The sequence below is a fragment of the Streptomyces sp. NPDC001717 genome (assembly GCF_042892775.1).
Lineage (GTDB): Bacteria > Actinomycetota > Actinomycetes > Streptomycetales > Streptomycetaceae > Streptomyces.
Genome location: NZ_JBIAUK010000022.1, coordinates 1 through 57,671, shown reverse-complemented (window position 1 = coordinate 57,671; position 57,671 = coordinate 1). Strand labels below are relative to the sequence as shown.

General features: G+C 72.2%; 43 protein-coding genes, 9 tRNA genes and 2 pseudogenes (1 of these 54 running past the window's edge). 29 read left to right on the top strand and 25 right to left on the bottom strand.

Going from position 1 to position 57,671, the window contains the following annotated elements:
- Positions 1-111, top strand: the end of a protein-coding gene (locus tag ACFYZL_RS28260) for a N,N-dimethylformamidase beta subunit family domain-containing protein (RefSeq protein WP_388682779.1). Its footprint begins 1,395 nt before the window's first position; only the last 111 of its 1,506 coding nucleotides appear in the window; its start codon lies beyond the left edge, outside the window; it ends in the stop codon at positions 109-111.
- A gap of 169 nt (positions 112-280) precedes the next feature.
- Positions 281-1,183, top strand: a complete 903-nt coding sequence (locus ACFYZL_RS28255) for a phosphoribosylaminoimidazolesuccinocarboxamide synthase (protein WP_384750216.1) — start codon at positions 281-283, stop codon at positions 1,181-1,183.
- A 46-nt stretch (positions 1,184-1,229) separates the two neighbouring features.
- Here the strand turns inward: ACFYZL_RS28255 and ACFYZL_RS28250 are convergent.
- From ACFYZL_RS28250 to ACFYZL_RS28215, 8 genes and pseudogenes are all read right to left on the bottom strand, one after another.
- Positions 1,230-1,302 (bottom strand) — tRNA-Gly (locus ACFYZL_RS28250).
- Positions 1,303-1,325: 23 nt separating this feature from the next.
- Positions 1,326-1,937, bottom strand: coding sequence for a response regulator (locus ACFYZL_RS28245; RefSeq protein WP_384585258.1), 612 nt, complete (start codon positions 1,935-1,937; stop codon positions 1,326-1,328).
- Entirely contained in the window at positions 1,934-3,169 is a 1,236-nt protein-coding gene (locus ACFYZL_RS28240) for a sensor histidine kinase (protein ID WP_384750220.1), read from the bottom strand. Before ACFYZL_RS28240 ends, ACFYZL_RS28245 begins: the two co-directional genes overlap by 4 nt.
- Positions 3,170-3,184: 15 nt before the next feature.
- Positions 3,185-3,410, bottom strand: a pseudogene (locus ACFYZL_RS28235) (ABC transporter permease); the annotation flags it as partial.
- An 8-nt stretch (positions 3,411-3,418) separates the two neighbouring features.
- Positions 3,419-3,526, bottom strand: a pseudogene (locus ACFYZL_RS28230) (ABC transporter ATP-binding protein); the annotation flags it as partial.
- Between the two features lie 144 nt (positions 3,527-3,670).
- A tRNA-Gly gene (locus ACFYZL_RS28225) sits at positions 3,671-3,743 on the bottom strand.
- Between the two features lie 72 nt (positions 3,744-3,815).
- Positions 3,816-3,887: transfer RNA gene (locus ACFYZL_RS28220), tRNA-Gly, on the bottom strand.
- An 88-nt stretch (positions 3,888-3,975) separates the two neighbouring features.
- A complete protein-coding gene (locus ACFYZL_RS28215) occupies positions 3,976-4,293 on the bottom strand; it encodes an Lsr2 family protein (RefSeq protein WP_376657975.1) in 318 nt (105 codons plus the stop codon).
- Positions 4,294-4,619: 326 nt separating this feature from the next.
- On the opposite strand from ACFYZL_RS28215, the gene purS reads away from it, so the two are divergent.
- The 6 genes from purS (at position 4,620) to ACFYZL_RS28185 (ending at position 10,612) form a co-directional block, all read left to right on the top strand.
- A complete protein-coding gene (purS, locus tag ACFYZL_RS28210; protein WP_365172338.1) occupies positions 4,620-4,865 on the top strand; it encodes a phosphoribosylformylglycinamidine synthase subunit PurS in 246 nt (81 codons plus the stop codon).
- A 2-nt stretch (positions 4,866-4,867) separates the two neighbouring features.
- Complete coding sequence (gene purQ, locus ACFYZL_RS28205; protein WP_384585275.1) at positions 4,868-5,548, top strand: phosphoribosylformylglycinamidine synthase subunit PurQ; 681 nt, start codon at positions 4,868-4,870, stop codon at positions 5,546-5,548.
- Positions 5,545-7,794: a phosphoribosylformylglycinamidine synthase subunit PurL gene (purL, locus tag ACFYZL_RS28200; protein WP_388682774.1), complete on the top strand. Its 2,250-nt coding sequence runs from the start codon at positions 5,545-5,547 to the stop codon at positions 7,792-7,794. Before purQ ends, purL begins: the two co-directional genes overlap by 4 nt.
- 805 nt (positions 7,795-8,599) lie before the next feature.
- The gene (locus ACFYZL_RS28195; RefSeq protein ID WP_388682771.1) at positions 8,600-8,971 is read left to right on the top strand and encodes a hypothetical protein; all 372 of its coding nucleotides are present in this window, start codon (positions 8,600-8,602) and stop codon (positions 8,969-8,971) included.
- A gap of 9 nt (positions 8,972-8,980) precedes the next feature.
- Positions 8,981-9,772, top strand: coding sequence for a sterol carrier family protein (locus ACFYZL_RS28190; RefSeq protein ID WP_384750231.1), 792 nt, complete (start codon positions 8,981-8,983; stop codon positions 9,770-9,772).
- Between the two features lie 39 nt (positions 9,773-9,811).
- Positions 9,812-10,612: an META domain-containing protein gene (locus ACFYZL_RS28185; RefSeq protein WP_388682769.1), complete on the top strand. Its 801-nt coding sequence runs from the start codon at positions 9,812-9,814 to the stop codon at positions 10,610-10,612.
- 60 nt (positions 10,613-10,672) lie between these two features.
- Here ACFYZL_RS28185 and ACFYZL_RS28180 read toward each other — a convergent pair whose 3' ends face one another.
- Both ACFYZL_RS28180 and ACFYZL_RS28175 read right to left on the bottom strand, forming a co-directional pair.
- Positions 10,673-12,094, bottom strand: coding sequence for a sulfatase-like hydrolase/transferase (locus tag ACFYZL_RS28180; protein ID WP_384750237.1), 1,422 nt, complete (start codon positions 12,092-12,094; stop codon positions 10,673-10,675).
- 115 nt (positions 12,095-12,209) lie between these two features.
- Positions 12,210-12,305: a putative leader peptide gene (locus ACFYZL_RS28175; protein WP_350325720.1), complete on the bottom strand. Its 96-nt coding sequence runs from the start codon at positions 12,303-12,305 to the stop codon at positions 12,210-12,212.
- A 159-nt stretch (positions 12,306-12,464) separates the two neighbouring features.
- Here ACFYZL_RS28175 and purF point away from each other — a divergent pair, with 159 nt between their 5' ends.
- Positions 12,465-13,982 carry an amidophosphoribosyltransferase gene (gene purF / locus ACFYZL_RS28170; RefSeq protein WP_388682766.1) on the top strand — a complete coding sequence of 506 codons (1,518 nt, stop codon included), beginning with the start codon at positions 12,465-12,467 and terminating at the stop codon, positions 13,980-13,982.
- A gap of 117 nt (positions 13,983-14,099) precedes the next feature.
- Positions 14,100-15,170, top strand: coding sequence for a phosphoribosylformylglycinamidine cyclo-ligase (gene purM / locus ACFYZL_RS28165; protein WP_384750241.1), 1,071 nt, complete (start codon positions 14,100-14,102; stop codon positions 15,168-15,170).
- 80 nt (positions 15,171-15,250) lie between these two features.
- On the opposite strand, the gene ACFYZL_RS28160 is transcribed toward purM, so the two are convergent.
- A complete protein-coding gene (locus ACFYZL_RS28160; protein ID WP_365172329.1) occupies positions 15,251-15,514 on the bottom strand; it encodes a DUF3073 domain-containing protein in 264 nt (87 codons plus the stop codon).
- A gap of 290 nt (positions 15,515-15,804) precedes the next feature.
- Positions 15,805-16,899, bottom strand: a complete 1,095-nt coding sequence (locus ACFYZL_RS28155) for a Leu/Phe/Val dehydrogenase (RefSeq protein WP_384750244.1) — start codon at positions 16,897-16,899, stop codon at positions 15,805-15,807.
- Positions 16,900-17,083: 184 nt separating this feature from the next.
- Between ACFYZL_RS28155 and ACFYZL_RS28150 the strand changes: the two genes are divergently transcribed.
- Positions 17,084-17,944: a hypothetical protein gene (locus tag ACFYZL_RS28150; RefSeq protein WP_384750247.1), complete on the top strand. Its 861-nt coding sequence runs from the start codon at positions 17,084-17,086 to the stop codon at positions 17,942-17,944.
- A 578-nt stretch (positions 17,945-18,522) separates the two neighbouring features.
- Positions 18,523-18,729 (top strand): developmental transcriptional regulator BldC, encoded by a 207-nt coding sequence (gene bldC, locus ACFYZL_RS28145; RefSeq protein ID WP_003949541.1) that lies wholly within the window; start codon positions 18,523-18,525, stop codon positions 18,727-18,729.
- 723 nt (positions 18,730-19,452) lie between these two features.
- Here the strand turns inward: bldC and ACFYZL_RS28140 are convergent.
- Together ACFYZL_RS28140 and hrpA are read right to left on the bottom strand one after the other, a co-directional pair.
- A tRNA-Asp gene (locus ACFYZL_RS28140) sits at positions 19,453-19,526 on the bottom strand.
- Positions 19,527-19,597: 71 nt separating this feature from the next.
- Complete coding sequence (hrpA, locus tag ACFYZL_RS28135) at positions 19,598-23,521, bottom strand: ATP-dependent RNA helicase HrpA (RefSeq protein ID WP_384750250.1); 3,924 nt, start codon at positions 23,519-23,521, stop codon at positions 19,598-19,600.
- A gap of 765 nt (positions 23,522-24,286) precedes the next feature.
- Here hrpA and ACFYZL_RS28130 point away from each other — a divergent pair.
- Together ACFYZL_RS28130 and ACFYZL_RS28125 are read left to right on the top strand one after the other, a co-directional pair.
- Entirely contained in the window at positions 24,287-25,003 is a 717-nt protein-coding gene (locus ACFYZL_RS28130) for a DsbA family protein (RefSeq protein WP_388682762.1), read from the top strand.
- Positions 25,000-25,839, top strand: coding sequence for a cytochrome c biogenesis CcdA family protein (locus ACFYZL_RS28125; protein WP_384755458.1), 840 nt, complete (start codon positions 25,000-25,002; stop codon positions 25,837-25,839). Before ACFYZL_RS28130 ends, ACFYZL_RS28125 begins: the two co-directional genes overlap by 4 nt.
- Positions 25,840-25,876: 37 nt before the next feature.
- Here the strand turns inward: ACFYZL_RS28125 and ACFYZL_RS28120 are convergent.
- From ACFYZL_RS28120 to ACFYZL_RS28110, 3 genes are all read right to left on the bottom strand, one after another.
- Positions 25,877-25,950 (bottom strand) — tRNA-Phe (locus ACFYZL_RS28120).
- A gap of 22 nt (positions 25,951-25,972) precedes the next feature.
- Positions 25,973-26,046 (bottom strand) — tRNA-Asp (locus ACFYZL_RS28115).
- 38 nt (positions 26,047-26,084) lie between these two features.
- Positions 26,085-26,157, bottom strand: a tRNA-Glu gene (locus tag ACFYZL_RS28110).
- Between the two features lie 103 nt (positions 26,158-26,260).
- Here ACFYZL_RS28110 and ACFYZL_RS28105 point away from each other — a divergent pair.
- From ACFYZL_RS28105 to ACFYZL_RS28080, 6 genes are all read left to right on the top strand, one after another.
- Positions 26,261-26,611: a metallopeptidase family protein gene (locus tag ACFYZL_RS28105; RefSeq protein WP_376657960.1), complete on the top strand. Its 351-nt coding sequence runs from the start codon at positions 26,261-26,263 to the stop codon at positions 26,609-26,611.
- Positions 26,608-27,096, top strand: a complete 489-nt coding sequence (locus tag ACFYZL_RS28100; protein WP_384755455.1) for a CrcB family protein — start codon at positions 26,608-26,610, stop codon at positions 27,094-27,096. The genes ACFYZL_RS28105 and ACFYZL_RS28100 overlap by 4 nt, the downstream gene beginning before the upstream one ends.
- Positions 27,093-27,467, top strand: coding sequence for a fluoride efflux transporter FluC (locus tag ACFYZL_RS28095; RefSeq protein WP_384755453.1), 375 nt, complete (start codon positions 27,093-27,095; stop codon positions 27,465-27,467). The genes ACFYZL_RS28100 and ACFYZL_RS28095 overlap by 4 nt, the downstream gene beginning before the upstream one ends.
- A gap of 916 nt (positions 27,468-28,383) precedes the next feature.
- Positions 28,384-30,675 (top strand): DEAD/DEAH box helicase, encoded by a 2,292-nt coding sequence (locus ACFYZL_RS28090; RefSeq protein WP_388682759.1) that lies wholly within the window; start codon positions 28,384-28,386, stop codon positions 30,673-30,675.
- A 141-nt stretch (positions 30,676-30,816) separates the two neighbouring features.
- Positions 30,817-30,889 (top strand) — tRNA-Lys (locus ACFYZL_RS28085).
- Between the two features lie 216 nt (positions 30,890-31,105).
- Positions 31,106-32,371, top strand: coding sequence for a hypothetical protein (locus tag ACFYZL_RS28080; RefSeq protein ID WP_384755448.1), 1,266 nt, complete (start codon positions 31,106-31,108; stop codon positions 32,369-32,371).
- 10 nt (positions 32,372-32,381) lie between these two features.
- On the opposite strand, the gene ACFYZL_RS28075 is transcribed toward ACFYZL_RS28080, so the two are convergent.
- On the bottom strand, positions 32,382-33,233 hold the full coding sequence (locus ACFYZL_RS28075) for a YhjD/YihY/BrkB family envelope integrity protein (protein ID WP_384755446.1): 852 nt from the start codon (positions 33,231-33,233) through the stop codon (positions 32,382-32,384).
- Positions 33,234-33,384: 151 nt separating this feature from the next.
- On the opposite strand from ACFYZL_RS28075, the gene ACFYZL_RS28070 reads away from it, so the two are divergent.
- The 3 genes from ACFYZL_RS28070 to ACFYZL_RS28060 all read left to right on the top strand — a co-directional run bounded on the left by ACFYZL_RS28070 (position 33,385) and on the right by ACFYZL_RS28060 (position 36,134).
- Positions 33,385-33,458 (top strand) — tRNA-Met (locus ACFYZL_RS28070).
- Between the two features lie 47 nt (positions 33,459-33,505).
- Positions 33,506-34,768 (top strand): PP2C family protein-serine/threonine phosphatase, encoded by a 1,263-nt coding sequence (locus ACFYZL_RS28065; RefSeq protein ID WP_388682757.1) that lies wholly within the window; start codon positions 33,506-33,508, stop codon positions 34,766-34,768.
- A 313-nt stretch (positions 34,769-35,081) separates the two neighbouring features.
- Complete coding sequence (locus ACFYZL_RS28060) at positions 35,082-36,134, top strand: M23 family metallopeptidase (RefSeq protein WP_388682755.1); 1,053 nt, start codon at positions 35,082-35,084, stop codon at positions 36,132-36,134.
- On the opposite strand, the gene ACFYZL_RS28055 is transcribed toward ACFYZL_RS28060, so the two are convergent.
- From ACFYZL_RS28055 to ACFYZL_RS28040, 4 genes are all read right to left on the bottom strand, one after another.
- A complete protein-coding gene (locus tag ACFYZL_RS28055) occupies positions 36,043-37,422 on the bottom strand; it encodes a PrsW family intramembrane metalloprotease (RefSeq protein ID WP_388682753.1) in 1,380 nt (459 codons plus the stop codon). The genes ACFYZL_RS28060 and ACFYZL_RS28055 overlap by 92 nt on opposite strands.
- Positions 37,423-37,465: 43 nt before the next feature.
- A complete protein-coding gene (gene trmB, locus ACFYZL_RS28050) occupies positions 37,466-38,299 on the bottom strand; it encodes a tRNA (guanosine(46)-N7)-methyltransferase TrmB (RefSeq protein WP_384755435.1) in 834 nt (277 codons plus the stop codon).
- A 339-nt stretch (positions 38,300-38,638) separates the two neighbouring features.
- The gene (lhgO, locus tag ACFYZL_RS28045; protein WP_384753460.1) at positions 38,639-39,877 is read right to left on the bottom strand and encodes an L-2-hydroxyglutarate oxidase; all 1,239 of its coding nucleotides are present in this window, start codon (positions 39,875-39,877) and stop codon (positions 38,639-38,641) included.
- A gap of 41 nt (positions 39,878-39,918) precedes the next feature.
- Positions 39,919-41,565, bottom strand: coding sequence for a sporulation protein (locus ACFYZL_RS28040; protein WP_388682750.1), 1,647 nt, complete (start codon positions 41,563-41,565; stop codon positions 39,919-39,921).
- 649 nt (positions 41,566-42,214) lie between these two features.
- Between ACFYZL_RS28040 and ACFYZL_RS28035 the strand changes: the two genes are divergently transcribed.
- The 3 genes from ACFYZL_RS28035 to ACFYZL_RS28025 all read left to right on the top strand — a co-directional run bounded on the left by ACFYZL_RS28035 (position 42,215) and on the right by ACFYZL_RS28025 (position 48,641).
- A complete protein-coding gene (locus tag ACFYZL_RS28035) occupies positions 42,215-44,500 on the top strand; it encodes an asparagine synthase-related protein (protein ID WP_388682747.1) in 2,286 nt (761 codons plus the stop codon).
- 81 nt (positions 44,501-44,581) lie between these two features.
- The gene (locus tag ACFYZL_RS28030; RefSeq protein WP_384753451.1) at positions 44,582-45,082 is read left to right on the top strand and encodes a MarR family winged helix-turn-helix transcriptional regulator; all 501 of its coding nucleotides are present in this window, start codon (positions 44,582-44,584) and stop codon (positions 45,080-45,082) included.
- 364 nt (positions 45,083-45,446) lie between these two features.
- Positions 45,447-48,641, top strand: a complete 3,195-nt coding sequence (locus tag ACFYZL_RS28025; RefSeq protein WP_384753448.1) for an ATP-binding protein — start codon at positions 45,447-45,449, stop codon at positions 48,639-48,641.
- Here the strand turns inward: ACFYZL_RS28025 and ACFYZL_RS28020 are convergent.
- Entirely contained in the window at positions 48,628-50,616 is a 1,989-nt protein-coding gene (locus ACFYZL_RS28020; RefSeq protein ID WP_388682744.1) for a sigma-70 family RNA polymerase sigma factor, read from the bottom strand. The two genes, ACFYZL_RS28025 and ACFYZL_RS28020, sit on opposite strands and share 14 nt — an antisense overlap.
- 188 nt (positions 50,617-50,804) lie before the next feature.
- On the bottom strand, positions 50,805-51,605 hold the full coding sequence (locus ACFYZL_RS28015) for a TetR/AcrR family transcriptional regulator (protein ID WP_384753442.1): 801 nt from the start codon (positions 51,603-51,605) through the stop codon (positions 50,805-50,807).
- 340 nt (positions 51,606-51,945) lie between these two features.
- Here ACFYZL_RS28015 and ACFYZL_RS28010 point away from each other — a divergent pair, with 340 nt between their 5' ends.
- A complete protein-coding gene (locus tag ACFYZL_RS28010) occupies positions 51,946-53,364 on the top strand; it encodes an NAD(P)/FAD-dependent oxidoreductase (protein ID WP_384753440.1) in 1,419 nt (472 codons plus the stop codon).
- A gap of 140 nt (positions 53,365-53,504) precedes the next feature.
- Positions 53,505-55,289 (top strand): SpoIIE family protein phosphatase, encoded by a 1,785-nt coding sequence (locus tag ACFYZL_RS28005; protein ID WP_384753437.1) that lies wholly within the window; start codon positions 53,505-53,507, stop codon positions 55,287-55,289.
- 62 nt (positions 55,290-55,351) lie between these two features.
- Here ACFYZL_RS28005 and ACFYZL_RS28000 read toward each other — a convergent pair whose 3' ends face one another.
- On the bottom strand, positions 55,352-56,656 hold the full coding sequence (locus ACFYZL_RS28000) for an MFS transporter (RefSeq protein WP_388682872.1): 1,305 nt from the start codon (positions 56,654-56,656) through the stop codon (positions 55,352-55,354).
- Positions 56,657-56,780: 124 nt separating this feature from the next.
- Here ACFYZL_RS28000 and ACFYZL_RS27995 point away from each other — a divergent pair, with 124 nt between their 5' ends.
- On the top strand, positions 56,781-57,317 hold the full coding sequence (locus tag ACFYZL_RS27995; RefSeq protein WP_384753434.1) for a MarR family winged helix-turn-helix transcriptional regulator: 537 nt from the start codon (positions 56,781-56,783) through the stop codon (positions 57,315-57,317).
- Positions 57,318-57,671: the final 354 nt, after the last annotated feature.

Below are 57,671 nucleotides of genomic sequence, written 5' to 3'. Positions count from 1 at the left end.
GCCTCCGGCACCTTCGCCTGGTCCCCCGCCCTGGACCGCCCCGGGCACGTCGACGAGCGCGTGCAGCGGGCCACCGCCAACCTCCTCGACCGCATCTGCAAGAGGGACTGACCAGTTGGGGGGTCTCCTGCGGATCGGGCCGGGCCCGCGACGTCCGGGGCCGCTCCCTGATCCGGCCCGATCCGCAAGACACCTCCCGAGCCGGACACCCCCTGGCCGGCGAGCGGGTCCCGGTACGCGAGAATGGACCCGCGCTCGTACAGAACCACAGGGAGACCCCGTGTCCGGATTCGTCGAAAAACCTGAGCCGGCGCAGGTGCCCGGCCTCGTCCACCTCCACACCGGGAAGGTGCGAGACCTCTACCGCGACGAGGACGGCCGTCTCGTCATGGTCGCCAGCGACCGCATGTCCGCCTTCGACTGGGTCCTGCCGACCGAGATCCCGGACAAGGGGCGCGTGCTCACCCAGCTGTCCCTGTGGTGGTTCGACCAGCTCGCGGACCTCGTCCCGAACCACGTCATCTCCACCGAGCTGCCCGCCGGAGCCCCCGAGGACTGGGCCGGCCGCACCCTGATCTGCAAGAACCTCGACATGGTCCCCGTCGAGTGCGTGGCCCGCGGCTATCTCACCGGCTCCGGCCTCGCCGAGTACGTGCAGACCCGCACGGTCTGCGGTCTCGGCCTCCCCGAGGGCCTCGTGGACGGCTCCGAGCTGCCCGGCCCCATTTTCACCCCGGCCGCCAAGGCCGAGGTCGGCGAGCACGACGAGAACGTCTCGTACGAGGAGGTCGCGCGCACCACCGGTGCCGAGACGGCCGCGCTGCTGCGCCAGACCACCCTGGCCGTATACGGCCGCGCCCGCGACATCGCCCGCGAGCGCGGGATCATCCTGGCCGACACCAAGTTCGAGTTCGGCTTCGACGCGGACGGCACGCTCATCGCCGCCGACGAGGTGCTGACCCCGGACTCCTCCCGCTTCTGGCCCGCGGACCAGTGGGAGCCGGGTCGCTCGCAGCCCTCGTTCGACAAGCAGTACGTCCGCGACTGGCTGGCCTCCCCGGCCTCCGGCTGGGACCCGAAGGGCGAACTCCCGCCGCCGGCCCTCCCGACGCAGGTCGTCGCGCAGACGCGCGCCAAGTACATCGAGGCGTACGAGCGCCTGACCGGCCTGACCTGGTCCTGAACGACGAAGAAGGCCCCGATCACCGATCGGGGCCTTCTTCGTTCTGAGCGGACAACGCGACTCGAACGCGCGACATCCACCTTGGCAAGGTGGTGCTCTACCAACTGAGCTATGTCCGCACTGCGCCGTAGCGCGAGAGCAACTATACCCAACCTCGGCGCCGAGCGAGACGCACTGCCGTGTGTCGGTTCTCCGCGCCCAGTTTCGTCGCCGCCGAGGACAGGTAGTTCCGCACCGTCCCCTGGGACAGCGAGGCCCGCTCCGCGATCTCCGCGATCGGCGCCCCGTCCGCCGCGAGCTCCAGCACCTCCGCCTCGCGGGCGGTCAGCGGGGAGTCCCCCGCGCTGATCGCGTCGGCCGCCAACTCCGGGTCCACGTAACGTCCTCCGGTGTGCACGGTACGGATCAGCTCCGCCAGCCGCTGCGCCGAAACGGTCTTCGGCGTGAAGGCCCGGACCCCCGCCGCCAAGGCCCGCTTCAGGTGCCCCGGACGACCGTGACTGGTCACGATCATGACTTTGCAGTCGGGCAGTTCGGCCCGCAGGGTTGTGGCGACGCTCACACCGTCCGCCCCCGGCATCTGCAGGTCGAGCACCGCCACGTCCGGCCGGTGCGCCCGCGCCATGGCGAGCGCCTCGGGCCCCGAGGCCGCCTCGGCGACGACCAGCAGGTCGTCCTCCAGCGAGAGCAGCGCCGCGAGCGCGCCCCGGATCAGGTGCTCGTCGTCGGCGAGCAGTACGCGTACGGGGCTCATGCCCACGCCTCCAGTCGTTCGGTTCGCGATCCGGGTATCTCGGCGTGAAGCCGGAACCGGCCGCCGTCCACGGGCCCGGCCCGCAGGGTCCCGTCCAGGGCGGCGAGCCGCTCGCGCAGCCCGGCCAGTCCCGATCCGGGCGGTCCGGCGGGGACCTCGGGGGCCCCGTCGTTCTCCACGACCAAGGTCACGGAGCCCTCCTCGGAGGCGGTGAGCCGGATCACGCAGCTCTGCGCGTCCCCGTGCCGCAGTACGTTCGTCGTCGCCTCCCGCACCACCCAGCCGAGCGCGGACTGCACCTCGGCCGGCAGCGGGGGGCCGGCCTCGAAGTCGACCCGGCAGTCCATCCCGGCGGCGGTCAGCACCCCGCGGGCGCCCTCCAGTTCCACAGCGAGGTCAGCCTCCCGGTAGCCGCGCACGACGTCCCGGACCTCGCGCTGCGATTCCCGGGCGATCCGCTGGACCTCGATCATCTGGTCCACGGCCTCGGGCCGTTCACGCCGGGCCAGCTGCACCGCGAGCTCGCTCTTGAGGGCGATCACCGCCAGGTTGCGGCCCATCACGTCGTGCAGGTCCCGCCCGAAGCGCAGCCGCTCCTCGGCCACCGCGAGCTGTGCCTGGACCTCCCGGGCGCGGTCGAGTTCATGGACCGTGCGCAGCAGCCATCCGGAGAACCCGCAGGTGAAGGCGAGGAAGGCGCAGCACACCAGGACCACGACGAAGTACCCGATGACCTCTTCCAGCGGCAGGCCCAGTGCGGCGACGACCACCGTGGTCCCGGAGGCCGCGAGCGGGGGAACGTACTTCATGTGCCGGACCTTCTCCATGCAGAGGACGAGGGATCCGCAGCCGAAGCAGCTCACCCCCACCACCAGTCCCGGCGCGGCGGACTCGTCGAGCGCGCCGAACCGGCGCAGGCACAGGAAGAGCAGGACGGCTGCGGTGGTGAGGGCCGTCACCAGGGCCGCGAGCCCGACCGGCCTCTCGCGCCGGCCGGTGACGAAGTCCAGGGCCCGGGAGGAGAGGAAGCCGACGATGACGGAGTGCGCGCAGACCACCAGGAAGGCCATGAGCCCCAGGGGTCGGGGCGTGTGGTTGTTCTGGCCCGCGAAGGCGGCCAGTCCGAAGGACAGGATCTCCAGGAGCACGAAGAAGTGGAAGGACCAGCGCGTGTAGAGCTCGACCTTCGCCGCACTGCCGCGGTTCTTCCACCACCCGGTCAGCTTCGACACGTTCCCGTCCCCCGATCAGCCTCGGCGCCGCGGTTCCCGGCGGAACCACCGCTGGACAGCAAACACGGTGATCACGGTCCAGGCCAGCGCCCCCAGCCCGGGCCCCCACCGGGTCCGTGCCCTCCGCGCCGCCGCTCCAACCGGCCCTCACCAGGGCCATCACCCCGCTCGGCGGCAGGAGTTCGCACACGGAGGCCGGCAGGTCCGGCAGCGTGTCCACCGGTACGAAGAGCCCCGAGCCGGCGGACGGACCTCGGCCCGCGCCACGGAGAAGGAGACGCCCCGTACGGCCTCGAAGCCCCCGGCGTAGCCGCGGCGGCGCAGGCCCTCCGCCCGGATCACTGTGTCGGTGGTCATGGATCAAGCCTCGCGGCGCCCGCACGGAGCCGGTAGTGCGCGCTGTCACGGCCCGGCATGACATTTGTCAGGACGGCCGCCCCGAGAAGCGGCGGAAATACGAAGAAGGCCCCGATCGCAATGATCGGGGCCTTCTTCATACAGAGCGGACGACGCGACTCGAACGCGCGACATCCACCTTGGCAAGGTGGTGCTCTACCAACTGAGCTACGTCCGCAAGCAGTGCACTGCCGGGGCAGTACGTGCATCACTCTACCCGATCCACCGAGGTGGTCGGAAAGCGATACAGAGCGGGTGACAGGGATCGCACACTGCGCCTTCCCTCTGGAAGAGGGATGTTCTGCTACTGAACTACACCCGCACGACCTTCGGGGTCTTGCCTTTCGGCCTGGCCCCTCGGCGTGATCCAGACTCTAGCCGATCCATGGGGGTGGATGGCAAATCGGCCCTCAGTGCGCGGCGTTGTAGGCCTCGTAGATCTTCTTCGGGATGCGGCCGCGCGGCGGGACCTCGAACTGGTTGGCGCGGGCCCAGGCCCGGACGACCGCGGGGTCGGGGGCGATGGACGTGTGCTTGAACACCTTCCCCGAGCGGGACTGACGGCGGCCGGCGGCCACGAAGGGGGCCAGGCTCTTCCGCAGTTTCTTTGCGTTCGCCACATTGAGGTCGATCTCGTAGGACTTTCCGTCCAGAGCGAACACGACCGTCTCCGCCGCTTCTCCGCCATCGATGTCATCGGAGAGCGTGACCACTACGCGCTGCGCCACGGATATCGGTCCCTTCGGTGCGACGTGCCACGCGCTGACGTGCGGCGATGTCGCCTGTGTGGATGTTTCGGGGCAATGCGTCTTTGAACAGGAATCCTGGCTGATTCCTTTGTACCGCGATTCCCATTGCATTGCGAAGCCCAGTTAATTCTCTCCGCGTGTCCCGCCGCAATGCCGGGCGCGTGTTTTTCCGGCGGATTTTGCGAAGCGTTGGTGAAGCCGAAACGGGTCGGTGATCATGCCCTCTCGATATCTACCCGCGTAGAAATTTTGGCCGGGTACGCTGAGGGAACCGCCTTGCACCAACCACCTCATCGGGAGTGCCAGTGGCACGCGTCGTAGTCGACGTCATGCTCAAGCCGGAGATCCTCGACCCCCAGGGCCAGGCGGTGCAGCGTGCACTGCCGCGCCTGGGCTTCGCGGGGATCGCCGACGTCCGCCAGGGGAAGCGTTTCGAACTGGAGGTGGAGGGACCGGTCGACCAGGCCGCCCTCGACCGCATCCACAAGATGGCCGAAACGTTCCTCGCCAACACCGTCATCGAAGACTTCACCGTGAAGGTCGAGGCCTGACGGTGACCACTCGCATCGGTGTCGTCACGTTCCCCGGAACGCTCGACGACCGTGACTCGCTGCGCGCCGTCCGCCTCGCGGGGGCCGAGCCGGTCTCGCTCTGGCACCGCGACAAAGACCTGCACCAGGTCGACGCGGTCGTCCTCGCGGGCGGCTTCTCCTACGGGGACTACCTGCGCGCCGGGGCCATCTCCCGCTTCTCGCCGGTGATGGAGACCATCATCGAGCAGGCCAAGGGCGGCATGCCCGTCCTCGGCATCTGCAACGGCTTCCAGGTCCTCACCGAGGCCCACCTGCTGCCGGGGGCGATGCTCCGCAACAACCACCTGCACTTCATCTGCCGCGACCAGAAACTGCGGGTGGAGAACGCGGAGACCGCGTGGACCGGCGACTACACCGCCGGCCAGGAGATCTCCGTACCGCTCAAGAACATGGACGGCCGTTACGTCGCCGACGAGCGCACGCTCGACGAACTGGAGGCCGAAGGCCGAGTGGCCTTCCGCTACCTGGACGTGAACCCCAACGGTTCGCTGCGCGACATCGCCGGCATCACCAACGCCGCGGGCAACGTCGTCGGCCTCATGCCCCACCCCGAGCACGCGGTCGAGCCGCTGATCGGGACGGGCCGCACCGACGGCCTCCCGTTCTTCACCTCGGTCCTGAAGAAGCTGGTCAGCGCATGAGCCTCGACACCGTCAAGAACGCCACCGAGACCCCGGACGCCTCCCAGCCCTGGAAGGAGCTCGGCCTCAAGGAGGACGAGTACGCCCGGATCCGCGAGATCCTCGGCCGCCGGCCCACCGGCGCCGAGCTGGCCATGTACTCGGTCATGTGGTCCGAGCACTGCTCGTACAAGAGCAGCAAGGTCCACCTGCGCCAGTTCGGCGAGAAGACCCCCGAGAACGACGCCATGCTCGTCGGCATCGGTGAGAACGCCGGCGTCGTCGACGTCGGCCAGGGGTACGCGGTCACCTTCAAGGTCGAGTCGCACAACCACCCCTCGTACATCGAGCCCTACCAGGGCGCGGCCACCGGCATCGGCGGCATCGTCCGCGACATCCTCGCGATGGGCGCCCGCCCGGTCGCGGTCGTGGACCCGCTGCGCTTCGGCGCCGCCGACCACCCCGACACCAAGCGCGTCCTGCCGGGCGTCGTCGCGGGCATCGGCGGCTACGGCAACTGCCTGGGCCTGCCCAACATCGGTGGCGAGGTCGTCTTCGACGAGTGCTACCAGGGCAACCCGCTGGTCAACGCCGGCTGCATCGGCGTGATGAAGCACGAGGACATCCACCTCGCCAAGGCCTCCGGTCCTGGCAACAAGGTCATCCTCTACGGCGCCCGCACGGGCGGCGACGGCATCGGCGGCGTCTCGGTCCTCGCGTCCGAGACCTTCGACGACACCAAGCCCACCAAGCGCCCCGCCGTCCAGGTCGGCGACCCCTTCCAGGAGAAGCTCCTCATCGAGTGCACCCTGGAGATTTTCAAGGAGAAGCTGGTCGCGGGCATCCAGGACCTCGGCGGCGCCGGGCTCTCCTGCGCGACCTCCGAGCTGGCCTCCGCCGGTTCCGGCGGCATGCGGGTCGAGCTGGACACCGTCCCGCTGCGCGACGCGACGCTCTCGCCCGAGGAAATCCTCATGAGCGAGTCGCAGGAGCGCATGTGCGCGATCGTCGAGCCGCAGCACGTCGAGCGCTTCATGGAGATCTGCGAGAAGTGGGACGTCATCGCCACCGTCATCGGTGAGGTGACCGAGGGCGAGCGCCTGGAGATCTTCTGGCACGGCGAGCAGATCGTGGACGTGCCCCCGGGCACCGTCGCCCACGAGGGCCCGGTCTACAACCGCCCGTACGCCCGTCCCTCCTGGCAGGACGCCCTCCAGGCCGACGACGCGGGCCTGCTGCCCCGCCCGCAGACCTCCGAGGAGCTGCGCGCGCAGGTCCTGGCCCTGGTCTCCTCCCCGAACCAGGCCTCGAAGTCGTGGGTCACCGACCAGTACGACCGCTTCGTGCAGGGCAACACCGTCCTGTCGCAGCCCGAGGACGCGGGCATGGTCCGCATCGACGAGGAGTCCAACCTCGGCGTCGCCATGGCCACCGACGGCAACGGCCGCTACGCCAAGCTCGACCCGTACACGGGCGCGCAGCTGGCGCTGGCCGAGTCGTACCGCAACGTGGCCGCGACCGGCGCCAAGCCGCTGGCCATCTCCGACTGCCTGAACTTCGGTTCCCCCGAGGACCCGGACGTCATGTGGCAGTTCGCGGAGGCCACCCGCGGCCTCGCCGACGGCTGCCTGGAGCTGGGCACCCCGGTGACCGGCGGCAACGTCTCGCTCTACAACCAGACCGGTGACGTCGCGATCCACCCGACCCCGGTCGTGGCGGTCCTCGGCGTGATCGACGACGTCAACCGCCGTACGCCGATGGCGTTCTCGGAGGCCGGCCAGCTGCTGTACCTGCTGGGCGACACGGCCGAGGAGTTCGGCGGCTCGGCCTGGTCGCAGGTCGTCCACGACCACCTGGGCGGCATGCCGCCGAAGGTGGACCTGGGCCGCGAGAAGCTGCTCGGCGAGATCCTGATCTCAGCCTCCCGCGACGGCATGATCGACGCCGCGCACGACCTGTCGGACGGCGGCGTGATCCAGGCGCTCACCGAGTCCTGCCTCAAGGGCGGCAACGGTGCGCGCGTGGTGGTCCCGGAGGGCCTGGACGCGTTCACCTTCCTGTTCTCCGAGTCCGCGGGCCGCGCCATCGTGTCGGTCCCGCGCAGCGAGGAGCTCCGCTTCACCGACATGTGCGGTGCGCGGGGTCTGACGGCCACCCGCATCGGCGTGGTGGACGGCGAGGAGATCGAGGTCCAGGGCGAGTTCACCCTCCCGCTGGCCGAGCTCCGCGAGGCCCACGAGGCGACGATCCCGGCCCTGCTGGCCTGATCCCCGCTCCGCCCGTCGACGGGCCCCCGGCCGGATTCCCTCCGGCCGGGGGCCCGTCGCGTTGTTGGCCTCGGCGCGATCGGTCGGAGCCGTACGAACGGGGGGTCGGGGATGTTCGAACCACTGGGGCCGTCACGCGGGGGCCCGCTCCCGGACCGCGGTCGCCGGCGCAACGCGTTCAACGCCGCGGTGCTGTTCGTCGGCATCGGCGACGTCGCCTTCGGCGGCTGGGCGCTGCTCGACGCGTACGGGACCCACCAGGACCGCGAGGCCTCCCGGGCGCTGATCACCACGGCGTGCGCCGGGCTCGTGGACCCGCATGCGGTCATGGAGTTGGACGGTGGCGCCGACCGGGTGGTGCTCGGCGGCAGGGACGCCGGCACCGTCGACTTCGAGACGATCCCGGACGGCTGCGCGCTGAGCCGGGTGGTGGAACGGGACGGCAAGGACCGCACGTACAGCCAGTTCACGCTCTCCCTGAAGGGACTTCCACAGGCACGCGACCTGCACCTCACCGACGACGCCTGGCGCACCGGCCCGTTCCGGACCCACCGCTCGCGGGACGACGCGGCCGCGCGGACCGAGGAGCCGGACCGGATGCCGCTGGGGGACGGGGCCCTCGGTGACTACGGGCCCGACGACGTCACCGTCGTGGCCCGCTGCGAGCAGCCCGCGAAGTCCGGCACGACCTCGCTGATCGTGACGGCGCGGTCTCCGAGCACCGCGCACGAGGCCGGGGACCGCCCGGTCCTGGCCCGTATCGCCCGCCGGGCCGCGGAGGGGGCCGGAGGGCTGTCTGCCGGCGATGAGCCGGGAGGGCACCGAGCGGGTGCTCCGCCTGCTCACCACGGAGGAACGGGAGGAGGTCATCGGCAGCCTGAGGTACTCCCCCTGGTGGCTGCGGACCCGTGCGTACTTCGGGGACGACGCGGCGGCCGTCGCCGTCCCCGGCCTGCACACCCCCGATCCGGTGATCCCCGGGAAGGCCGGACGCGTGGGGGAGGTGCTCCACGGCTCGATGACCTGCCAGGGGCGCACGGCCACCGTCACCGCCGCCGTCCCCTTCCGCTTCAAGTCCGTGCTCGGGCCCCGTCTCGGCGCGCTGTTCACGGCGTACGCACAGGACGTGGCCGCGCGGCGCGGCTGCACGGACCTCGTGCTTCCCCCCTCCGAGTAGGGTCGGAGGATGCCGCCCGCCAGGAAGAAGCAGCGCACCTACGACCCCGCGAAGATCCGCGCGGCCGTGACCGCCCAGTTCGGGCACGTCGCCGCAGCCGTGGACGAGTTGGGCCCCGAGCAGCTGGCGCTGCCCAGCGGGCTCGGGGAGTGGTCCGTGGCCGAACTCTGCGCCCACGTCGCGTGGATCGCCGACTCGCTGGCCGCCGGCCTCTCCCGGCCGCCGGCGGCCGTTCCCGAGCTGACCGTCTCCGAATGGCCCTTCGCCACCGCCTCCCTCGCCGGGAAGATCTCCGAGGCGGCCCGGGAGACCCTCACCGGTGCCCCGCTCCCCGAGCTCTACGAACGGGCGGGCGCCCGGCTGGCGGAGCAGCTGGCGGCCAACCCGGGCAGCCGGGTGTTGGAGCTGTGGATCGGCGACATGACCCTCGCCGACTTCCTGGTCACCCGGACCGTCGAGCTGGTGGTCCACACCGACGACCTGAACCGGGCCACCGGGCTGGACGTCCCGATCGACCGGCAGGCCCTCGCCGCCTGCACCCGGCTGCTCGCCGACGCCCTCGCGCTCAAGGCGCCGGGCGGCTCGGTCGAGGTACGGGTGCCGCCGTTCGCGGTGGTCCAGTGCATCGAGGGGCCCCGCCACACCCGCGGCACCCCGCCGAACGTGGTCGAGACCGACCCGCTGACCTGGCTCCGGCTCGCGACGGGCCGTACGGGATGGGCCGAGGCCCTGGACGCCGCGCGGGTCCGCGCGAGCGGCGAGCGGGCGGATCTCTCGGCGCTGCTGCCGCTCATGAGCTGACCCGTGGAACCGGCTGCGGGCCCGCCCCGTCCCAGGGGCATGCGTAGATACCGGTACGTCCACGCCACGGCGGCCCTCGCGGCCCTCGCACTCGCCCTGACCGGCTGCGGCCGGGCCGAGGAGGGCCGCGCCGCCCCGCTCCCCGAGGTCGTGGGGTCCTGGTCGGTCGAGTCCCTGACCAGCGGGGGCCGGACCGTGCACGGGCCCGAGTCCGCCCGGGTGGACATCGGGCACGACAAGGCCACGGGCAGCTACGGCTGCAACGGTTTCACGGCTCAGGTCGTGCTCGACGGGACCTCCTCCATGACCGTCACCCCCGGCGCCACGACCCTGATGAGCTGCGCGGACCAGGACTTCGAGACGCAGTTCGCCAAACTCTTCAAGGGCCGCCTGACCATCGACCGCGGCCCCGACCGGCTCACCCTGAAGACCGCGGACGGGAGCACCATCGCCATGACCCCGAAGCCCCCGGCGGTGGACGCCCCGCTCGCGGCCACCCAGTGGACCGTCGACGCCACGGTCAACGGCGCCACGGTGACCTCGCTGCCCCCGGAGGCGGCGGGCAAGGCCGTCTTCACGATCACCGACGGCACCGCGGCCGGCAGCCTCGGCTGCAACCGCTTCAGTGCCAAGGCCACCGTCGAGGGATCCACCCTCACGTTCGGACCGCTCACCTCCACCCGGATGGCCTGCGAGGGCCAGGTGGGTGCGGTGGAGCGGGCGCTGACCGACCTGTTCGGCAGCGGCCCGCTCACCTGGCGGATCCAGGAGCGCACCCTCACCCTCGTCGCCCCCGACGGCAACGGCCTCACGGCGAGGGCGGCCTCCGCCGCGGAGTGACGGCGCCGGGCGCGGGTCCCCCGGTCCCGCGCCCGGTTCCCCCGGTCCCGCGCCCCCAGGTCAGCCCGGGTAGGGCAGCAGGCCCGCGTCCGTCTTCTCCCAGGCGGCCTTCAGCTCCGCCAGCCGGGCCGGCTCCACGGCGGCCTTGTCGGCCTGCTCCCGGATGTCCCCGGCGAGGTTGAACAGCTGGTCGCGGCCGGACTTGCCGCGGTAGTACTTCCAGTCGCCGCGGCGCAGCGCCCGCTCCCCGCGCACCCGCCAGAACAGGTTCCGCTCGGCTACCTCCTCGCCGCGCAGCAGGTATCCGGCCAGGCTGACCCCGTCCAGCGGGTACGCCCGGTTCGGCCGGGTCCCGGCCAGCTCCAGCAGGGTCGCCGTCCAGTCCGGGCTGAAGACCGGGACGTGGCTGACCTGGCCGCCGTCCAGGCGCGCGGGCCAGCGCACGATGTTCGGCACCCGGATCCCGCCCTCCTGCAGCGAGGCCTTGTTGCCGGAGAGCGGCCAGTTGTAGGAGAAGCGCTCGCCGCCGTTGTCGCTGGAGAAGACCACGATGGTGTCGCGGGCCTGCCCCGAGCGGTCGAGGGCGCGCAGCACCTCGCCGATGGAGCGGTCCAGGTCCTCGACCATCTCCTTGTACTTCTCGACCGAGCCGCCGTCCTGGTGCCACAGCGCGCGCCCGTCGCCCGCCTTGATCCGCCGGACGATCTCGGCGCTCTGCTCGGTGTCCCCGTCGGCGATCCACGGCCAGTGCGGGGTGGTGAAGTTGAGGTTCAGCAGCCACGGCTTGCCGCCGTGGTCGCGGGAGACGTACTCGCTCGCCCGCTCGGTGATGATCCGCGTGTAGTAGCGCAGGTCCTTGTACTCGGCGTCGCCCTCGTAGAGGTCGTACTCGCCGCCCAGACCCAGCTTGGAGTAGTACTCCAGCGCCCCGCCGAAGTTGCCGAAGAACTCGTCCCAGCCGGACTTGGTGGGGCTGTAGTCGGGCAGGTAGCCCGCGTGCCACTTGCCGATCAGCGCGGTGGCGTAGCCGGATTCCTTCAGCAGCGAGGCCAGCGTCGGATGCGTCGGCTCCAGGCCCGCCGACTTGTCGGCGATCGGCTCGGCCAGCCCGCCCTTGGTGCGGCCCGGGTAGCGGCCGGTGTACAGGCTGAACCGGGTGGGGGAGCAGGTCGCGGAGCCGGAGTAGGCGTCGGTGAAGCGGACGCCCTGGCGGGCGAGGCGGTCCAGGTTCGGGGTCTTGATGTGCGGTGACCCGTACGAGGACAGGTCGGCCCAGCCGAGGTCGTCCCCGAGGATGAACAGGACGTTGGGGCGCTTCGACTGCCGCCCGCGCGCGGCCCGGAACTCCCGCTCCCGGTCGCCGGCGTCCTGGGCCGCGGCGGAGGCCGGAGCCGCCCCGAGGCCCACGGCGGCGGTGGCCGCGGTCACTCCGACGGCGCCGCCGAAGGCGCGGCGGGACAGGCTGGATTCATACGAAGACACAGGTACTCCAAGGCGCGGCCCGCCGGCCCGCCCCGGGCGGGCGCGGGACGGCGCGCGGCACGGCGGGGCAGGGCTGGGCGGGACGGAAATGTGAAAGGGGGAGAAAGAGTTGTGGCTACGCAGAACAGCGACAGATGGCGCTCGCGACACGGACCAGGTCTACGTGGCGGCGCTCGACGAGGGTGACGGAACGGTCACCGAGAGGCTGCATGGGTCGAGAGCCTGTACGAATGCGCTTGTAGATGTCAACAAGGGCATCCGGATGCCGAGACGCCACCCAAAGCGAAGTGTCCGGTCACCCTCTGTGCTGTGACATTTCCCGGCCGTCGCGAATTCGGACCAGTGGTCGATCTCGCCTACACTCGGTGTCGTGCCTCGTGGTGATGGACGACTCAACCACGACCTGCTCCCCGGCGAAAAGGGCCCCCAGGACGCTTGCGGCGTCTTCGGTGTCTGGGCTCCGGGTGAAGAGGTCGCCAAGCTCACCTACTTCGGACTGTATGCATTGCAGCACCGCGGACAAGAGTCCGCGGGAATCGCTGTGAGCAACGGTTCCCAGATCCTCGTCTTCAAGGACATGGGACTTGTTTCCCAGGTCTTCGACGAAACCTCCCTCGGTTCGCTCCAAGGTCATATCGCGGTCGGTCACGCCCGCTACTCGACCACCGGCGCCTCCGTCTGGGAGAACGCTCAGCCCACTTTCCGGGCGACCGCCCACGGCTCCATTGCCCTGGGTCACAACGGCAACTTGGTGAACACCGCCGAGCTCGCCGAGATGGTCGCCGACCTCCCGCGTCAGGACGGCCGTGCCACCCAGGTGGCCGCCACCAATGACACCGACCTCGTGACCGCCCTCCTCGCCGGCCAGACCGACGAGGAGGGCAAGCCCCTGACCATCGAGGAGTCGGCCGCCAAGGTCCTGCCTCAGGTCAAGGGCGCCTTCTCGCTCGTCTTCATGGACGAGGGGACCCTCTACACCGCCCGTGACCCGCAGGGCATCCGCCCGCTGGTCCTCGGCCGCCTGGAGCGCGGCTGGGTGGTCGCGAGTGAGACCGCCGCCCTCGACATCTGCGGCGCCAGCTTCGTCCGCGAGGTCGAGCCGGGCGAGCTCATCGCGATCGACGAGAACGGTCTGCGCACCTCCCGATTCGCGGAAGCGAAGCCCAAGGGCTGTGTGTTCGAGTACGTCTACCTGGCGCGCCCGGACACCGACATCGCCGGCCGGAACGTGTACCTCTCGCGTGTCGAGATGGGCCGCCGCCTGGCCAAGGAAGCCCCGGTCGAAGCCGACCTGGTCATAGCGACGCCGGAGTCGGGTACGCCCGCCGCCGTCGGGTACGCCGAGGCCAGCGGGATCCCGTACGGCTCCGGCCTGGTCAAGAACGCCTACGTGGGCCGGACCTTCATCCAGCCCTCGCAGACGATCCGCCAGCTCGGCATCCGCCTCAAGCTCAACCCCCTCAAGGAAGTCATCCGGGGCAAGCGCCTGGTGGTCGTCGACGACTCGATCGTCCGCGGCAACACCCAGCGCGCCCTCGTGAAGATGCTCCGCGAGGCCGGCGCGGCCGAGGTCCACATCCGGATCTCCTCGCCGCCGGTGAAGTGGCCGTGCTTCTTCGGCATCGACTTCGCCACCCGGGCCGAGCTGATCGCCAACGGCATGACGGTCGACGAGATCGCCACGTCGCTCGGCGCTGACTCGCTCTCCTACATCTCGCTCGACGCGATGATCGAGGCGACGACCATCCAGAAGCCCAACCTCTGCCGTGCCTGCTTCGACGGCGAGTACCCGATGGAGCTGCCCGACCCGCAGCTCCTGGGCAAGCAGCTGCTGGAGAACGAGCTGGCCGGCGGCACGGACGCCGCCGACGCGCTCCGTCGCCCGTAGGTCCGTGGGCCGGCCCTCACCGGGCCGGCCCGGCTCCACCTGCGCCGGACCCGCCTTTGAGGCTTCTCCCGGGAGCCGGCACCACACGCAGCAACGACACGAAAGCTCTCGCCTGTCATGACAGAGAAGACCACCGGTGCCAGCTACGCAGCCGCCGGCGTCGACATCGAAGCGGGAGACCGCGCCGTCGAGCTGATGAAGGAGTGGGTGAAGAAGACGCAGCGCCCCGAGGTCCTCGGCGGCCTCGGCGGTTTCGCCGGCCTCTTCGACGCCTCCGCCCTCAAGCGCTACGAGCGCCCGCTGCTCGCGTCCGCCACCGACGGCGTCGGCACGAAGGTCGACATCGCCCGCCAGATGGGCGTGTACGACACGATCGGCCACGACCTGGTCGCGATGGTCATGGACGACATCGTGGTCTGCGGCGCCGAGCCGCTCTTCATGACCGACTACATCTGCGTCGGCAAGGTCCACCCCGAGCGTGTCGCGGCCATCGTCAAGGGCATCGCCGAGGGCTGCGTCCTCGCCGGAACCGCTCTGGTCGGCGGCGAGACCGCCGAGCACCCGGGCCTGCTGGGCCCGGACGACTTCGACGTGGCGGGCGCCGGCACCGGTGTCGTCGAGTACGACCGGCTGCTGGGCGCGGATCGTATCCGTACGGGGGACGCCGTCATCGCGATGGCTTCGTCCGGCCTTCACTCGAACGGGTACTCGCTGGTTCGCCACGTGCTCTTCGACCGCGCCGGGATGTCCCTGGAGCAGGAGATCGCGGAGCTCGGTCGGACCCTCGGCGAGGAACTGCTGGAGCCCACCAAGATCTACTCGCTGGACTGCCTGGCCCTCACCCGTACGGCCGAGGTCCACGCCTTCTCGCACATCACCGGCGGCGGCCTCGCGGCGAACCTGGCCCGGGTGATCCCGGACCACCTCCACGCCACGGTCGACCGCACGACCTGGGCCCCGGGCGCGATCTTCGACCTGGTCGGCAAGGCCGGTCAGGTGGAGCAGCTGGAGCTGGAGAAGACCCTGAACATGGGCGTCGGCATGATGGCCGTCGTTCCGCAGGAGTCGGTCGAGGTGGCGCTGACCGCGCTGGCCGACCGGGGTGTCGACGCCTGGGTCGCCGGCGAGATCCTCGACCGCGGCGACCGTACCGAGGGTGCGACCCTCACCGGTTCCTACGCGAGCTGAGCAGCACTGAAACCCGGTCCTGGGCACATGCCCGGGACCGGGTTTCGGTCTTTGCTCTATTGGTGCAGACGCCGAGGGCGTCAAGCGCCGCGACGCTGTGCCGACGGACCGGACTCTTCGTCCTCGTCCTCGTCGTCATCGCTGTTGTACAGATCCGCGTACTTGGCGTACGGGTCGTCGTCGTCCAGATCGTCATCGACTTCGACCGGCTCGCTGATAGGCAGCGGCTCTGTCGGCGATGCGCCCAGCTCATTGGCCAGACGCGAGAGGTCAGTCCCGCCGCTGTTGTACTTCAGCTGGCGGGCGACCTTTGTCTGCTTGGCCTTGGCCCGGCCGCGCCCCATGGCTCGACCCCCTCGGTGACGGGGCTCGACGGCCCCAGAGTCTGACACGCGTTCATGGTTCGGAGCGGGCTCTCCGTGGAGAGACCGTCCGTAGGGGTTTAACGGTACCTGCTTCCGCGGCCATACGGTACGCCGCCCGCATGACGCGCCCCGGTGCAGAACCAACAAGGCGCCCCGTCCTCGCTGGTCAACCGCGATTTTAACGCTTTCCTGGCCCGCGACCCGCCGAAGTGCAGTGAGTTCTGTCTCCCCGCACCCCGGCGGGCGCGCCGAAGGGTCCCCGGAAGGGGTCAGACCGCGCGGGCGGCGCGGGCGTCCGCCATCCGCTGCTCGGCGATCCGGTCGGCCGCGGCGGCCGGCGGAATGCCGTCCGACTTCGCGCGAGCAAAGATCTCCAGGGTGGTGTCGAAGATCTTCGTGGCCTTGGCCTTGCACCGGTCGAAGTCGAAGCCGACCAGCTCGTCGGCGACCTGGATCACGCCGCCCGCGTTGACGACGTAGTCCGGGGCGTAGAGGATCCCGCGGTCCTCGAGGTCCTTCTCGATGCCGGCGTGGGCGAGCTGGTTGTTGGCCGCGCCGCAGACGATCCGGGCGGTGAGGGCCGGCACGGTCTCGTCGTCGAGGGCGCCGCCCAGCGCGCAGGGGGCGTAGATGTCCAGGCCCTCGACGCGGATCAGCGCGTCGGTGTCGGCGACCGCGGTGACCTTGCCGGGGTGCTTGTCGAGGATCCGCTGCACGGATTCCTCGCGCACGTCCGTGATCACGACCTCGGCGCCGTCCGCCAGGAGGTGCTCGACCAGGTAGTGGCCGACCTTGCCGACGCCGGCCACGCCGACCTTGCGGCCGCGCAGCGTCGGGTCGCCCCACACGTGCTGGGCACTGGCGCGCATGCCCTGGAAGACACCGAAGGCGGTGAGCACCGAGGAGTCGCCCGCGCCGCCGTTCTCGGGGGAGCGGCCGGTCGCCCAGCGGGTCTCGCGGGCCACGACGTCCATGTCGGCCACGAAGGTGCCGACGTCGCAGGCCGTCACGTAGCGACCGCCGAGGGACTCCACGAACCGGCCGTAGGCCAGGAGCAGTTCCTCGGACTTCAGGACGTCCGGATCGCCGATGATCACGGCCTTGCCGCCGCCCAGGTCGAGACCGGCGAGGGCGTTCTTGTACGACATGCCGCGCGAGAGGTTGAGCGCGTCCCTGACGGCCTCCTCGTCGGAGGCGTACGCGTGGAAACGCGTTCCGCCGAGGGCCGGGCCCAGGGCGGTGGAGTGGATGGCGATGACGGCCTTGAGGCCGGTGGCGCGGTCCTGGCACAGCACGACTTGCTCGTGTCCGCCCTGCTCCGTGCGGAACAGGGTGTGCAGGACGCCGTCGGTCATTTCGGTCACGGTGGTGACTCCCATGGAAGAGATGCGGCGGATTTCACGCGCTCCCTGCGGGTGGGGGAGAACGCGTGTGAGCAGAGTAAGACCTCCCGGGCGCGCGCAGGTGACCTGTCCGGGGATCGGAACTCTCCCGGAGTACGAGGGGGTGCACGGAGTACCGCGGCGCCGCCGGGGGGAGTACGAGGACGTGAGCGAAACCCCCGATCCCCCGCGGCCGGCCGTGCGCCCGGCGCCGACCGTGCCGTACGCCTCCTACCTGCGCGTCTACGAGCCGCTCGCGGCCTTCCCCGAGCCGGAGCGCGCGCACTGGGCCGATTACGCCCGGCGCGGGACGGCCCCGACGGCACAGGACGAACTGCGCCGGTCCCTCACCGACTTGGTGCGGGTCCCGGTGGTGGGGGTGCCGGCCCACGAGAGCGCGGACGCCTTCACGGCGGAGGTCGACGGGGTGTTGCTGGTCTGCCCGTGGCGGACCCGGCTGCGCGGCTGGCTGGCGCTGCGGGAGCTGGTCGAGTGGTTCCCGCTCCCGGTCCTGGACGCGGCGCTCCCGCCGGCGACCCGCACGAGGGCGGCCGAGGAGTACGAGCGCTGGCGCGAGCGGAACCCGGACGCCCGGCCGTGGATCCGCACGGGGGTGTGGCAGGTCCCGCTGCGCTGGTTCGTGCTGGTGGCCGACGAGGAGCGGGAGTACCTGCCCGGCGAACGGCTGCGCTACCGGACGCCCATGGTGCAGGCCCGCCGCAGGCTCGCGCGGGCGCTGCGGACGCTGCGGGAGGCGGAGGGCCAGGGCTACGAGCCGCTCGCCGAGGGGTTGGTGGAGGTCGGGAGCTGGCTGGAGGAGTTCCATCCGAAGTCGATGGTCGAGCTGGACTACGGCGGACTGCTGCACGCGCTGCCGGCCGAGCGGCTGGCGGAGGACCGGTCCGCGGGACAGTTGGCGGCGGGGGTCGCGGCACTGCGGGCCGGTGACACCACAGGGGCTGCCGAGGCGTACGAGGAGTTGGCGGACCGGTGGAGGGCCGTCCGGGAGAGACTGTTCGCCAATTAGTGGTGTGTGATTCCCCCCGCTCCGCGGGTCCCGCGGAGCGCCGGCGGACGGCATTCCGTACCGGTGCGTATCGGTCGATCGGCCATAAGTCGCTGATCAGGGGCCTGATCATGGCATTCGGGACGTAGTGCCAGGACCTACGTCCCGATACGGGCCATTGGCCCAAGCGTGACGGACCGCACTAACCACACCCTTGCGCCCTTCCCCTACCCTCGTGCCAAAATAGGACAAGGAGTCCGGGGAGGGTTCCTTCCGCCCAACTAAGGGCGGAATGCTCGGCATTGCGCTCTACGGGGGGTCTGACGACTCCTGATTGTTCTGTGACTGATCGTCACAGTGGGGTGACTGTCCGTTATGGGGCGGTCCATCGGGCTTCCGCCGCTGATGAACACCTCGGAGGGCAATTCCGTCGGTTTGGCCCTTGGGGCTGGACGGATGGTGTAGTTGTAGTGCCGAGGACAAGCCGTTCGTCCTATAACCGACTCGGCCCGCGTATGTCCATTTCGGGCAACGCGGGCCAAGGTGCAGAATTTAGAGGAAAGAACCGAGATGGTTCGGTTCTCCCGAGGAGGCCGCTCATGACCGCTCGCACCCCTGATGCCGAGCCGCTGCTGACCCCGGCTGAGGTTGCCACCATGTTCCGCGTGGACCCGAAGACGGTTACCCGCTGGGCCAAGGCCGGCAAGCTCACGTCCATCCGCACCCTGGGTGGACACCGCCGTTACCGCGAGGCCGAGGTCCGCGCACTGCTTGCGGGAATTCCGCAGCAGCGCAGCGAGGCCTGAGGTTCGCAGCACCCCTTTTAGGGGACATCTCCCGGCGACAGCCGGGGGAGGGTCTGAATCGGGTCCCCCAATCCGAGGAAACCCACACAGCTTCATGCGACGCGACCTGCCCCAACAGGTTCATGTCGTCCGATCGCGCTGGACTCCGCCGGGTCCAGCGCGATCTTTTTTATGCGCTGGTCAGGGCGGTGCGGGGGGTCGCGGGGGTCGTGCCCACGAGGGGGTGCCATTGCACATATTAAATCGAGGCTGCGTAGGGGCGCGATAAACATACGAGTCTCAAAAACTCGTGCGGTGACTCCCGTCACAGATGATCACTCTTGTATTTCCGGCATTGCACCCCGTAAGGGGACGTGCGAGGCGGAGCGCATCATGCGAACGGGGGATTCTCGCGGCGGTGGGCACGGTGAGCGCGCGAGCGGAGCCGGAAGGGGTCCGGAAGGGAGCCGGAAGGGGCCCGGAGGGGGTCGGAAGGGGCCCGGAGGGGGTCGGACGGGGGTTCACCGGCCGACCGGTCGGTAACCGGGCTGGTCCATGAGGATCTATGCGTCCCAGTGAGGGCCTATGCGGCCGCCTGAGGCCCTCCGGGGAGCTCCCCGGCCGCGGGGAGCCCGGCGGTGGGCGCGATGCCTCCAGGGCGGCTCCAAGGCCACCCCGAGCGACCGCGCCTGTCAATGCGTCAGGGCCCGTATCCCCTGGGGGATACGGGCCCTGACGTTGTTGCGATCCTGACGGGACTTGAACCCGCGACCTCCACCTTGACAGGGTGGCGAGCTAACCAACTGCTCCACAGGACCTTGATTCGCAGCCGATCGGCGTGGCTGCGAAACAGACTGTACAGCAGCTCAGGGGGTGCGGTCGAACCCGATCACGGGGCGGCCGCGTCCACCGCCTTCACGATGCGCTTGTCGGAGATCGGGTACGCCGTGCCGAGCGCGTGCGCGAAGTAGCTCACCCGCAGTTCCTCGATCATCCAGCGGATGTCCGTGACGGCCTGTGGCACGGGCCGGCCCTTCGGCAACTGCTCCAGCAGCCAGGCGTACTCGTCCTGCATCTCGTGCACCTTCTCCATGCGCGTGGTGTCGCGCTGGACGCCCGTGGGCATCTGCTGGAGCCGTCGGTCGGCCGCCACCAGGTAGCGCATCAGGTCCGGCAGCCTGCGCAGCCCGGTGAGGGTGACGAAGCCGGCCGGCATGAGCGCCGCCAGCTGCGTCTTCACGTCCTGGATGTTGGCGACCAGCGCGAGGCTGCTCGTCGACTTCAGCCGCCGCTCGCAGGCCTGCCAGGCGGCCAGCACCTGCTGGACCTGGCCCACCGTCCGCACCGTGGTGTCCACCAGGTCGGCGCGGACCGCCTCGTAGAGCTTGCGGAAGCCGGCCTCGTCCCAGGCCGGGCCGCCGTGGTCGGCGATCAGCTTGTCGGTCGCGGCGGTGGCGCAGTCGTCGAACAGCGCCTGGATGGAGCCGTGCGGGTTCCTCGACAGGGCCAGCTTCTGCTGGTTCGTCAGATGGTCCGAGGCGAACTTCGCCGGATTCACCGGGATGTTCAGCAGGATGAGCCTGCGGGTGGCCGGCCACATCGCCTGCTGCTGCTCGGCCTCCGTGTCGAAGAGCCGTACGGAAACGGTCGAGCCCTCGTCCACCAGCGCCGGATAGGCCTTCACCGGCTGGCCCGCCCGCCGGGTCTCGAAGACCTTGGCCAGCGTGCCGATCGTCCAGTCGGTCAGCCCGGTGCGCTCCACCGACTCCCCGCCGGCCCGCTCGGCCGTGGCCGCGGCGGCCTTGGACAGCGCCTGGCGGGCCTTCGGCTTCAGCTTCAGCCGCAGGGCCTCCAGGTCCTTGTCCTCGGCGAGCTTCTTGCGACGCTCGTCGACGATCCGGAAGGTGATCTTCAGGTGGTCCGGGATCCGGGTCAGGTCGAAGTCCTCGGCCGAGACCGGCACCCCGACCATCCGCTGGAGTTCGCGCGCCAGGGTCACCGGCAGCGGCTCCTGCAGGGGGACGGCCGTGTCGAGGAAACGGCCCGCGTAGTTCGGCGCGGGCACGTAGTGCCGGCGGATCGGCTTCGGGAGGGACCGGATCAGCTCCGTGACGACCTCCTCGCGCAGACCCGGGATCTGCCAGTCGAAGCCCTGGTCGGTCACCTGGTTCAGCACCTGGAGCGGGATGTGGACGGTCACGCCGTCCGCGTCCGCGCCCGGCTCGAACTGGTAGGTCACCCGGAACTTCAGACGCCCCTGCGACCAGCTGTCGGGATAGTCGGCCTTGGTGACCCCGGCCGCCTTCTCCGTCAGCAGCATCTCGCGCTCGAAGTCGAGGAGTTCGGGCTCCTCGCGCTTCTTGTGCTTCCACCAGGAGTCGAAGTGCGCCCCCGACACCACGTGCTCGGGGATCCGCTGGTCGTAGAAGTCGAACAGCGTCTCGTCGTCCACCACGATGTCGCGGCGCCGCGCCCGGTTCTCCAGCTCCTCGACCTCGGTGAGGAGCTTGCGGTTGTCGGCGTAGAACTTGTGGTGCGTCCGCCAGTCGCCCTCGACCAGCGCGTTGCGGATGAACAGCTCGCGCGAGACCTCGGGGTCGATCCGGCCGTAGTTGATCTTCCGCTGCGCCACGATCGGTACGCCGTACAGCGTGACCTTCTCGTAGGCCATCACCGCCGCCTGGTCCTTCTCCCAGTGCGGCTCGCTGTACGTGCGCTTGATCAGGTGCTGGGCGAGGGGCTCCACCCACTCGGGCTCCACCTTGGCGTTGACCCGGGCCCACAGCCGCGAGGTCTCCACCAGCTCCGCGGACATCAGGAACTTCGGCTGCTTCTTGAAGAGCGCCGACCCGGGGAAGACCGCGAACTTCGCGGACCGGGCCCCCAGGTACTCGTTCTTGTCGGTGTCCTTGAGCCCGATGTGCGAGAGCAGACCGGCCAGCAGCGAGATGTGGACGCTCGTCTCGGGGGCGTCGGCCTCGTTGACGTGGATCCCCATGGTCTTGGCGACCGTGCGCAGCTGCGAGTAGATGTCCTGCCACTCGCGGATCCGCAGGAAGTTCAGGTACTCCTGCTTGCACATCCGGCGGAACGAGGACGAGCCGCGCTCCTTCTGCTGCTCGCGGACGTACCGCCAGAGGTTGAGGTAGGCCAGGAAGTCGGAGGTCTCGTCCTTGAACCGGGCGTGGTTCTGGTCGGCCTGGGTCTGCTTGTCCGAGGGCCGCTCGCGCGGGTCCTGGATGGACAGGGCCGCCGCGATGACCATGACCTCGCGGACGCAGTTGTTCTTGTCGGCCTCGACGACCATGCGGGCCAGACGGGGGTCCACCGGCAGCTGGGAGAGCTTGCGTCCCATCTGGGTGAGCCGCTTCTTCGGGTCCTTCTCCGCCGGGTCCAGCGCTCCGAGCTCCTGGAGGAGCTGCACGCCGTCGCGGATGTTGCGGTGGTCCGGCGGGTCGATGAAGGGGAACTTCTCGATCTCGCCGAGACCGGCGGCGGTCATCTGGAGGATGACGGAGGCCAGGTTCGTGCGCAGGATCTCCGCGTCCGTGAACTCGGGACGGGCGTCGAAGTCGTCCTCCGAGTACAGCCGGATGCAGATGCCGTCGCTGGTACGGCCGCAGCGGCCCTTGCGCTGGTTGGCGCTGGCCTGCGAGATCCGCTCGATGGGCAGCCGCTGGACCTTGGTGCGATGGCTGTAGCGGGAGATCCGGGCGGTGCCCGGGTCGATCACGTACTTGATGCCCGGGACGGTGAGGGAGGTCTCGGCGACGTTGGTCGCGAGGACGATCCGGCGGCCGGTGTGGGGCTGGAAGACCCGGTGCTGCTCGGCGTGCGAGAGCCGGGCGTAGAGCGGGAGCACCTCGGTGAAGCGCAGCTTCTTCTTGATCAGCGCGTCGGCGGTGTCGCGGATCTCGCGCTCTCCGGAGAGGAACACGAGGATGTCCCCGGCGCCCTCCGCCTGCAGTTCGTCGACCGCGTCGCAGATGGCGGTGATCTGGTCCCGGTCGCTCTCCTCGCTGTCCTCTTCCAGCAGCGGCCGGTAGCGGACCTCGACGGGATACGTCCGGCCGCTGACCTCGACGATCGGGGCGTCCCCGAAGTGTCGGGAGAAGCGCTCCGGGTCGATGGTCGCCGAGGTGATGACGACCTTGAGGTCGGGGCGCTTCGGGAGCAGCGTGGCCAGGTAGCCGAGCAGGAAGTCGATGTTGAGGCTGCGTTCGTGGGCCTCGTCGATGATGATCGTGTCGTACGCGCGCAGCTCGCGGTCCGTCTGGATCTCGGCGAGCAGGATGCCGTCGGTCATCAGCTTCACGAAGGTCGCGTCCTGGTCCACCTGGTCGGTGAACCGGACCTTCCAACCGACCGTCTGTCCGATCTCGGACTTCAGCTCCTCCGCGATGCGCTCCGCGACGGTGCGGGCGGCGATCCTGCGGGGCTGGGTGTGCCCGATCATGCCCCGGACGCCGCGGCCCAGCTCCATGCAGATCTTGGGGATCTGCGTGGTCTTGCCGGAGCCGGTCTCGCCCGCGACGATCACGACCTGGTGGTCGCGTATCGCCTCGGCGATCTCGTCTTTCTTCTGGCTGACGGGCAGGTTCTCGGGATACGTGACCTCGGGCATGCGCGAGGCACGGCCGGCCAGTCGCTCGGCGGCCTTCGCGGCCTCCGCGGCGATCTCGTCGAGCACGGCCTGCTTGGCCTCGGGCTTGCGGATACGGCGGGCGCCTTCAAGGCGGCGGCCGAGGCGGTGCGCGTCGCGGAGGGAGATCTCACCGAGAAGCGTCTGCAGGGCGGCGAAGGAAGTAGACATACCTGATCGAGGATCTCACCTGGTCCCTCCGGGTGGCGAACGCATTTGTCGGGTGGACCCGTACCATTTCGGGACGAGTCCCCCGCCGTCGACCGTGAGAGGCCCCACGCATGCCCGTCGCCTCCGGCGCGGACCGCTTCGACCACGGGGTCCCGGGGCTCCGCCGCCGTCCTCCCGTCCCCCCGACGGCGCTCCGCGCCCGCGCCTCAAACGCCGGCGAGGCTGGTTTTTGCCCCTGCCGTCCGCCGGGTGCGGCAATCCCAGCCTGTCCGCGGTTCGAGGCACGGGGCCACCATCCGGCCTCGCCGGCTTTCGAGGCGCGGGGCCACCCTCCAGCCTCGCCGGCGTTTGAGGCGCGGGGTCTGGGGCGGAGCCCCAGGACGGGTCCGGGCGGAGCCCGGGGAACGGTGGAAGGGCGGGTAGGGGACCAGCCCCGCGCAGCGGCACCCCCGCCCGAGCCGGCCACAGGGTGGGCCGTCGGGGCCGGGCGCACGCCGGGGCACCTCCTCGGGCGTCGAACCCCATGCGGCACCGGCAACACGAGCGGGTTTCGTTCGAAGCCCTGCGGGGGCGCCCCGCCACACACCCGACCCCGCCGGCGCGGGGGTGTCACGCGGGCCGGGCCGCCGAGCACCGGCGGTCGACGCCCTGCGGGGGCCCACCGCACACCCGGCCCCGCCGGCGCGGGGGTGCCACCGATCCGGCCCCGGCGGCAGGACGCCGCGCCACACACATCCGATCCGTAGTTCTGGAGCACGCACCCGTATGTCTTCCCGCAAGTCCCCCCGGCCCTTCCTGATCTCCGCCGGGGTCGCCCTCGCCGCAGTCACCCTCGGGATCGTGTCCTGGCAGGCCACCGCCCCGGCGGAGAAGGGGTCCGGCGGGGCGGTGGCCGCCGCCCCGCCCCGCGAGGATCCCGCCGCCGCGCAGCTGAAGGCGCTCGCCCGCCGCGAGGACGGCGACGCGCTCGCCGTGGGCCGCACCGACGCGCCCGTCGTGCTCATCGAGTACTCCGACTTCAAGTGCGGCTACTGCGCGAAGTTCGCCCGCGACACCGAGCCCGAGCTGGTCAAGAAGTACGTGGCCGACGGCACCCTCCGCATCGAGTGGCGCAACTTCCCGATCTTCGGCGCCGAATCCGAGGCCGCCGCCAAGGCCGCCTGGGCGGCGGGCCGGCAGGGCCGGTTCCAGCAGTTCCACACCGCCGCGTACGCCGAGGGCTCGAAGGAGAAGGGCTTCGGCGAGGACCGGCTGCTGGAGCTGGCCCGCGAGGCCGGGGTCCCCGACCAGGAGCGCTTCAAGGCGGACATGGCCGGCGACGAGGCCGCCGCGGCCCTGAAGAAGGACCAGGAGGAGGGGTACCGGATCGGCGTCGGCTCCACCCCGTCCTTCCTGGTGGGCGGCAAGCCGATCGCCGGGGCGCAGCCGCTCCGGGCGTTCGAGACCGCCATCGCCGAGGCCAAGGCGGCGGCGCAGCGGTGACCATCGGATACCTGGCCGCCCTGCTCGGGGGCCTCCTCGCCCTGCTCAGCCCGTGCAGCGCACTGCTGCTGCCCGCCTTCTTCGCGTACTCGATCGATTCGACCTCGCGTCTGCTGGCCCGGACCGGGATCTTCTACGCGGGCCTGGCGAGCACCCTCGTACCGCTGGGCGCGGCCGGTTCGTACGCCGGGCGGTTCTTCCACGGCAACCGGGAGGCCCTCGTCCTCACCGGCGGCTGGCTGATCATCGCGCTCGGGCTCGCGCAGATCCTGGGCCTCGGCTTCGCCCCGAGGCGGATCTCGGAGCTGTCCGGACGGATCCGGCCGACCACCGCCCTGTCGGTGTACGCGCTGGGGGCGGTCTACGGGCTGGCCGGGTTCTGCGCCGGCCCGATCCTCGGCAGCGTCCTGACGGTGGCGGCGGTCAGCGGCAGCCCCGTGTACGGCGGACTGCTGCTGGCGGTCTACGCGCTGGGGATGGCCGTACCGCTGTTCGTGCTGGCCGTGCTCTGGGAGCGGTTCGAGCTCGGCCGGCGGCGCTGGCTGCGCGGCCGGGCCCTGACGGTGGGCCGCTTCGAGCTGCACACCACGTCGCTGCTGTCCGGGCTGTTCTTCGTCACCCTGGGCGCGCTGTTCCTCGTGTACGACGGGGCGAGCGCGCTGCCGGGGCTGCTGGACGTGGACGACTCGTACGCGGTGGAGGAATGGGTGCGGTCGGTGACGGCCGCGGTTCCGGACTGGGCGGTGCTCGGGCTGGTCGTGGCCGGGGCGGCGGTCTTTGCGCTGGTGCGGTGGATGCGGCCCGGGGCCGGGACCCGGGCCGGGTCCGGGGAGTAACGCAAGAAGCCCCGTCCGAGGACGGGGCTTCTTCACGTGGTCGGGGCCGGGGTCGAACCGGCGACCTATCGCTTTTCAGGCGATCGCTCGTACCAACTGAGCTACCCGACCAAGAGACCGTTTCCGGTCTCGGCGATCCTGACGGGACTTGAACCCGCGACCTCCACCTTGACAGGGTGGCGAGCTAACCAACTGCTCCACAGGACCTTGCAATGTGCGAGACAAGTCTCGCACACGGTAATGCGTACCCCCAACGGGATTCGAACCCGTGCTACCGCCTTGAAAGGGCGGCGTCCTGGGCCACTAGACGATGAGGGCTAAAGACCCACCGGGCACTTTCCAGCGCGTCGGGGACGTGAGAAGCATATGGGATCCGGGGAGCTATCGCCAAAACGGTTTCCCCCGGGGGGACAATGGCCCGGTGCTGGAGATGACGCGCGAGGAGTTCGAAGAGCTCGTCGCAGAGGCGCTGGACCGGATTCCGCCGGAGCTGACGCGGCTGATGGACAACGTGGCGGTGTTCGTCGAGGACGAGCCGCCCGCCCACGACCCCGAGCTGCTCGGGCTGTACGAGGGAACGCCGCTGACGGACCGCGGCGAGTGGTACGCCGGGGTGCTGCCGGACCGGATCACCATCTACCGGAACCCCACGTTGCGGATGTGCGAGGATCGGGAGAGCGTGGTCGCGGAGACGGAGGTCACCGTGGTCCACGAGATCGCCCACCACTTCGGCATCGACGACGACCGGCTGCACGCCCTGGGGTACGGGTGACCCGCCCGGTCCCCGATGCCGAGGCGATCGATCCGGACGTCGACCTCCATGTGCCGGCGCAGCGCGCCGAACCGCAGGGCCGGGTGCTCGCGGCCGTGGCGGCGGGCGGGGCCGTGGGGGCCTCGGCGCGGTACGCGGTCTCGCTGGCGTGGCCGGCCGCGGGCGGGGACTTCCCGTGGGCGACCCTGTGGGTCAACGCACTCGGGTGCGCGCTCATCGGCGTGCTGATGGTGCTGATCAGTGAGGGCGGGCGGTCGGCGCACCCGCTGGTGCGGCCCTTCGCAGGCGTCGGCGTGCTCGGCGGCTTCACCACCTTCTCGACCTACGCCGTGGACTTCTCGCGGCTCCTGGACGCGGGCCAGGCCGACCGGGCGCTCGGGTACGCCGGGCTCACGTTGGTCGCCGCGATGGGCGCGGTGTGGGCGGCGGCCTCGGTGACGCGGTCGGCGGTCCGGTGGCGGGCGGGCCGGGTGGCGGCCCGGTGAACTGGCTGCTCGTGGTGGCGGGCGCCGTCGTGGGCGCGCCGCTGCGCTATCTGACGGACCGGGCGGTGCAGGCCCGCCACGACTCGGTGTTCCCGTGGGGGACGTTCGTGGTGAACGCCGCGGCGTGCCTGGTGCTGGGGGTGCTGACCGGGGCGGCACTGGCGGGGGCGGCCTCCTCGTGGCTGGTGCTGCTGGTGGGGCCGGGGCTGTGCGGGGCGCTGAGCACGTACTCGACGTTCTCGTACGAGACGCTGCGGCTCGTCGAACGCGGTTGGAAGTTCCTGGCCGCCGCGAACGTGTCGGCGTCGGTGCTGGTCGGGCTGGGGGCCGTGCACCTGGGGTCGGAGTTGGCCCGGCAGCTGTTCGCCTGAGGGCGTGTCCCTTGCGGGGCAAAGGGAGTTGGGCACATCGACCCGCCGGCGGACGCCGCCGGCCGCCCCGTCCCCCAGGCTTCGGAGGTGCCCCGTGCGCCAGTTGTCCGCTCCCCTCCGACTGGCCGTCACCGCGCTCGCGGTCGCGGCCGCGGCGGGCTGCATGAGCGTCGGCCAGGACGAGGCGAAGCCCGGACCCTCCTCCTCTTCGGACCGTCGGGGTGCGGCGGTCGGCGGAGGTTCCGCTTCCGGGAAGGGTGCCGGGACGCACAGTGGCGTGCGCGGCGGGAAGGACGGTACGGGGAGCCAGGGCGGCAGGACCGAGGGCGAGGGGAAGGCCTCGGGTGCGACCGGTGCCTCGCCCAGCCCGGGCGCGCCGAGCGGGCAGCCGGGAGTGCCGGCGCCGTCGGCCGGTCCGGGCGGCGGCGCCGGCGGCCAGGGCGCCCAGCAGCCGCCGACGGGCGGATCCGGCGGTTCCGGTGGATCGGGAGGTGCGGGCGGCTCCGGCGGGGCGGGGGGCTCGGGCGGCGGCCAGCATTCGGCGAGCCCGACCCCGCCGCCGGCCACCACTCCGCCTGTGACGGAGCCCACTGCGAATCCGACGACCCCGCAGCCGGAGCCCAGCAACCAGCCGGGCCCGGGCCCGCAGGCCTAGGGCCCGGGACGCCCCAGCCGCCCCCTCCCCCGGCGTGCGGCATCGCCGCAGGTCAGGCGGGTTTCTCCCGGAGCGACTTGCCAGACCCCGGGGAGGGTGCGTATGGTTATAGATCGTTTGATCCCATTGCCCGGCGCCGAATCCGAAGAGCGCCGTGTGGCGCGTACTCTCCCTAGCCGTGGCTGACCGCATTGAGGCGGTCGATTTGCGATTCACGGAGTTTGGGCGCGTGCCGAGACTCCGGAAGGTTTCGCATTTCGCATGTCCATTTCCAGTTCTGACCGCGCCGTCATGCCCGAGAACGACTCGAACGAGATCGTCACCGACGAGATCATCGAAGCGCTCGAGGCCGACGTGACGACCGACCAGTCCATCGACCCCGCCGACTCGATCGACGACGTCGACTCCTTCGACGACGAGGCCGACGACGCCGACGCCGAGCCCACGATCACCTTCGCCGACCTCGGTCTGCCGGAGGGCGTCGTGCGCAAGCTCGCGCAGAACGGTGTCACCACCCCCTTCCCGATCCAGGCCGCGACCATCCCGGACGCCCTGGCCGGCAAGGACATCCTCGGCCGTGGCCGCACCGGCTCCGGCAAGACCCTCTCCTTCGGTCTGCCGACCCTGGCCCAGCTGGCCGGCGGCTTCACCGACAAGAAGAAGCCCCGCGCGATCATCCTGACGCCGACGCGTGAGCTCGCGATGCAGGTCGCGGACGCCCTCCAGCCCTACGGCGACGTGCTCGGCCTGAAGATGAAGGTCGTCTGCGGCGGCACCTCGATGAGCAACCAGATCTACGCCCTGGAGCGCGGCGTCGACATCCTCGTCGCCACCCCGGGCCGTCTCCGCGACATCATCAACCGCGGCGCCTGCTCCCTGGAGAACGTCTCGGTCGCGGTCCTCGACGAGGCCGACCAGATGGCCGACCTGGGCTTCCTGCCCGAGGTCACCGAGCTGCTCGACCAGATCCCCGAGGGCGGCCAGCGCATGCTCTTCTCCGCCACCATGGAGAACGAGATCGGCACCCTGGTCAAGCGCTACCTGTCCAACCCCGTCACGCACGAGGTCGACAGCGCGCAGGGCAACGTCACGACCATGACGCACCACGTGCTCGTCGTGAAGCCGAAGGACAAGGCGCCGGTCACGGCCGCCATCGCCGCCCGCAAGGGCCGCACCATCATCTTCGTCCGCACCCAGCTGGGCGCCGACCGCATCGCCGAGCAGCTCGTCGAGGCCGGCGTGAAGGCCGACGCGCTGCACGGCGGCATGACGCAGGGCGCCCGTACCCGCGTCCTCGCCGACTTCAAGGACGGCTACGTCAACGCGCTCGTCGCCACCGACGTCGCCGCCCGCGGCATCCACGTCGACGGCATCGACCTGGTCCTGAACGTGGACCCGGCCGGCGACCACAAGGACTACCTGCACCGCTCGGGCCGTACCGCCCGCGCCGGCAAGTCGGGTGTCGTGGTCTCCCTGGCCCTGCCGCACCAGCGTCGCCAGATCTTCCGCCTGATGGAGGACGCGGGCGTCGACGCCTCGCGCCACATCGTCCAGGGCGCCGGCGCCTTCGAGCCGGAGGTCGCCGAGATCACCGGTGCCCGGTCGCTGACCGAGGTCCAGGCCGACTCCGCGAACAACGCCGCCAAGCAGGCCGAGCGCGAGGTCGCCGAGCTCACCAAGCAGCTGGAGCGTCTGACGCGCCGTGCCGCCGAACTCCGCGAGGAGGCCGACCGTCTGGTCGCCCGCTCCGCGCGTGAGCGCGGCGAGGACCCGGAGGCCGCTGTCGCCGAGGTCGCGGCCGTCGCCGAGGCCGAGGTCGCGGCAGCCGCCGCGGCCGCTGCCGCCGAACTGGCCGCGCAGGAGCGCCGCGAGGAGAACCGCGCCCAGCGCGACGACCGCGGCAACTTCGAGCGCCGCGACAACCGCGGTGGCGACCGCGGTGGTTTCCGTCGTGACGACCGCGGCGACCGCGGTGGCGACCGTGGCGGCTTCCGTCGTGACGACCGCGGCGACCGCGGTGGCGACCGTGGCGGCTTCCGCCGTGACGACCGTCCGTCCTCCGGTGGTTTCCGTCGTGACGACCGCCCGTCGGGTGGCTTCAACCGTGACGACCGCGGTGGCGACCGTGGCGGCTTCCGCCGCGACGACCGCCCCTCCTCCGGCGGTTTCCGTCGCGACGACCGTCCGTCCTCCGGTGGCTTCCGCCGTGACGACCGTCCGTCCTCCGGTGGTTTCCGTCGTGACGACCGCCCGTCGGGTGGCTTCAACCGTGACGACCGCGGTGGCGACCGTGGCGGCTTCCGCCGCGACGACCGCCCCTCCTCCGGCGGCTACAACCGTGACGACCGCCAGTCCTCGGGCGGCTTCCGCTCCGGTGGCGGCGACCGTCCCTTCAACCGCGACCGTCGTGACGACCGTCCGTCCGGTGGCTTCCGCTCCGGCGGCGCCGGCGACCGCCCGTACGGCCGTCGTGACGACCACCGTCCGTCCGGCTCCACCGGCTCCTTCGGCGGCCGCCGCGACGACAAGCCGCGCTGGAAGCGCAACGGCTGACGATCGGTCCTGATCTGACCGTCCGACAGGGCCCCCACGACTCCGGTCGTGGGGGCCCTGTCGCATGCCGACAGGCCGGGCATCGGATACCCGATCGGCTGACGGGCGCTCTGCGGCTATGCTCTGGGGTGAGCACGTGGAGGGCCATTAGCTCAATTGGCAGAGCAGCGGACTTTTAATCCGTTGGTTGTCGGTTCGAGTCCGACATGGCCTACCGCTCCCGGGCCGAGGCCACGCCTCCGACCTGGTACTGGGCGCCCCTTCCGGTTTCGGCCGGGCGGGGCGCTCCGTCGTTCCCGGGCCGGGCCAGGCCCCCGTGTGCGGGCCGACGGTGCGTCATCCCTTTCGCCCGCTGGAGGTGCGGACCCGGCCGGGGCACCCGTCCAATGGGCGGAGGTGATTGTTCGCCTCAGTCGTCCCCGGGAGCGCCATGAACCAGCCGTCCCAGCCGCCGAGCACGTCGCACGGCCGGCGGATCGCCGCGAGCGTCGCCTCGGCCGTCCTGATCACGCTCACCTGCATCCTCGTACCGGTGTCCCTCATGACGGTCTGGGTGCACGACATCGTGCTGGACACCAACCGGTACGTGTCCACGGTCGCCCCGCTCGCCTCGAACCCGGCGATCGAGCAGGCCGCCGCGCACCGCATCACCGAGGCGGCCGACGTACGGATCGACGGCTCGCAGGTCACGGACGACCTGGCGAAGTGGCTGGAATCGCAGGGGCTGCCGCCGCGCGTCGGCAACGCGGTCAAGGCGCTCGGCCCGCAGCTGGACTCGGCGGCCGACTCGGCCGTCAACAAGATCGCGACCCGCTTCGTCGAGAGCGACCGCTTCGAGAAGATCTGGACGACGGCCAACCGGGCCGCCCACAACGCGGTCGTGCACGCGCTCACCGGCCAGGGCCGCGGCGCGGTCGAGGTCGAGGGCGGCACCGTCACGCTCAACGTCGGCGAGGCCGTGGACCAGGTCAAGGAGGACCTCGTGAAGGCCGGCATCAAACCGGCGGAGAAGATCCCCGAGGTCAACAAGCAGATGGTGCTGTTCCAGTCGGACAAGCTGGCGAAGATCCGCAACGCGGTCCACCTCCTGGACGTCCTCGGCAACTGGCTGCCCGTCATCACGGTGGTCCTCGGGGCGATCGGCGTACTGCTCGCGCGGCGCCGCCGCCGGGCGCTGGTGACCACGGCCCTGTGCGCGGCCGCCGCCTGCCTCGTCGTCGCCATCGCCCTGGTCGTCGCCCGCCGCTACTACCTCGACCACCTCCCGGCGGAGGTCCAGTCCCCGGCCGCGGCGGCGGCCGTCTTCGACACGCTGGTGCGGTTCCTGCGGGTCAGCCTGCGCACCGCGATGGTCCTGGGGGTCGTGGTGGCCCTCGGCGCCTATCTGTCCGGTGCGGGCCGGCTGCCGCGCGGTGTGCGGGGCAGGGCGGAACTCGCCGCCGACTCGGCCGTCGGCTGGGGCGCCGCCCACGGGGTGCGCACGGGCAGGGTCGGTGTGTGGGTGGCGTCCCGGCGGCGCGCGCTCACCATCGGCGTACTGGTGGTCCTGGCGCTCGTGTTCGCGCTGTGGAACCACCCGACGGTGCTCACGGTGCTGCTGCTGGTGCTCATCCTGCTCGTCCTGCTGGCCGTGTTGGCACTGCTGGCGGCCGGCGGGCGCAGCGATGCCCGGGCGGGTGGTCCCGAGGGGCCGTAGCCGGCCACGGTCACGGGCGCGGTGGGGGGAGGGGAGTGCGGAGCCGGCGGGCGAGGAAGGGCTCGTGCGCCACGACGTACCCCAGGGCGATGGCAACCGTCACGACGACGAACAGCATGATCAGCCAGGACAGCAGGACGAACACCGAGCCGAGGCTGCCGTACTGCTTCATGCTGTGGGCCACGGCGTGGGGCAGGTAGACCTTCGAGACCGCGGTCATGATCTGCTGCCCGACCCCGGCCAGCACCGCGCCGGGCAGCAGGGGAAGCCACGGGACGCGGGCGGCGAGCAGCAGGTGCTGCGTCCACCACCACAGCAGGACGCTGGTCACCAGGGCCAGGAAGAAGCCGCCGAGCGGGCCGGTGCCGAAGGCGTCCTGGATCGGGCCCTGGAAGAGCAGCGCGACCAGCCAGACGCTGACCCAGGCCACCCACCGCCAGGCCGCGAGCGTGGCCTTGGCCTTCGGGAGGTGCCAGCAGCGCTCGCAGGTCCGCTGCATGGCCCGGCTGCACGCGGTCGCCGACAACACGGCGACGAAGACCCCGACGAGGCCGGTGCTGGTGGCGGTCGCGACGTCGCCGCCGGAGTACAGGGCCCGTACCTGGTCCAGCGCGGCGTCCTGCAGGCCCAGGGTCGTACGGATGGACGAGACCAACTGCTGCTGGAGCCAGTCCGGCGCGACGGTGCCGATGACGAAGAGTGCGGGCAGCGCTCCGAGGAAGGCCTGGGCGGCAAGCCGGGTCGCGCAGTCGAGCACCTTGACGTCGGCGAGCTGCTCGATGATCCGGTACAGGAGCGGGGTGTGCTTGCGCATCCAGCCGGGCAGCCGGAACCTGCGCGGCCCGGCTTTCGGTTCAGCCACGTTGGAACTCCTCATGAGGCACGGCTGTGACCACAGTGCACGAGATTGGCCACGGAATGTTGCATATCGGGCATTTGGTGCTGCCGTGGAGTGGTGGGGCGATTAATTGGCGCTGGGCGCTCCCCGGATGGCGTACAGTTGTGTTTACCGACGCGGGGTGGAGCAGCTCGGTAGCTCGCTGGGCTCATAACCCAGAGGTCGCAGGTTCAAATCCTGTCCCCGCTACTCAGTACGAAGGCCCGGTTCCCTGATGGGAACCGGGCCTTCGTCGTATGTCGCTTCACCCGTACGGCCGCCGCCGGCTCGCCCCGGGGCCGCTCGGGACGCCAGCCTTGGAGGGGCGAGGGACCCGGCGGCAGGAGAACGGCGTGGTGGGGCTGGCCCGGCAGGGCGACGACGGTGACCGCGCGGACGGAGCCGGGAGCGGGACGGTGGCGAGGCTCCTGCGGACCCTGCCCCTCGTGCTGATCGCCCTCGGTCTCGCATTCGACCTCACGACCCCGCCCAGCTTCACCGGATCCCCGTTCTTCTCGGCGGCTCCGCTGGTCGCCGCTCCCCTCCTCAGCCTCCTGGGCACGCTCCTGACGGGTCTGCTGGCCTCGCTCACGGTGTTCGTGCTGCACGTCCACCACGGCACCTTCTGGCAGGCGACGGCGCTCACCGAGCTGGCCACCGTCCTCACCGTGTCCGCGCTGGCGGTCCTGATCAACCGGGTGGTGCGGCGCAGCGGTGAACGCCTCGCCTCCGCTCGGGAGATCGCCGAGGCCGCGCAACGGGCGGTACTGCCGACGCCCGCCGAGCGCGTCGCCGGGCTGTACGTCTCCGCGCGCTACGAGGCGGCGCGGGCCGACGCCTTCATCGGCGGGGACCTGTACGCCGTCCAGGACACCCCGTACGGAGTGCGCCTGGCGGTGGGCGACGTACGGGGCAAGGGGCTGGGCGCCGTGGAGGCGGTGGCCGTGGTGCTCGGCGCCTTCCGGGAGGCGGCGGAGACCGAGCCGACGCTGGAGGGGGTGGCCCAGCGGCTGGAGCGGGCGCTGGCCCGGGAGGGCGCCCGGCGCGACAGCCTGGACGCGGTGGAGGGGTTCACCACGTGCGTCCTCGGCGAGATCCCGCCGGGTGCGGCGCTGCTGCGGTTGCTCAACCGGGGGCACCCCGAGCCGTTGCTGCTGCACGCGGACGGGGAGCCGGCGGTGCTCGCCCCGGCGGAGCCGGCCCTGCCGCTCGGCATGGGGGAGTTGGGCGGTTGGCCGGACGCGGCTCAGGAGTGGGCCTTCCCGGCGGGGGCCACCCTGCTGCTGTTCACGGACGGGCTGACCGAGGCGCGGAGCGTGACGGGGGAGTTCTACGACCCGGCGGCCCGGCTGCGCGGGCGGGTGTTCCCGGGACCGGCGGAACTCCTCGGAGCGCTCAGCAGCGATGTGCGCCGGCACACGGGCGGAGGGGCGATGGACGACATGGCGCTGCTCGCGGTGGGGCGGCCGGGGCAGGGGCAGCCGAAGCGGCGCAGGACGGTGAGGGTGGTGCGGCCGTGAGGGCGTGAGGACGTTGCGTGACGCTGCGTAGAGGAAAGGGTGCTCTCAGCGAGGAACTTGACGGGGCGTCACGTTCCGTATGTGGCGGAAGAAGTGAGGTAAACCTCTGAATATTGACCGGATTCGCACCTGTCTGCACCGAAAAGCCTTGGCCAAAGACGGTCGTTGAGTGGCTGATTGGTGGGAACGATCAATCGCAACAGCTTGGAATCACTCCCCTGCGTCTATTACCGTTCGATAACGCAGCGCGGTCGTCCCAGCCGTCGCAAGAGACGGCGCCGTGCGCGTGCGTGTCAATGAGGAGTGTGCCCCGGTGGCCTCCAACTTGCCTGCCCCTGAAGGCACCGAAATCCAGGAACCGCCGACCGCCGGCGCCTGGGGCGAGTGGAACCCCACCGAGGACTCGGTCCGTTCGGTACGGGGCAAGCACCGGGTCGCCCGGCAGCGCGGGGGACTCGCGCGCAGCTCCACCGTGCTGGGCGTCGGCGTCATCGCGGCCGTGGGTGCGGGCGGCATAGCCACCGCGCAGGACCGGCCCCAGGTCGCCATATCCATGCCGGACCTGCCGGACATGCCGAACCTGCCCACCATGACCCAGGTGCTGGACGGCGACTTCTCCGCGGACCACGGCTCGGCGGCCGACGCCCGGGACGCGGCCGCGCAGGCCGGGAAGACCGGGATCATCCCGCAGCAGGCCGGGCGGGGCGCGGACGCCGGTGAGGTGCTGCTCAGCCGGATCCTCCAGCAGGCCGAGTCCCAGCAGGACGCCGCCGAGGCCAAGGCGCTCGCCGATACCGCACAGGCCGCTCAGGCCGCCGCCGCGCAGGAGGCCAAGGCCAAGCTGGACGCCGCGCAGAAGGCCGCCGACGACGCGAAGGCGGCCGCCGAGGCGAAGGCCGCGGCCGAGGCCAAGGCCGCCGAAGAGGCCGCCGCGGCCAAGGCCGAGCAGGAGCGCCTCGCCAAGTCGGCCGGCGACTACTCGCTGCCCACCTCCGCCTACACCCTCACCTCGCACTACGGGGTGGCCGGCTCCATGTGGTCCTCCGGCTATCACACCGGCCTCGACTTCGCCGCCCCCACGGGGACCCCGGTCAAGGCCGTGGCGGCCGGGAAGATCACCTCGGCGGGCTGGTCCGGCGCGTACGGCTACCGGATCGTGCTGGAGCTCGAGGACGGCACCGAGGTCTGGTACTGCCACCTCTCCTCGATGTCGGTGACCTCCGGCTCGGTCGGAGCCGGGGACACCATCGGCCGCGTCGGCGCCACCGGCAACGTCACCGGCCCCCATCTGCACCTGGAAGTGCGCAAGGGCGGTTCGACGGTGGACCCGCTGGCGTGGCTGACCTCCAAGGGCCTGAACGTCTGAGACCCGGGGCGGCTTCCGGGGTCGGGGCTGCCCGTCGGGGGGCGGGTAAACCGGCGGCTGTCGGCGCCGCGGCGCCTCCGGACGCCGGCAGCGGGCCCGGCCACGGCGGAAGCAGCTCCTCCAGGACCGCGGCCCGGACCAGCGCGGGCCCGGCGGTCGCCCGGCGCAGCCACAGCAGGCCCAGCAACTCCCGCTCCCGCCCCGCGAAGTCCGGCTCCCCCGCCGGGCCGCCGCGGCGCGCCCGGTTCCGCAGCAGGGCCAGCGCCGTCGCGTCCTCCTCGTACCGGGCGACCGCACGGCCGGCCGCCCGGCCCCCGCTGCGCCGGGCCAGGGAGCGGGCCAACGAGCGGGCCGGCATCGACGCCAGCGCCGGGACCTCGGCCGGCGCGAGCCAGCCCGCCGCCGCGTACTCCGCGAGCTCGCGGGCGACGGCGCGCAGCCGCCGCCGCCTTATCCACACCGCCAGCCACACCAGCAGGGCGAACACCGGGACCATCACCGAGCCGTAGACCACGTAGAACCCGTACTCCCCGAACCGCGAGGAACTGTTCCACAGCGCGTGCGCGCACATGGCGGCGCCGAGCCCGAGCAACGGCAGGGCGAACCGGCGCGAGCGACGGGCGCTGAGCGCGGCCGCGCCGAAACCGAGCCCGGTGAGGACCGTGAACAGCGGGTGCGCGAACGGCGACAGCACGATCCGTACGAAGAAGGTGGCCGCGGTCACCGAGTCCAGTACGCCGGTGCCGTCGGCCAGGTCCTCGCCGAAGGCGTTGCCGAGATAGAGGATGTTCTCGGTGAAGGCGAAGCCGGTGGCGGTGAAACCGGCGACGACGAAACCGTCCGCCGGGCCGGTGAAGTGGCGTCTGCGGAAGGCGAAGACGAGGAGCAGGGCGGCCGCCTTGGCGCTCTCCTCCACGACCGGGGCGATCGCCACCGAGCCGAGGGTGTCGGCGTGGGCGGGGTCGGCCGTGGCCCCGGCTATCCACTCGGTGGCGAAGCTGTTGGCCAGTATCGCGATCAGCGCCGCGGTACAGGCCCCCCACCCGCAGCAGAACAGCAACTGCTGCCAGGGCGCGGGCGCGGCCCGGCCCAGCCACCGGAAGGCCGCCATGAGCGGCGCGACGGGCAGCAGGGCCAGACCGAGGCCGACGAAGAAGCCGGGGGTACCGGTCTGTTCACGGACGAGTTCGAGGATCGCGACACCCGTACCGGCGAGCAGAACGACGAGCACGCACGTGCGGACCTTGCCCGCCGGGCGTGCGAGCACAACGGAGAGCGCTCGGAACACATGATGACCCTACAGAGCGGGTCCGACACGGCGAGTGACGTGGTCAGTTCTTCGCGTTCTTGACGTTCTCTGCGCGACGGAAGAGCAAGTCGTGCACGACATGGCCCTTGTCGAGACCCTGGCCCTCGAAACGGGTGAGCGGCCGGAAGTCGGGACGCGGCGCGTAACCGCCGTCGTCTTGCGTGTTCTCGAAGTCCGGGTGCGCGGTGAGCACTTCGAGCATCTGCTCGGCGTACGGCTCCCAGTCGGTCGCGCAGTGCAGCACCGCCCCGGGGGCGAGCCGGGTGGCGGCCAGCGTGAGGAACTCGGGCTGGATCAGCCGGCGCTTGTGGTGGCGGGCCTTGGGCCAGGGGTCCGGGAAGTAGACGCGCATCCCGGCCAGGGAGTCCGGCGGCAGCATCTCGCGCAGCAGGATGATCGCGTCGCCGTTGGCCACGCGGACGTTGGTCATCCCGCCGCGCTCGGCGAGGGCGAGGAGGTTGCCCTGCCCCGGGGTGTGCACGTCGGCGGCGAGGATGCCGGTGCCGGGGTCGGCGGCGGCCATCTGGGCGGTGGCCTCGCCCATGCCGAAGCCGATCTCCAGGACCACGGGCAGGCCGTCGAAGAGCGTCTTCAGGTCGATGACCGAGTGGCCGTCGATGTCCAGTCCCCAGGTGCCCCACAGCCGCTTCAGGGCTTCGCCCTGGCCGGTGGTGACCCGGCTGCGCCGGGGCTGGAAGCTCCGGATCCGCCGCTCGTGGTGCGAGCCGGCCGGGTCCGGGGAGGGCCCGTCGGGGAACCGGGGCTCGGTCCGCCACTTGGGGGGCACGTACGAGGAAGCCTCCGGCGCGGTGGCGTCCGGGAGGCTGGGCGGCGTGGGGTTCAGGGACTCAGACACAATGCCGAGATTCTACGACGGGGGCGATACCCGGGCCGCTCGGCCGCGTGCGGCACCGCTGCCGGGGGCGCTGCCCCCGGACCCCCGCGCCTCAAACGCCGGCGGGGCTGGATTTCGCTCCTGCCGTCCGCCCGGCGCGGCTGGATCGCCCGCGGGGCAATCTCAGCCCCGCCGGCGCTCGAGGCGCCGCCGGAGGCGAATCCAGCCCCTCCGGGGTTCAAGGCAGGGGGCACCTCCCGGCGGTAGCCGGGGGAGGGTCCGGGCGGAGCCCGGGGAACGGTGGAAGGGCGGGGCGGGGAGCGGCTCCGCGCAGCGGGACCCGCACCCGGCCCGCCCGGGTCAGGCGGCCCGCAGCAGGCGAAGGGCCCGCGCGGCGATCTCCCGACCGATCGGGAGCGAAGCGGTCGCCGCCGGCGAGGGCGCGTTCAGCACGTGCACCGTTCGCGGCGCCTCCCGGATCAGGAAGTCGTCCACCAGCGTCCCGTCCCGCAGGACGGCCTGCGCCCGCACCCCCGCCGAAGCGGGCCGCAGGTCCTCCGCCGAGACGGCCGGCAGCAGCCTGCGCACCGCCCGCGTGAAGGCCTGCTTCGACAGCGAGCGGTGTATCTCGCCCGCCCCGTACCGCCAGTGCCGGGCGGCCATCCGCCAGGAGCCCGGCCACGCCAGCTCCGTGGCCACGTCGCGCGGCCGGACCACGGACCAGCCGTACCCCTCCCGGGCCAGCGCCGGCACCGCGTTCGGGCCGACGTGGACGCCGCCGCCGATGCCCCGCGTCAGGTGCACCCCGAGGAAGGGGAACGCCGGATCCGGTACCGGGTAGACCAGCCCGCGGACCAGCTCCGGACGGTTCAGGTCGTAGTACTCACCCCGGAACGGCACGATCCGCATCCCCGGGTCGTCCCCGGCCAGCCGCGCGATCCGGTCGCACTGCAGGCCGGCGCAGTTCACCAGGACCCGTGCGCGCACGACCAGCCCGGACGTGGTGCGGACCGCCACACCGGAGGGTCTGCGCGAGATCAGGTCCACCGCGCCGCCGTAGACGATCTCCGCGCCGGAGGCCTCGGCCAGCTGCGCGCTCACCCGGCCGTAGTCCACGATCCCGGTGCTGCCGACGTGGATCGCGGCCAGGCCGTGCACCTCCGGCTCGTACTCGGAGATCTGCGCCGGGCCGAGCTCGCGCACCGGAATGCCGTTCTCCCGCCCGCGCTGGACCAGGGCGTGCAGCCGCGGCAGCTCGTCCCGCTCGGTGGCGACGATCAGTTTGCCCGTCACCTCGTGCGCGATCCCGTGCTCCGCGCAGAACTTGACCATCTCGGCCGCACCGCTGACCGCGAAGCGCGCCTTCAGCGATCCCGGCCGGTAGTAGATCCCGCTGTGGATCACCCCGCTGTTGCGGCCCGTCTGGTGACGCGCCGGGCCGTCCTCCTTCTCCAGGACGACCACCCGGGTCCCCGGAGCCAGCCGCGACACGGCATACGCCGTCGACAGGCCGACGATCCCGCCACCGATCACCAGCACATCGCAGTCCACGCCACCGCCCACGCCCACGCCGACACCTCCCACCCCTGCATACTGCACCCCGCCACCGACAACACGGCCACGAGGGCCCGCGGCCGCCGTTACGCCGGCGTCACCAGCAGCGGCCGGGCCCGCTCGCGCAGCTCCGCGACGCGCGGCTCGTCCCCGTACGGTTCCAGGCGGTGCAGCAGGTCACGTACGTATTCGGTCGTCCGCGCCGAGGAGATGCGACCCGCCACCTCCACCGCCCGGGTGCCCGCCGCGCACGCCGCGTCGAGGTTGCCCGACTCCAGCTCGGCGACCGCGCTCACCACCAGCCGCAGCCCGTGCGAACGCACGAACTCCTCCGTGGGCCGGGACAGGGCCTGCTCGGTGAAGCGCCGCACCTGACGGGGGAGCCTCAGGTCCCGGTAGCACTCCGCCGCGTCCGCCGCGAAGCGGTCGTACGAGTAGAAGCCGAGCCACGTCGGATCGGGATCGCCGTCCCGCGACCGCTCCAGCCAGCCCTCCGAGGCCCGCAGCGCGGCCCCGGCGGCCGAGGAATCGCCCGCCTTCGCGTGCGCGCGCGCCTCCACGAGCCGGAAGAAGCTCATGGTGCGGGCGGTGGCCAGGCCCCGGTTGCGTTCGACGGCGGCCTGGGCGAGGTCGACGCCCTCCTCCGGGAAGTCCCGGTAGGTCGCCTGGAGGGACATCGAGGCCAGGACGTATCCGCCGAGCGGGACGTCGGCGGCCGCACGGGCGAGGCGCAGCGCCTGGATGTAGTAGCGCTGGGCGGCCTCCTGCTGACCGGTGTCGAAGGCCATCCATCCGGCCAGCCGGGTCAGTTCGGCGGTCGCGCCGAACAGCGCGCGGCCCACTTCGTCGCTGTACGAGCCGAGCAGCAGCGGCGCCGCGTCCACCCGCAGGCACTCGGGGACCATCGACGAACGCCAGTCCCCGCCGCCGTACTTGGAGTCCCAGCGGCGCGCGTCCTCGGCGGCCTCGCGCAGCTTGCTCACATCGCTGTGGCCCACGCGCTGGGCGTGATCGCGCTGAGTTTCGGGCCCGGGCTGAGCGGGGACAACGGTGGACGGCGGTCCCGGCGCCGTCGGCCTGTCGGCCTGAGGAGCGGCCGGAGCCGGAGCGGTCACAGGTGCGGTCGTCGCGGGCGCAGGCGTGGGTGCGGGCGTGTGTGCGGCCGTGGCGGGCGCCGTCGTCGTCGCGGGCGCGGTCGCCGCGGCGGCGGTCGCCGTGCCGGCGGTCCCGGTCATCGCGTCCGGCGCCGTCGGGCCCGGCTCCCGTGCCACCGAGCCGTCCGCCGGAGATATCAGCCAGCGCGAGGCGGGCGTCGCGTACGCAGCCACGGAGAAGGAACCGGCGAGCGACTGCCAGATCCCGCCGCCGCCCCGCCGTCCGGCGAGGTCGAGCCGGTAGAGGTCCGTGGCCGAGCGGACCGCCGCCCCCACGTCGCGCGGGAAGGCCAGGCCCACTTCGGGCGCGGGATCCGCGTCCGCCAGGCCGATCTCGTGCAGCGGCACCGGCCGCCCCAGTTTCGCGCCGATCGCGGCCGCGATCAGGTGCGGGGCGGCGCCCTGCGGCACCATCCCCTTCGACACCCACCGTGCGACCGACGTCTTGTCGTACCGGAGGGTCAAGCCGCGCTGCGCGCCGAGGTCGTTGACCCGCCGGGCCAGCCCGGCGTTGCTGATGCCCGCGAGGGCGAGGACGGCGCCGAGCTTCTCATTGGGCTCGCGGAGCTCCCTGGACATGCGCCACCCCTCGTCACACGCGGAACGCACACAACGCTTACGCCGCCGGGGCATAGGCGCCCGGCATTTCGTAAACCCAGCGTAGTTCCCCGCCTCCCAAGCGTTAAGGCCTCTACTTCCGTATGGCGGGATTGTTGTCCGTTTGCACAGTCCGGCCACGGCTCGGGCCCGGGGCGCACTCGTCCCGGTGTGCTCCGCCCGTGTGGCCGTGCGCCCACCCGTGCGCTCTGGCCGGTCGGGGGGCCCGGCGATTCGATGTGCGGTGCGTGGGTCGGCCCGCTGCGTGAACCGGGCGGGTCCGGGGGTGCCGCTGCCTCAATCCCCGCGGGCGGCGGTCCGGTCCGGGAGGCGGATTCCGCCTCCCGCGACCGCGCACGTGCTCCGTCGCGGGTGGGCGCAGGCGGTCCGGGGCGGTACTCCGCACCGCCGAAGAATGGCTGAAACCGACCTATGGGACGGTGGGAACGGAACGTCAAATACCGCGTGGCCGGGGCGTGTTCCTTTGCATGTGCGCCCCCCTTAACCACTCTCGCACGCCTGTCCCGTGGCAGCATGGACCCCGAGCCACCCGGGGTCCCGCGGCCGCGCCCTCCGCGCCGACCGTGCTGCCCGTGCCCCGGTCATGTGCCCACAGGCTGGGGAGGCGGCGGTGCGCTGGTTGGTGGGTTGGAGCAGTATCGCCGCGAGCTTCGGCACGGCCGGACGGGTCTCGGGCGCGAACGGCCACGGCGGCTCCGGAGGCTTCGGCGGGCCCGGAGGCTTCGACGGCCCCGGCAGCCAGGGCGGCTACGACCGCGCCGGCTACGACCGTCCCGGCCATGACCGTGCGGGCCATGACCGTGCGGGCGCCCCGCTGCGCGGCGGCATCGCGGACGCCGCTCACCCGGGCGACGTCGGCGCCGATGCCGACCGCACCGTCCAGCCTGTCGGCGCCCAGCTGTTGTGGGGCGACCCGGACCCCCTCTGGGCCGTCGGCGACTGGCGCCCCGACGAGATCCGCACCCTCACCGCCGACCCGGCCGACCCCTTCACCCGGCTCGCCGTCCTCGGCTGCTGCGGCGCCACCGACGCCGAGCTGAAGCGCGCCCTCTACGCCGCCCGCGGCGGAGCGCTGCGCCACCTCACCCAGTGGTCCGGCAGCTACACCGCCGTCGTACAGGCCGGCCGCCGCATCACCGTCGTCGGCGACCTCGCGGGCGCGCGGCCCGTCTTCTACACCCCCTGGGCCGGCGGTACCGCGTACGCCACCGCCGCGCTCCCCCTCGCCGACCTCATCGAGGCGCAGCTCGACATCGGCCACCTCGCCGCCCTGTTGGCCTGCCCCGACAGCCCCGAGGCGCTGGGCGACGGCACTCCGTACGCCGGGGTCCGCCGCATCCCGCCCGGCCACGCGCTCATCCTGCGCGAGGGCTCCCGGGAGATCACCGGCTACGAAGCCGTCGCCTCCCTCGCGGTCGCCGCTCCCGAGGCCGACGCCGAACGCGCGGTGGAGGGCGTACGGGAAGCGTTGACGGCCGCGGTGCGCGCCCGGCTCACGGCGCCCAGGCATGCTCCCGACACGGCCCCGCCGTACGATCCCGGCCCCGTGCCCGGCATGGGGCCGGCCGACCGGCGCGCAGCCCGCGGCGCCCCCGCCCCGGGGGTGGGCGCCGACCTCTCGGGGGGCAGCGCGTCCGCGACCCTCGCCCTGCTGGCCGCCGGACTCCCGGGCGCCCCGGGCAGCCTGGGCAGCCCCGCCGGGGCCCGGCTGCTCGCGGTCACCTTCAACGACCTGGCCACTCCGCAGGGTCGCGAGGCCGAGTTGGAACGGGCCCACGTCATCGCCGCCGACCCGCGTCTGCACCACGTCGTGGTGGCCGCCGCCGAAGAAGCCCTCCCGTACGCCGAACTCGACGGCCCGCTGACCGACGAACCGGGGCCCTCGCTGGTCTTCGCCGCCCGCGAGCGGCGCCGGCTGGCCGCCGGCAGCGCCGACCACTTCACGGGCCACGGGGCCCGCCAGGTCCTCGACGCACACCCGGCGCGCATGGCCGACCTCCTGCTGGACCGCCGGCGCCGCCACCTGCTGCGGCCGGTCGCGGCCCTGGCCCGTTCGGCCTCCGCCTCCGGGGAATCCCTCCTGGTGCCGCTGACCGTGTACTCGGCGGCGCGCCGACTTTCCCGTACGACGTACCGCGCGGGCATGGAAGCCGCCGCGGCCAGGCTCCGCGAGGGCGGGGTCACCGTGCGGTCCTCCGGTCCGGTGGACGCTTCCCTCGCCGCCCTGACCTGGTCCCGACCCGGGCCCGCGGCGGGCTGGCTCACCGGGGAGGCGCTGGCGGAAGTATCGATCCGGCTGGCCGCCGCCGCGGGCCGACCGCCGCTCTCGCTGCGGCCCGGCGAGGCCCGTGCCCGTGCCGTCCTGGCCCGGCACGCCGCGGACCACCGGGTGTTCGAGCAGGCCGTGGAGGTCCGCAGCCAGCGCCTGCACGCCCCGTTCCTCGACAACCAGGTCGTCCGCGCCGCCCGAGCGCTCCCCGAATCCCTGCGCGTACAGCCCGGGGCCCGGGCGGCGATCCTGCGCAGCGTGCTGTCCTCGGCGGGCGTGCGCGAACTCCCCACGGGCTGGGGCGCCACCGCCCACTCCCCGAACGAGACGGCGACCCGGCTCGGTCTGCGGGCCGCCCTCACCTCCCTCATGGACCTCTTCGCCTCCCCGCTGCTCGCCGACGCAGGGCTGATCGAGGCCCGCGTCGTACGCCAGGCCCTGCTCGACGCGGCGGACGGGCGACCCGTACCGCTGGACGGGCTCGCGGAACTCGTCTCGATGGAGCTGTGGCTGCGCCGGCTGCTCGCCCGGCGGGGCACGTGCTGGACGGGCACCTCGACGGCCCGCCGCAGGGCCGTACCGGAAGGCGTACCGGTCCGGGCGGTCCACCGCCCGGCGCTGTCCTGACCCCTTCGCGCGTTTATCTTTTTGCCGCGCGACGGTGAGCACCGAGGGTCGGAACGGACCGGAACGGAACGGATAGGGGACATGAGTGACGCGGTGGATGCGATCGTCGGGCAGTGGGCGGCGGAGAGCCCCGAACTGGCGGGGGACCTGTGGCCCATCGAGGTGGTGGCGCGGATCCAGCGCGTGAACCGGGTCGTCGAGAAGAGGCTCAAGGCCTTCGTGACCGAACACGACCTGGAACCGGGCGAGCTGGACGTCCTGACCACCCTGCGGCGCTCGGGCCCGCCGTACGCACTGACCGCGGGCACGCTCATCCCGGCGGCGATGGTCACCTCCGGCGCGATCAGCAACCGCATCGACCGGATGGCGGCGAAGGGGCTGGTCGAGCGCGTCCGTGACGGCAAGGACCGTCGCGCGGTCCGCGTCCGCCTCACCGAGGCGGGCCACGCCCTCACTGAGACCCTGATGGCGGCCCACCTGCGCCACTTCCGGCAACTCCTGTCCCCCTTGGACCGAGCCACGTGCGCCACCCTGGCCGCGTCCCTGCGCACCCTCCTCGAAGCCCACGGCGACAAGCCCTAGCGGGCCGATTCAGCCTCGCCGGCGTTTGAGGCGCGGGGTCTGGGGCGGAGCCCCAGGACGGGTCCGGGCGGAGCCCGGGGAACGGCGGAAGGGCGGGTAGGGGACACGCTCCGCGCAGCGGCACCCCGGTTCGGGCGGCGCCCAAGGGCCGCCAGGGCCGGCCGTGCGCCGGGGCACCTCCTCGGGGGTCGAACCCGCAGAGGCACCGGCAAGCGGAGGATGGTTGCCTTCGACGCCCTGCGGGGGCGCCCCACCGCACACCCGCCCCCGGCGGCGCGGGGGCGACGCGCGGGGGCGACGCGCGGGGGCGGCACCGCCCCCGAAAGCCGATGCCGCCCCCGCAGGCGACGGGCAGAATTGGCGGGTGCGGTATCGAATCCTTGGCGTCACCGAGGCGCGTGACGAGACCGGCGCCCCCGTCCCCCTCGGCGGCGCCCGCCTCCGCGCGCTCCTCGCCGCCCTCGCCCTGCGCGCCGGCCGGCCCGCCCCCGTCGCCGACCTCGTCGACGACGTCTGGGGCGACGCCCCGCCCGAGGACGCCCCCGCCGCCCTCCAGGCCCTCGTCGCCCGGCTCCGCCGCGCCCTCGGCGGCCGGGACACCATCACCGCCGACCCCGCGGGCGGCTACCGGCTGGCCGTCGCCCGCGACGAAGTCGACCTGCACCGCTTCACCCGGCTTGCGGCCCAGGGCGGCCGGGAGCTGGCCGACGACCCGGCCGCGGCGGCCCACACCCTGCGCACCGCCCTCGGGCTCTGGCGCGGGTCCGCGCTCGCCGACCTGCCCGAGCCCGCCCGCACCGCCCACGCCGCCGCAGCCGAGGCCCGCCGGGTCGACGTGCTGCGCTCGCGCATCGAGGCCGACCTGCGCAGCGGGGGCACCGCACCCGCCGGGCTCCTGCCGGACATCGAGGCGCTGATCGAGGAGCACCCGTACGACGAGACGCTCCGCGCGCAGCACCTCCGCGCGCTGCGCGCCGCCGGCCGCCCCGCCGACGCGCTCGCGGCGTACGAGGACACCCGCCGCACCCTGGCCGACGCCCTCGGCGCCGACCCCGGCCCCGAACTCACGGCCCTGCACGCCGAACTGCTCCGGCCGCACCCTCCCGCGCCCGTCCCGCCGCGGCCCCGCGGCAATCTGCGGCCGCGCCTCACGTCCTTCGTCGGCCGCGAGCCGGAACTGGCCGCCCTGCGCCAGGACCTGGCCCACCTCCGGCTCGTCACCCTCACCGGTCCCGGCGGTTCGGGGAAGACCCGCCTCGCCGAGCACGCGGCCGCCGCCCACCCCGAGGCCGGCTGGATCGTCGAACTCGCCCGGCTCGACCATCCCGCCGCCGTGCCCGGCGCCGTGCTCAGCGCCCTCGGCCTGCGCGAGAACTCCCTGGTCGCCCGGGACAGCACGGCCGCCGCCGCGGACCCGGCCGCCCAGCTCGTCGAGCACTGCGCGCACCGCAGCCTCCTCCTCGTCCTCGACAACTGCGAGCACGTCGTCGGCGCCGCCGCCGAGCTGGCCGAGCTCCTGCTGACCCACTGCCCCGGCGTACGGATCCTCGCCACCAGCCGCGAACCCCTCGGCGTACCCGGCGAGACGCTCCGGCCCGTCGAACCACTGCCGCCCGACCACGCCCACCTCCTCTTCGCCGAGCGCGGCGCGTCGTCCCGCCCCGGGTTCCGTGCCGACGACGACCCGGCCGCCATCGCCGAGATCTGCGCCCGCCTCGACGGCCTTCCCCTCGCCATCGAGCTCGCCGCCGCCCGTCTGCGGCTGCTCACCCCGCGCCAGATCGCCGACCGCCTCGACGACCGCTTCCGGCTCCTGACCAGCGGCGCCCGTACGGTCCTGCCCCGCCAGCAGACCCTGCTGGCCGTCGTCGACTGGTCCTGGGAGCTCCTGGACGAGCCCGAGCGCACGGTGCTGCGCCGGCTGTCCGTCTTCGCCGGCGGCTGGGACCTCGGCGCGGCGGAAGCCGTCTGCGCGGACCTTCCCCACGAGGCCGCGGACGTGCTCGGCTCGCTCGTCGACAAGTCCCTCGTCGTGGCGGAACCGGAGACCGCCGGCCCCGGGATGCGCTACCGCATGCTCGAAACCATCCACGAGTACGCCACCGAGCGCGCCGCCGCACACCCCGACGACATCCGCACCGCCGCCCGCCGGCACGCCGCCCACTTCCTCGCCCTCGCCGAGGAAGCCGAACCCCTGATCCGCTCCGCCGCCCAGCTGCCTTGGATCCGGCGCATCGAGACCGAGCTCGACAACCTCCGCGCCGCCCTGCACACCACAGCCGTCGAAGACCCCGACCCCGATGCCGCGCAGCGCCTCGTCCTGGCCCTGGGCTGGTTCTGGTGGCTGCGCAACTACCGCACCGAGGGCGCCGAGTGGACCGCCCGGGTGCTCGCCATCACCCCCGCGGACCCGCCCGAGGGCTCGTCCGCGTACTGGTGCTTCATGCGCCTCCAGGTCCTCGGCATGTTCCTCGTGGCCGAGAGCAGCGGCGCCGACAGGTTCCGCACCCCCGAGTACCAGGACCTCGCCGTGCGCATCCGCGAGGCCTTCCGGGGCGGCGACACCCCCGAGGCCAACACCTTCCCCGGCATGCTCTGGCCGGCGACGGTCTTCCTCACCGGGGACGCCCTGGAGTTCCACTCGATCCTCGACGAGTCGGTCGCCAACTGCCGCCGCCACGGGGGTGACTGGGAGCTCGGCATCGCGCTCATGCTGCGCACCCACGTGTCCATCGACGTCACCGGCGGCCTGCCCGGCGTCGACCGCGATCTCGCCGAACTCCACGAGATAGCCCGCCGCGTCGGAGACCGCTGGATCCGCGCCCAGGTCGCCAGCGCCGCCGGCGAGGCCGCCATCTCGCGCGGCCGGTACGACACCGCGCGCACCGAGTACGAGGAGTGCCTGCGCCTCGCCCGCGAGGTCGGCGCCCACGTCGAGGCACCGTTCGCCATCGCCCGGATCGCGGAGACCGCCTACTGCGTCGGGGACTTCGACGCCGCCGAGAAACTCCTGGCGGAAGCGGACGCCGAGTCCGACCGCCACGGCGGCGTGTACGACGTCAGCAGCTTCGCCCGGCTCCTCTCCTCCCTGCTCGCCATCCAGCGGGGCGACACCGCCCGCGCGTGGAGCGAGTACCGGCTGGCCCGCGCCGCGGCCGCGCAGCACCAGGTCCCCGCGCAGTTCATCGCCGGGATGGACACCGTCGAGGCCGTACTCACCGCCCACGACCACGGCCCGGAGGTCGGTCTGACGTTGATCGGCCCGGCCTTCGCCACCGCCGTGGGGGCCTACTGCGCCGAGCGGTTCCTGGCCGGGATGGCGGAGGCCGCGGCCGTGATGCTCGCCGACGCCGGTCGTCCGGCCGAGGCCGTCCGCACCTTCGCCGCAGCCACCGCCTGGCGCACCGGCCATCCACGGTCGGTGCCCGAGGAGGCCGCGGTGGCCGGGCTCCCGGCCCGCATCCTCACCGTGCTCGGCGCGGACGCCTATGGCCGGGAGGAAGCCGCCGGCGCGGCCCTGCTCCCGAGCGCTGTGGTCACGGCGCTCACCGGCAGCTGATCACCGCGTCGGCCCAGCTCGCGAGCGTCGGCAGCCGGCCCGGTCCGGCCCGTTCCACCACCAGGCGCAACGACGACCGGCCGGCCAGCGAGACGTTCACGGGCGCGGACGGGTCCTCGTGCCCGAGGGTGGCGGACTGCCACAGCCGCTGCCCGTCGCCGTACACGGAGAACCGCACCTCGCCGTCGGTGAGCGCCGACAGGCCGTCCACCCCGACCCGGGCGGAGAAGGTCGTGCACTGGCGGTTGAGCGTGATCTGCACGGAGGAGTGGGAGTTCACGGTGATCCCGTGCTCGAACCGCCGGCCGCCCACCCACAGTCCCGAGCGCTGCCACACCCAGCTGCTGTGCCGGACCTGCAACTCCGGTCCCGTGTGGTCCCCGTACGGGGCGTAGTCGAGCCGCGCGAGCGCGAACGCACCCGGCTTCGGCGGTTTCGGGGGCCTGCTCGGAGACGGCGTCGGCGAAGGCAGCTCCCGACTCGGCGAGGGCGAGGGGGACGCGGGCGCGGAGGGCTTCGGCGGCGGAACGACGGCACCCGGGGCCGTCGGCGTCGGCTTCGCACTCGGCTGCGGGGGTACGGGCCCACGCGTCGGCGGCGCCTCGGCGGGCGGGCTCGGCTCCGGCGAGGCCGAGGGCGTCGGCGGCGCGGGCGACTGCGGTACCGCCGGAGCCGCCACGCTCGGCGCGGGCCTCACCTGAGCCTGGGGTTCGGCATCGTCCCCGGTCAGCGCGAACACCACCCCGGCGGCCGCGGCCACCGCCATCCCCGCGGCGATGGCGGCCTTGGCGGGCAGCCCGAGCCCCTCGGAAGCCAGAGCCCCACCGGCCCCCGACCCGGCCCCACCGGCAGCCCCGGCCCCACCAGCCCCCGCGGCACCACCCGCCCCGGCAACACCCGCAGCCCCACCCCCCGCCCCGCCGGCAGCCCCGGCGGTCGACCCGCCGACGGCGGCCGCCGCGGCCCCGGCCCCGCCCGCGGCGACGGCCCCACCGGCCACCACCCCGGCGGCCTTGGCCGCGTACCCGGCGGCGAACCACCCGATGACCGCCACCGGAAGCAGCGCGGGAATGCCCGCGTTGACGTCCTTGAGCTCACCGGCCGCCAGCCGGCACTTCGCGCACTCCTCCAGGTGCTTGCGCAGCCCCCGCTCCGCCCGCATCCTCAACCCGCCGCGCGCATAGGCGCCCAGCCGGTCCGCGTACTGCGCGCAGTCGCCGCCCTCGCTCAGCGCCGAACTCACATGGGCCTGCAGATACGCCTGCTTGAGCCCCTCCCGCGCCCGACTGGCCAGCACGGCGGTCGCGTTCGCGCTCAGCCCGAACAGCGGGGCGATCGCACTCGGCGAAGCCTCCTCGACGGTGGTGTGCCACAGCACGGCCTGCCACCGTTCCGGCAGGCTCCTGAAGGCCTGCATGGCCAAGGACTGCTCGGCCTCGCGCATCGCCCGGACGTCCGCACCCAGTTCGAGCGTGTCGTCACCGGACAGCCCCGACAACCCGGCGCCACCCTCGGTACCGCCACCCGCCCCGGCCTGCTCGGCGAAGACCGCGAAGTCCTCGACGAGCAGCTCCCGCTTGGCGGTCTTGGCCCAGGCGGCGGCGACCCTGCGCACGGTGGTCAACAGATAGGCCCGCACGGACTGGTCCGGCCCGGCCCCGCCCCGCACCGCCTGCAGCGTCCGCGCGAACACCTCGGCGGTCAGGTCGTCGGCCGTGTGCCCGTCCCGGCAGCAGGTCCGTGCGTAGCGCCGCACGGCCTCGGCGTGACGACGGAACAGTTCCTCGTACGCACCGTCGTCACCACCCCGCATCCGGGCGATCAAGTCACCGTCGGAAGGAGGAAGTTCGTCCCCCGACCCGCGAGGCTCGCGCTGGGCCGGCACCTGCCGCGAGGGCAGACCACCCGCCGCCAGACCGCCCGCCGCGAGGTCGCCTCCGGCACCGAGAGGCTCTTCCCGCCCGTCAACGCTCATTTCGGACGCCCCCGAACGACACACTCAACCGGTACACCGATGAAGCGTGTCACACGGGGGGCGCGCGCCGGACCCGTCCGCACACCATCCACCCGTCCGGGCACATTTCAGCGGCCCGGTGACGAAACCCCACGGACGCCGGTCCGGAAGTCCCACCGCGGCGGTTGGCGCAGCAGCGCGTCCGGCCCTCACGCAGTCCGGGAGCGGAGCCCTTCGAGCAGGATGTCGAGCAGCCGCGTCGAGGCCGCCGCCTGCTGCGCCGGGTCGGGCAGCGCGGGCGCCGCCGTCGCTATCACCAGCAGCACATCGGCCACCGTGACGTCACCACGCAGTTCGCCGGCCTCCCGGGCACGCTCCACGAGCTGTCCGACGACCTCCAGCAGCGCACCCGCGCCGGCGTCGTCCGAGGGCTCGTCCTCGGCCGCGATGCGCGCGGCCACGAGCCGACCCTCCGGAACCGCACCGATGGCCCCGGCCGTCTCGGCGGCCTGGCGCTGGTGCGGAACCCGCGCCGCCTCGGAGGCCTCGGTCTCCTCGGCCCCGTCCTCGCTCGCCGAGCCGACCCGCAGCACCTGCGGCGGCAGCAGCCGCCCGGCGCCCGAGGCCACGGAGGTGCGCAGGAACCGGGAGAGCGCCTGCCACGGCTCCTCCTCCTGGCCCAGCGCCGTCCGAGCCTGCTCCGTCAGTCGGGCGGTCTCCTCCTCGGCTATCCGCCGGACCAGCACGTCCTTGCTCGGGAAGCGCCGGTACACGGTGCCGACACCGACGCGCGCACGCCGCGCCACGTCCTCCATCGGAGCCCCGTACCCCAGCTCGCCGAAGACCTCACGGGCCGCCCGCAGCACGTGCTCCAGGTTGCGCTGGGCGTCGACGCGCAGCGGAGTGGAGCGGCCCACCCCGTGCGTGGTGGCTCCGTTCGCGAGCGCGCGACCGTTGCTGTTCTCGACCGAAAGCGCGGTCGCAGAACCATGGAAATCGGAAATGTTCATATGTATCCCCCGGTAATCATTTGTCTCCCCCCGGAGACACTCCCCGCCTTCACGTCGAGGTGGGCCACGGTCTCAGGCCCGGTCCTACTCACTCGACGAGATACGAACATAGTTGAGCCAGAGTCAATTCAGAAGAGGCAGCCCCGGACGGAGCACCGCCCGATCGGAGCATTCGCCCTCACTTTTTCCCCACGCACTCCCGGAATCTCTCATTCCGCACCCCCTGACCTGCGGAGTTCCACTCCCACCCGAGGTCCGCTTCGAGTCCACCCCGGCACCACCACCGGTCACACAATTTGTCGGGCCTGTGGACAAACTCCCGGCCACGTTGCGTCATGGGATGGTGAAGGCTGCTAACTCGCGGGGCACGGCCCCCGGTACCCCGCCCCGCACGCGCATCCTGATCGTCGGCGGCGGCTACGTAGGCATGTACACAGCGCTCCGGCTCCAGAGAAAGCTGAGATCCGGCGAAGCCGAGGTCACGGTGGTCACCCCCGAGCCCTACATGACGTACCAGCCCTTCCTCCCCGAGGCGGCCGCCGGCTCGATCTCCCCGCGCCACGTCGTGGTCCCGCTGCGCCGCGTCCTGTCGCGATGCCGCATCGTCATCGGCGAGGCCCGCCACATCGACCACGCCAAACGCACCGCGACCGTCGCCACCCTCGCCACCGAGGACGAGGGGACCGGCCCGGTCGAGATGGAGTACGACGAACTCGTCCTCGCACCCGGCTCGATCTCCCGCACCCTGCCCGTCCCGGGACTCGCCGAGTACGCCATCGGCTTCAAGACCGTGGAAGAGGCCATCGGCCTGCGCAACCACGTCATCGAACAGATGGACATCGCCTCCTCCACCCGCGACCCCGCCCTCCGCGACGCCGCCCTCACCTTCGTCTTCGTCGGCGGCGGCTACGCGGGCGTCGAAGCCCTCGCCGAACTCGAGGACATGGCCCGCTACGCGGCGCGGTACTACCACAACATCAAGCCCGAGGACATGAAGTGGGTGCTGGTCGAGGCCAGCGACCGGATCCTGCCCGAGGTCGGCCCCGACATGGGCGTCTACACCATCCGCGAACTGCGCCGCCGCAACATCGACCTGCGCCTGGAGACCCGGCTCGAATCCTGCGAGAACCGCGTCGCCGTCCTCAGCGACGGCTCCCGGTTCCCCACCCGCACCGTCGTGTGGACCGCGGGCGTCAAACCGCACCCGATCCTCGCCGCCTCCGACCTGCCCAAGAACGAACGCGGCCGGCTCGCCTGCACCTCCTTCCTCACCGTCGAGGGCGTCGAGCACGCCTGGGCGGCCGGCGACGCCGCCGCCGTCCCCGACATCACCGCGCCCGAACCCGGCCGCGAATGCGCCCCCAACGCCCAGCACGCGGTCCGCCAGGCCAAGGTCCTCGCCGACAACCTGGTCGCCGCCCTCCGCGACGAGGTCCTCACCGAGTACGCCCACAAGTACGCGGGCTCCGTCGCCTCCCTCGGCCTCCACAAGGGCGTCGCCCACGTCTACGGCCGCAAGCTCAAGGGCTACCCGGCCTGGCTCATGCACCGCACGTACCACCTCAGCCGCGTCCCCACGTTCAACAGGAAAATGCGGGTCCTCGCCGAATGGACCCTCTCCGGCCTCTTCAAGCGCGAGATCGTCTCCCTGGGTTCGCTAGAACACCCCAGGGCAGAATTCGAACTGGCCGCGGGAGGCGGCCCCAAGGACCCACCCCCGAAGCCCACCCCCAACCCTCCGAAGGACAGCCAGAGCTGACGTTGTCAGTGCGGTCGGCCACACTGGACGTGTGACCATAGGTGGGCTCACACCTGCACAGAGTGACAACGTCCAGCCAGCGACCGACCACCCGACGAGCGACACAGCGACCACTTGCGACACCACGAGGCCTGAACGCAGTGAACTTCACGCGCTGGAGCGCCCGGTTTCCCGGAACGCAGCGCCGCGCCGCCGCGCGGACCGAACACGCCGCCGCCCAGGCCGCCGCACAGGCCAAGAGGGGTGAAGGTTCGGTCCCGGCCGCCCGCGGCGGCCGAGCCGACCCCGGAACCGATCGGTCCGTGCCGACCGCGGACGGCGGCCCCGCCGACCCCACGGTCTCCGGCACCGGCAGCGGCACCGGCACCACCCCGGGCCGGCACACGGGTGCCCCCGCCGCGGTGCCCTCGCTCGACGAGCTGTCCGTCCGGGAGGTCATCGGCCGCCTCCCGGCGCTGGTCGCCCTCGTCCACGGCCCCGAGCACCACGTCGCGTACGTCAACGACGCCTACACGGCCGGCTTCGGCACCCGCCTCCCCGGCGCCCCCGCCCACGAGGCCCTCCCCGAGCTGGGCGAGCTCGGCCTGCTCCCGCTCCTCGACCAGGTCCAGCGCAGCGGCAAGCCCCGTACCGCCAAGAACCGCACCGCACCCGGCGGCACCAGCACCTACACCGTCACCTGCACCCCGGTCGACTTCCCCAAGGCCGAGAGCGGCGGCGAGGCGGAAGCCCACGCCGGCGTCCTGATCCACCTCGCCGACGTCACCGACCACGCCGAAGCCGTCGAGCGACTGCGCGCCAGCGAGCGCCGCCAGCGCGAGGCCGCCGTCACCCTCCAGCGCTCCCTCCTCCCGCAGGAGCTGGAGCAGCCCGACGACCTGCGCGTCGCCGCCACCTACCAGCCCGGCGGCACCGAGGCGGCCGTCGGCGGCGACTGGTACGACGTCATCACCCTCGGCGCCGGCCGCACCGCGCTCGTCATCGGCGACGTCATGGGCCGGGGCGTCCGCGCGGCCGCCGTCATGGGCCAGCTCCGCACGGCCGTGCGCGCGTACGCCCGCCTCGACCTGCCGCCCCACGAGGTCCTCCAGCTCCTCGACGGCCTCGCCGCCGAGATCGACGCCAGCCAGATCGCCACGTGCGTCTACGCCGTCCACGACCCCAACGAGGGCCTGCTGGCCTACGCCTCCGCCGGCCACCTCCCGATCCTGGTCCGGGACGAGGACGGCACCGTACGCAGAGCCGCCGATCCCACCGGCCCGCCCCTCGGCACCGGCGGATGGCTGCACACCTCGGGCACCATCCCGCTCGGCCCCGGCTCCACCGCCGTCCTCTACACCGACGGCCTGGTCGAACGCCGCGGTGAGGACATCGACGAGGGCGTCGCCGCGCTGGAACGCGCGCTCTCCGGCGCACAGGGCACCCCGGCCGTCATCTGCGACCGCCTGATGCGCGCCCTCGGGGTGGACGCGGACCACGACGACGACGTAGCCGTCATGGTCCTCCAGCAGCCCGCCCGCACCGGCCCCGACGCCGAGCTCTTCCACAACGCCGCCCTGGAACTCCTCGGCGGCGTCGAGGCCGCCCCGCGAGCCCGGGCCTTCGCCCAGGGGGTCCTGGCCTCCTGGCGCTTCCCGGTGGAGCTGTGCGACCTCGGCGTCCTCGCGGCCAGCGAGCTCGTCGCGAACTCCCTCCAGCACGGAACGCCGCCCATGCGCCTGCGTCTGCGGCGCACCGACCGCCGACTGATCATCGAGGTCACCGACGGCGACGACCACCTGCCGCGCCGCCGCCGTGCCGAACCGGCCGACGAGACGGGCCGCGGCATCTCCATCGTCGCCACCATCGCCTCCGCCTGGGGCTCCCGCCGCACTCCGGGCGGCGGCAAGGCCGTCTGGTGCGAGTTCGCCCTGCCGGACAAGTAGCCGAACAGGCGGAAGGCCCCGGTCCACGAGGACCGGGGCCTTCCGTACATCCACGGGCACGTCTACACGTGCGCGACCTCCGAGCCGGCGGCCTTGCCGGCGCCGGCGGGGGCGACGGCGGGCCCACCCTGGGCCACGACCCTGCTCACCAGCGAGGGGTTGTCCTGCTCCGGGCTCAGCTGCCTGCCGAGCCGCAGCGCCAGCCCGGCGATCCCGAGCGAGACCAGTACGAAGATCCCGATGTAGAGCATCGGCACACCCGCACCGAGCGGCACCCCGAGCGGCCCGAGCGCCAGCGCCATCTGCTTGACCAGCGCGAAGGCCGAGTTGTACTGACCGACCGACCCCTCCGGAGCCAGGTCGGCCACCAGCGGCGCGACGGTCGGCGACAGCATGGCCTCGCCGATGCCGAAGAGCGCGTACGTGGCGATGAACGCGGCGGCGGCCATCATCGCGCTGCCGTGCCCCAGCCCCGAGAACCCGGCGATGACCCACGCCACGGTCCAGATCAGCCCCACCAGCGCGATCACCCGCGACCGCCGGCGCTTCTCCACGAGCCGGAGCACCACGAACTGCGCCAGCACGATCGCACCGGTGTTGGCGGCCAGCGCGAACCCGAGCGTCGAGGGGGAGATGCCTGCGGCCTCGGTACCGAAGGCGGCCAGACCCGACTCGAACTGTCCGTAGCAGGCGAAGAAGAGCACGAAGCCCAGCAGGCACAGCTGCATCATGGCCTTGTGCCGGAGCATCCGCTTCCAGCCGCCGCCCCCCTGTGCCGGGGCCTTCGGGCGGGCGTCCTTGAAGCCCGGCGCCTGCGGCATCCGCACGGTGGCGATGACCGCGGCCAGCACCAGGAACATGACGGCCTCGATGCCGAACAGCAGGATGAAGCTGGAGGCCCGGTCCTTGTCGACGATCAGCCCGCCGATGAGCCCGCCGATGCCGAGCCCGAGGTTCTGCATGAAGAACTGGAGCGCGAAGGACCGCGTCCGGGTGGCCGGCGTCGAGCACCACACGATCATGGTGGCCAGCGCCGGCTGCATCACGGCCTGCCCGGCGCCCAGCGTCAGGGCAGACAGCAGGATGGGCACGAGGCCCGTGGACAGCCCGAGCGAGAGCGCGCCGACCGAAGCGGCCGCGGCGGCCGCCATGACCACGGGGACGGGACCGCGCCGGTCGATGACCCGACCGGTGAAGGGCAGCGCGAGCAGAGCACCCAGGGCGAACGCCACGAACGCACTCGTGGCGGCCATGGAGCCCAGACCTCGCACCTGCGCCACATAGATGTAGAGGTACGGAACCGTGAAGCCGATGCCGAACGCGGTCAGCGCGTTCCCGGCCTGGATCCGCCGCATCGCAGCGCCCATCACCTTGGTCACTTCTCACCTGCCTTGTAACTGAAGACCGAAAGACTTCATCCCTAAACTTCAATCCTTAACTCTACACATCGAAGGAGTTAGACGCCAACGAGCTCGTGCGATACTTCGACCCATGGGTGACACCCCCGACGGCACCACGCCCGTCCACGAGCCGAGCCTCGACGAGCAGATCGCCGTCTACCAGCGCGAGTTCCAGGACCTCGACCCCCAGGTCGAGAAGGTCGTATCGGCGCTCAGCCGCCTGAACCGCCGCATGAACGTCGCGTACGGACGCCAGACGGCGGCCCTGGGCATCAGCAACGCGGAGTGGGAGGTCCTCAAGGCCCTCGTCCTCTCCGGCGCCCCGTACCGGATGGGCCCGAGCGAGCTGGCCAAGCAGCTGGGCCTCACGCCGGCGGCGATGACCCACCGGATCGACCGCATGACGGCGGAGGGCCTGGTCACCCGGGAGCGGGACGAGTCCAACCGCGTCCGCGTGATCGTGGAGCTGACGGACGAGGGCCGCAGCAAGTGGCTGGACGCGATGCGCGCGGCCACGGTCTTCGAGGAGGACCTCCTCCAGGACCTCTCCACGGCGGAGCGCGGGGCCCTGGGCGACATGCTCACCCGCTTGCTGGACCGCGTGGAGGACCTCCAGTCGCCCAGCTGAGCCGGGGTTGACACGGGCCCCGCGGGTCCGTAAGGTTCTTCGAGTTGTCCCAGAGCCGGAAGGTTTTGGCGACAACGAATCCCGCCGCCTCGTTGCGGCACCCAACTCTGCGCGACCTCCCATCGGGAACGCATTCGGCATGCCCGAATGAATTTCCGAAGGCCGATTATGAATCGTCCGGGAAATCCACTAGAGTTCTGGGAGTCGGAAGGGCCCAACAGCCCGGAAGACAAACCCCGCTGACTGGGAGTCAGGCCCGAAAGAGTCTGATAGAGTCGGAAACGCAAGACAGCAGAACAGAAGCCCGGAGGAAAGCCCGAGAGGGTGAGTACAAAGGAAGCGTCCGTTCCTTGA

Excerpts from the sequence above, each read along its gene's own strand:
- ACFYZL_RS28065 (WP_388682757.1), top strand. The coding sequence starts at position 33,506 with ATGTCGCTTCACCCGTACGGCCGCCGCCGGCTCGCCCCGGGGCCGCTC.
- ACFYZL_RS28000 (WP_388682872.1), bottom strand. The coding sequence starts at position 56,656 with ATGGGCGCTGCGATGCGGCGGATCCAGGCCGGGAACGCGCTGACCGCG.
- ACFYZL_RS28015 (WP_384753442.1), bottom strand. The coding sequence starts at position 51,605 with ATGAACATTTCCGATTTCCATGGTTCTGCGACCGCGCTTTCGGTCGAG.
- ACFYZL_RS28030 (WP_384753451.1), top strand. The coding sequence starts at position 44,582 with ATGAGTGACGCGGTGGATGCGATCGTCGGGCAGTGGGCGGCGGAGAGC.
- ACFYZL_RS28130 (WP_388682762.1), top strand. The coding sequence starts at position 24,287 with ATGTCTTCCCGCAAGTCCCCCCGGCCCTTCCTGATCTCCGCCGGGGTC.
- ACFYZL_RS28090 (WP_388682759.1), top strand. The coding sequence starts at position 28,384 with ATGTCCATTTCCAGTTCTGACCGCGCCGTCATGCCCGAGAACGACTCG.
- hrpA (WP_384750250.1), bottom strand. The coding sequence starts at position 23,521 with ATGTCTACTTCCTTCGCCGCCCTGCAGACGCTTCTCGGTGAGATCTCC.
- ACFYZL_RS28020 (WP_388682744.1), bottom strand. The coding sequence starts at position 50,616 with ATGAGCGTTGACGGGCGGGAAGAGCCTCTCGGTGCCGGAGGCGACCTC.
- ACFYZL_RS28190 (WP_384750231.1), top strand. The coding sequence starts at position 8,981 with ATGCCGCCCGCCAGGAAGAAGCAGCGCACCTACGACCCCGCGAAGATC.
- ACFYZL_RS28245 (WP_384585258.1), bottom strand. The coding sequence starts at position 1,937 with ATGAGCCCCGTACGCGTACTGCTCGCCGACGACGAGCACCTGATCCGG.
- ACFYZL_RS28195 (WP_388682771.1), top strand. The coding sequence starts at position 8,600 with ATGAGCCGGGAGGGCACCGAGCGGGTGCTCCGCCTGCTCACCACGGAG.
- purM (WP_384750241.1), top strand. The coding sequence starts at position 14,100 with ATGACAGAGAAGACCACCGGTGCCAGCTACGCAGCCGCCGGCGTCGAC.
- ACFYZL_RS28160 (WP_365172329.1), bottom strand. The coding sequence starts at position 15,514 with ATGGGGCGCGGCCGGGCCAAGGCCAAGCAGACAAAGGTCGCCCGCCAG.
- ACFYZL_RS28175 (WP_350325720.1), bottom strand. The coding sequence starts at position 12,305 with ATGCAGCCTCTCGGTGACCGTTCCGTCACCCTCGTCGAGCGCCGCCAC.
- ACFYZL_RS28185 (WP_388682769.1), top strand. The coding sequence starts at position 9,812 with ATGCGTAGATACCGGTACGTCCACGCCACGGCGGCCCTCGCGGCCCTC.
- ACFYZL_RS28040 (WP_388682750.1), bottom strand. The coding sequence starts at position 41,565 with ATGTCCAGGGAGCTCCGCGAGCCCAATGAGAAGCTCGGCGCCGTCCTC.
- bldC (WP_003949541.1), top strand. The coding sequence starts at position 18,523 with ATGACCGCTCGCACCCCTGATGCCGAGCCGCTGCTGACCCCGGCTGAG.
- purL (WP_388682774.1), top strand. The coding sequence starts at position 5,545 with ATGAGCCTCGACACCGTCAAGAACGCCACCGAGACCCCGGACGCCTCC.
- ACFYZL_RS27995 (WP_384753434.1), top strand. The coding sequence starts at position 56,781 with ATGGGTGACACCCCCGACGGCACCACGCCCGTCCACGAGCCGAGCCTC.
- ACFYZL_RS28010 (WP_384753440.1), top strand. The coding sequence starts at position 51,946 with ATGGTGAAGGCTGCTAACTCGCGGGGCACGGCCCCCGGTACCCCGCCC.
- ACFYZL_RS28080 (WP_384755448.1), top strand. The coding sequence starts at position 31,106 with ATGAACCAGCCGTCCCAGCCGCCGAGCACGTCGCACGGCCGGCGGATC.